We start from the raw sequence: 46,964 nt of genomic DNA, 5'->3' as shown, positions 1-46,964 counted from the left end.
CGGGACCTCCGCCTTCAGGGGCATTTTACCGGGCGGGCCGGAGACGTTGAAGACGGAATTAGGGGGAGGAAAGTCGGTTGCACGGCCCTTCCGGGCGCCCGGATTGGGGCGCGGCGCAATCGCCCGTACCGTTTGGTAAAAGAGCCGAGATGCGTTATATAATTATAAAGCCGCGGAGCGGCTCGAGGGCGAAAGGAGAAGGCAGGGAACATCTCTCTCTGCCGTCCTGCAGAGGATGTAAGGGATCGTCGGGGGAGACCCCCGGAGGAAGGAAAGGAGAGGGTATATGTCGGAGATAAGGTTCGACGGACGCGTCGCAGTAGTGACCGGGGCCGGCGGCGGCCTGGGTAGGGAATACGCCCTGCTCCTTGCCAGCCGTGGTTGCAAGGTGGTGGTAAACGACCTGGGCGGGGCCGTGAACGGGACGGGCTCCGGGACCACCGCGGCCGAGAAAGTGGTGCAGGAGATAAAGGACGCCGGCGGGGAGGCGGTCCCCAACTTCGACAGCGTGGCCGACTGGGAGGGCGCCCAGAACATCATCAAGACGGCCATCGACAATTACGGGAAGATCGACATCCTCATCAACAACGCCGGAATCCTGCGCGACAAGAGCTTCCTCAAGATGGAGCTCGAGGACTACGAGAAGGTCATCGCCGTCCACCTCAACGGGACCTTCTACTGCTCCAAGGCGGCCTGGCCCTACATGCGGGAGAACAACTACGGGCGCATCGTCTCCGCCGCCTCCGCCGCAGGTGTGTACGGGAACTTCGGGCAGGCCAACTACGGGGCGGCCAAGATGGGCATCATCGGGCTCATGCACGTGCTCAAGCAGGAGGGCGCCAAGTACAACATCCTGTGCAATGTCATCGTGCCCATCGCCGGTACGCGCATGACGGCCACCGTCCTGCCCCCCAACCTGGTGGAGATCCTCAAGCCCGAGTACGTGGCCCCCATGGTGGTGTGGGCATGCTCGGACCGCTGCAACTTCTCCGGGTACACCTTCGTGGCCGGCGCCGGTTACTTCAGCCGCACCGCCTTCATGGAGGGCCCGGGGATCTTCATCGACCCCGCGGAGGGCATCACCCTGGAGAAGATCGACGAGAACATCGACAAGATAGTCTCCCTGGAGGGCGCCCGCACCTTCGAGAACGCCACCGAGCAGACCGGGAACGCCCTTTCCAAGCTCAACCTGGGCTGATCTGGAGAGGCTGGAACGCGGTGAGCCGAGGAAGGAGTTGATAAGATGCCAATCGACCTTTCGGTTATCGGGAAGGAGCTTCCCGCGCTGGATTACGAGTACACGGCGAGGGACGTCATCCTCTACGCCCTGGGAGTGGGGGCGGGATACGAGGAAGACGAGCTGAAGTTCGTCTACGAGAACGGGCTGCAGGTCCTGCCCACCTTCGGGGTCATCCCGCCCTTCCCGGCCCTCATGGGGCTGGTGAACGTGGAGGGCGTGAACATCAACCTGGTGATGCTGGTGCACGGGGAGCAGTACCTGGAGATCCGCAAACACCCCATACCCACCCAGGGCAAGCTGACCTCCAAGCCCAAGATCGCTGCCGTGTGGGATAAGACCAAGGGCGCGGTCATCGACCTGGACGTGGAGACGGTCGACGAATCGGGTGACGTGGTCTTCTTCAACAAGTTCTCCAGCTTCATCCGGGGCGAGGGAGGCTTCGGAGGAGAACGCGGTCCCGAGCCGGGAAACGAGCCCCCGGACCGCGAGCCGGACAAGGTGGTGGAGATGAAGACCCTGCCCATCCAGGCCATGATCTACCGCCTCTCCGGGGACTATAACCCCCTGCACATCGACCCCAACTTCGCCAGCATGGCGGGCTTCCCCAAGCCCATACTGCACGGCTTGTGCACCTTCGGTCACGCGGGCCGGGCTGTACTCAGGGAGTACTGCGGGAACGACCCGGCCAAGTTCAAGGCCATCAAGGTACGCTTCAGCCGTCCGGTGTGGCCGGGGGACACCATCGTCACCCAGATGTGGCAGGAATCGGAGGACAAGATAATCTTCCGCTGCACCACCAAGGAGCGGCCCGAGGAGTACTGCATCACCAACGCCGCGGTGTGGCTGAACGTATAGGCTCCTTCCGCTGCACCACCAAGGAGCGGCCCGAGGAGTACTGCATCACCAACGCCGCGGTGTGGCTGAACGTGTAAGTGGCGGGGGCAAGAAAAAGGGGGCGGGAAGACCCGCCCCCTTTTCGTTGCGCGTTCAGAAGCGGGGGATGAAATCCTCCTCCCGCACCAGATCAAGGGATATGGCTTCCTCGGGGCAGGTGACCATGCAGAGCCCGCAACCCATGCATCTCTCCGGGTCCACCTGGCTGACCTCGGATCCCTCCTCCCCGACGAGGGAGAGAGCCCCGAAGAAACAGCGTTCCAAGCAGGTGCCGCAGCCGCTGCATCGCTCGGGATCCACGCGCGCCTGGAAGCGGCTTGGGTCGCACAGGTTGATGCCCTTGGAGATGAGGGTGAAGGACATGCAGCAGTCGTCGCAGCAGTTGCAGATGAAGTGGCTGTCCGTGGCCCGGTTCATGGTGACATGCACCAGCCCAGCCTCCTCGCATTCACGGACGATTTCCAGCGCCTCTTCGACGCTCACCTCGCGGCCGCTGCCCCTCTCGATGGTGTACTCCGCGGCTTTGCCCACCTGCAGGCATACTTCCAGGGGCTTGTCGCAATTGCCCTCGATGAGGCGGCAGGTGCACTTGGTCACCGCAACCTTTCCCGAATCCCTGATTATCTGCTCCACGTCGTCGTAGGCCAGGATGCGCGAGCGGGCCTCCACCGGTTGACGCACGGTGACGATGCGCGAGAAGGGCTTAGGGAGCATCCTGGAGACCATGCCGGCGAACTCCGGCCACTCCTCGGCCATGAAACGCTTCCAGAGGCGGTGGTATTCCGCCGGGGCCTCCGGCCAGAGTATGGAGGCGTCGTGGAACTGGACCAGGTCCCGGCACATGCGGTAGACGGTACCCTGGGGCTTCTCGGACTTGAAGATCACCCCCTTACGGAAGAGGACCTTCAGTTTCTCCTCAACCTCTTCGGGGGGAAGCCCTGTCTTCTCCGCCAGCTCGGGGAGGGTACCGGGAGTGGAGAGAAGGAGCCGGGCTTCCTCCTCATCGGCGATCATGCGGAAGAGCTCGGGGATGATCTTGCTCTGGGGCATGAGCACCCTGTTCGCCAGTTGCTGGTAGAGGTCCTCGTCGTTCATGCGCCTTCCCCTTTCTCCATCCTACACCGTGAGAACCTTATGGGGTTATTATACGCCGGGAATCGCCACCGGGGTTTCGAGGAAGGACGACCGGCGAGAATCGGGTTCCGTGCGCGTCAAAGCCGCTCAGTGGCTTGAGGTACTTCCCGTCTGCCCGGATGGAGCCAGAGGTTGTTGGCTCTCTTCCTCCGTCTCCCCCGCGGGGTGCCCCTCCGATTCCTCGGGGCTCGTGCCACCCTCCTCCAAATCGTCCGCGCCCTCTTCCTCCGCCGCGTGGGGACTGAGGGCGGAAGCGGCATCCCGGTAACCCCTAGCCGCTCCGGAGAGGAGCTTCAGAAGGCTAAGATGAGCTTCCTCGCCGCCTGCAGGGACCTTTACCCTGCTCATCTCCACGACCCCCTCCTCAAGGGCCGCGGCCATCTCTTCCAAGACCTCCGCCAACCCCTCTCCGGGTTCCAGCCGGCCGGAACGGTCCGCCTCGCCCGCCTCCTCCTCGAGCACCTCGAGCCTCGCTGTCAGCTCCTCGTCGATCTCGCGCATCTCCCGGAAATAGGCCTCCTGGTCCGCGCTCCCGCAACCCGCGAGGGGAAGGAGAAGGGCGAAAAGAAGGGCCAGGGCCGCCAGCGGAACGATCCTTTTGCGCACCATGAATCACCCCTCGACCTTTCCGATCCTCCGCCGGAGATGACGCGTCCATCCGCAGGCGGACCGCCTCCGGTCCGGGGCCGTCCATTCCGCAGTCCCTCGTGGGGGGAGGAACTCATCCCTTCCTACGGTTTCCGGATGCGGAGCCTTTAGGCGCGTTTTCCGGCCGGTTCCCGACTATCCGCGGCAACAAGTATACAACATTGCATCCTTGAAGCCGCGAGCCTTGCGGCGTGCGGTGAGGCGGGCGATGTGCTGCCTCGAGCCGCTTTAACCGGAGCCATGTCCCTCGCCATGCCTCCGAGACGCCGCACCGACCGGGAAATCACTACGATCAGGGGAATCTTCCCCGGGATTCCGGATTCCTCATGTCGTTTCCCGGCTCTTTTAATGGGTCATCGCGGGCGGAAAAGAAGAGGGCTCTCGCAGGTCGCGGTACCCCAACCGCGGGTGGTGGCGGTCGTTTGGGATGTCGTGACCCCGGCTGAGAGCAGGGAGGATCCATGGAGAGTGACGGTGCCCATGTCCCTGAATGGAGTGACTCATGATGTCTTGCGCGGAAGGATCTCACCGGCGGTGCCGCTGACGGTGGGACAGCCGGTTGAAGGCCCGCTCCCACGGTCGTGTTTATCGAGGGTGCGCCGGAGGAAACATAGATGTGTCGGGGCGCGGCGGAGATGGAGAAACCCTGAGCCGAAGCGGCGGTGCGGGCCTCATGCGGTCAGCGATGGCGGGAAGCGAACCGAGGAGTCCGTTCGGGCCTGTGGCGGGGCTCTCCAGAGAAGCGCCGACTGGCGGGAATAGGTAGAAAGAGGGTGCGGGGACGGAGGCAGGGTCTCCGCCGGTGGCGGTGGAAAGGAGGGGGAAATGGATCCCAAGGCGGTTCAGAAGATGACCCTGGAGGGCATGCGTCAGTTCCTGCGCATGACCTTCGACACCCTGGGTTCCTTCCAGGAGCAGATGGAGAAGATGTGGAGGACCTTCCTGGAGCAGAGCGGGGAGATGCAGAAAGAGGGCGAGAAGATGCTCGCCGAATGGCTGGAGAACTTGCGCAAGGGGCGGGAGGAGCTCATGCGCAACCTGGAGGACGGGCTGCGCCGCCTGGAGGAGCTGCTGGGAGAGTAGTGAGTTCGTTTCGCCCGCCACAGCTGGCGAAACGGTGGGTCGAGGAGGGGGATATGGCCGGTAACGGCGGAGAAAGGTTTGACTGGAGCGACACCTGGAAACGCTGGCGGGAATTGCAGGCGGAGGCCATGCGCATGTGGATGGAGGCCTGGGGGAGCACCCTCTCCGGTGGCTTCCCGGGCTGGAGGGCGGCCTCCGGTGAGGCGGGGAAGAAGGCCGGCGAGGCGGAGGCCCTTTTCCGGGAATGGATGGATCACACCAGGGAGCTCATGTCCAGGTTCGCGGTGCCCTTCACGGGCGTGGGGCCGGAGACCTTCCTCCGGGCTTTCCGTTCCCTGGAGGTCTATAGCGGCCTTTATTCCCTGTGGATGCAGATGTACGAGGACTACCGCCGCTCCGTCGGGAAGGAGGGGGAGTTCGACCTGGAAGCGGTGCACGCCCTGCTCGACAGGTGGGCCGAGCGTTACCGGGAGCTGGTGGAAAAGGTCTTCGCTCCTGCCCTCCCCGAGCCCCTGCAGTGGGTGGCCGAGCTCTATTCCGGCGAGATACCCCTTCTCCTCGGAGGGCTCACCGCCCACTTCCTGGCCCCCTGGGCGGAGTTCGCTCGCTCCATGGCCGGGCGGGGTATGAGCCTGGAGCGCCCTTCACCGGAGACTGCCCTCCAGGTCTACGAGGAATGGAGGAAAGTATACGAGGAGAGTTACGGGCGCCTCCTGCGCATGCCGGCCATGGGTTATTACCGTGAAACTATGGAAAAATATACCAGAACCATGGATTCCCTCAACGAGTTCGGCATCGCGCTGGCCGAGTTCTACGCCGCCCTGCAGGCCGCAGGTGCCAGGGGTTTCGAAAAGCTTAAGGAGAGGCTGGCCTCCCTTGGTGAGGAAGGCGGGGAGGAGCCCATGTCCTTCCGGGACCTCTACCGCCTGTGGTGGCAGACCAACGAGGACCTCTATGTGGAGCTGTTCCGCACCGAGGAATTCTCGCGTCTCCTGGGGCAGCTGGTGGACAAGGGGATGGAGTTCCGGGCCGCCTTCCGGGCCTACGTGGAAGAGATTTCCAAGGAAATGCCTTTCCCCAACCGCTCCGAGATGGATAACCTATATCGGACCCTGGACCGCCTGAAACGGGAGGTGCGTTCCTTGAGGAAGGAGCTGGACGGGTTGAGGAAAGAGGCGGCCGGGACGGGAGGGGAGGGGTGAGCATGTTCCGCGAGTTCCTGGATCCCAAGTTCTTCCTCCAGGAGCTGGAGGAGGTCAACCGCAAGGTGGTGAAGGGGGCCGAGATCCTTCTGAGCATCCCCGACGTGGATGTGGAGCCCACTCCCAAGGAGCTGGTCTTCGAGGAGGACAAGGTACGGCTCTATCATTACCTGTCTGAAGAGAAGCCACGCTGCCCCGTCCCCATTCTCATCTGTTATGCCCTGGTCAACCGCCAGTACATGATGGACCTGCAGTCCGACCGCAGCCTAATCCGCAACCTCCTGGGGGAGGGCCTGGACATTTACATCATCGACTGGGGTTATCCCGACCACGGAGACCGCTACGTCACCCTGGAGGACTATATAGACGTCTATCTCAACGATTGCGTGGATCTCGTGCGCCGGAGGTCAGGGCACGAGCGCATCAACCTCCTGGGGGTCTGTCAGGGAGGGACTTTCTCCGTCATCTATTCGGCCCTCTACCCGGAGAAGATCCGCAACCTGATCACCATGGTCACCCCCGTCGATTTCCACGTCACCGACGGGCTGCTCAACGTGTGGAGCCAGCATATGGACGTGGACAAGATGGTGGACACCATGGGTATCATCCCCGGCGAGTTCATGAACGTGGGCTTCCTCATGCTCAGGCCCTTCCAGCTCCTGGTGGACAAGTACGTGGGGCTCATGGACAACCTGGACGACCCGGCCACGGTGGCCAATTTCGTGCGCATGGAGAAGTGGATCTTCGACAGCCCGGCTCAGGCGGGAGAGGCCTACCGGAAGTTCTTAAAGGACCTCTACCAGCAGAACAAGCTGGTGAAGGGCGAGCTGGAGATAGGCGGCCGGCGGGTGGACCTGGCGAGGATAACCATGCCTCTCCTCAACATCTACGCCACCGAGGACCACCTGGTGCCTCCCGTGTCGTCCATACCCCTCAACGACCTGGTGGGAAGCGAGGACAAGACGCTTTACGGCTTCCCCGGGGGGCACATCGGCATCTACGTGAGTTCGCGCTCCCAAAAGGAGCTGGCGCCCATGGTCTCCAAGTGGGTGATGGATCGCTGCCGGGAAGCGGTGAGAGAGGGAAGCGGGAGAGGGAGACCCAGGAAAAAGTCCTCCGCGGCAGGTAAGGTCTCCCGTGCAGCCGAAGCCTCCTCCGCCCGTGGGGGCGGCAGGGGGTCGGAGAGGGGAGCGCGAGGGGGTACAGGAAAGAAAGCCGGCTCCTGAAAGGCCGTCCCGTGCTCCCGATACGGGGTGTGCTCCGCGCGCTTTTCCCTCCTCCGGGTGAAGGAATGGCGGCGCGAGATGAAGGGCCTGGGGTGCCTACGCCCATCGTCCTGAGCGCCGGCAGGTCGGCGAACCCCCCACTGGATGATAACCGCCGGAGGCTCAGATTGCGGGGAATGCGGTTGGGGCCTATCCTTGCGGTGATATTTGGGGAAGGCCCGCCTTTGCCCGCCTGACTCACCCGCGCTCAAGTTTCGTTGGGCGGGGAAGGAAAACTTTTCCAGAGATAGGAGAGGGTGACCGTCCCCAGGCCCAGGGTCCACAGGTGGATGAGGAGCATGGTGAGGCGGTCCCTGTCCAGGGGCCAGTATTTACGGTTCTCCAGGGAGTAGAGGATGTCCATCAGGGAGAGGAAGAGGAGCGAGCTCGCCGCCGCCACGCCGAAGAAGTGCCCCTCCGGCTCGCCCTTCCACAGATGCCAGGCGGCGAGCATGCAGGCGGTGCTCATCCAGGAATCGGCGAGGGGGAAGGCGCGCTCGAAGGCCTCGTCCTGCTCCGTCTCCGTGGCCTGGATCTTACCGGCGAAGAAGAGTATCCAGAAAGCGGCCGTGGCCGTGCCGGTGAACCCCAGAAGCCCGGCCAGCAACCGCCTCTTCAGGGTCTCCGCCCTGCGCTCCCCGGCTCTTACCGCGGACATGCGTTAATTATAGCAGATGTGAACTTTTTCGGTTCCGCAGGCGGTCTTCATCCGATGGGTCCGTTAACCACATGTTGGGAATATAATAAGAGGACGCTCGGTGCACCTTTGTGCGGACGGGCCGCTCGCGAAGAAGATCATCCAGGTCAAGTGGATCTCCCCCGGCGTTGCGGGGAGCACCCTCAAGAAAACGTGAGGGATAAAGATGTGCGCATTTGATGGCAGCAAGCTGCACGACAGAAGATGGGTGCGCATCTCGCTCCTGGCTGTCCTGATGGCGATGTCCCTGACCCTGGTTTCCATCTTCCACTTCAGGTTGTACAAGGACGTGGTGTTCACCCACTTCTTTTATCTCCCCGTGGTCCTGGCCGCCTTTTGGTGGGACTGGAGCGGGCTTAGCGTGGCCGTCGCCCTTTTCGCGGCACTTCTTATATCCCATACTGTGAGCGGATTGCAGGTCTCCCTTTGGCAGGAGACCATACGGGGCTCGTCCTTCATCATCGTGGGGTGCGTGGTTGCCTATCTAAGCTGGAGAGGGAAACAGCTGCGTGGGGAATTGGAGGACCATTACCGGGAGCTCGAGAGGGCGGTGGAGGAGAGGACGGCGGAGCTGAGGGAGAAGAACCGGGAGCTCGAGGCCTACGCCCAGACCGTCTCCCACGATCTGAACGCCCCCCTGGTGGTGATCAAGGGGTTCCTGGAGCTCCTGAGGGAAAGGGCCGGGGAGAGATTGGACGGGGAGGAGATGGAATACCTGGAGAGGATGGAGAAGGCCGCCGAACGCATGGGCCGGCTCATCGACTCCCTCCTGGAATACGCCAGGGCCTCCGCAGGCGCCGCCTCGCTTGAGGTGGTGGACCCGAAGGAGTCGTTCCGGGAGGTTGTAAAAGAGAGAGCGCTGGAAATGGAGAACCTCGGGGCGGAGGTGGAGGTGGACGAGAGTATCCCCCTGGTGGCGGTGGATCGTGTGCGCCTGCAGCAGGTCCTCTCCAACCTCCTGGACAACGCTCTCAAATATCGGAGGCCGGACGTGCCTCCCAGGATCAGGCTCGGGTGGCGGCCCGAGGGCGATGCGGTGTGCCTCTACCTGAGGGACAACGGCATGGGCATAGAGCCCGGGAAGGCGGAGGAGATCTTCCAGCCCTTCACCCGCCTGCATTCCTGTGAGGAACACGGACTGGGCCTGGGCTTGTCCATCGTGAAGAAGGCGGTGGAGAGCTGGGGCGGGAGGATATGGGTTGAGTCGGAGCCCGGCAGAGGGACCGTGTTCTTCTTAACCCTCCCGCCCGCCGGCAAGCGGGGATGGGCTGACGTGTCGGGTGCGTAGGGGTTGGGGTTCAGGTGATCGCGGGGAGAAAGGCCTCCAGGAAGCGGCCGATGCTGGCCAGTGCCCGTCGCGTGCCCCGGCGCATTTCCCGCGCCCGGGAGAGGATGGAACCGTCGGCGGTCAGCATCCGGTAGCGCCTGGCCCACAGATCGGTTCGCGACTCACCGCAATAGGGCAGTATCTCCTCCAGGCCCACGAAATCGTGTTCCATCTCGTCGCTTATCGCACGGATGACCGCTACGGGTATTCCCGCTCCCCCGGCCACCTGGGCCACCGCGGAGCCCTCCATCTCCACGGCCAACGCCTGGAAGGTCTTTCCAAGATAGGCGCGGAGTCCGGGATCCAGGACCACCTGATCGCAGGTGATGACCCTCCCGCGGTGGCAGGTCAGCGCCGCACGGGAGGCGGAAGTGGCCGCCGCTTCCACCATTTCGCCATCCAGGGGAAAACGGTTGTGGAAGAGCAGCCGGCCCTCGGCGCAGAGTCCCGGACCCGTCTGGCCGAAGCCTTGGGAGTGGATGACCCCCACGTCCGCGGGGAGCACCTCGTCGGCCACCACCAGGTCGCCGATGCCCAGGCGGGGGTCCAGGGAACCGGCAGTGCCGATGAGTACCAGGGCGCGGGGCTGGTAGCGCTCCGTGAGGTACATGGTGCCGGCTGCCGCGGGGACCTTTCCCACCCCGCAGGTCAGGACCAGTACGTCAAAGGGCCCCACGCCACCGCGCCGTAGCGCCATCCCCGGCGGGGCCGGAAGCGGGGACGGGTGGCGGAGGAACGGCTGAAGACATGCGGCTTCCTCGGGGGTGGCAGCGATGAAGGCCACCGTCCCCGAGGGGGTTCCCGAACCAGGAAAAGGGTCTTTGGACAATCCACCCTCCTGCGCCGGGGGAAGATGCTGTCGTAGCGGAGGCCGCGCCGGACCGGTACGGCGGACTTCAGGCCGCACGGTCCCCGCCTCCCCGCGACAGACATCGGGTTCAGGAAAAAGACTATCACGCCGAGGGAGCGAGGTTAATCGCGCCCGGCAAGAGAAATCACTATTTTTCCCGTTCTTCTTCCCTGCTTGGCCGTGATGGTATGTTGTCCACACAACCATTTTCTACCCTGGAGGTGCCTACTGGAAGGATACAGCACCCAGGCCAGGATTCCCCTCTTGGACCCTTCGGTCTATTTTTGGCGTGAAGGTTGAGCTTCCTGTTAAAGGTGAGAGCCCCAGGGCCGATTATTAATTTGAAACCGGGATGCGTGGATTCGTCGGGGGGCGTAAGGACTCATTTTTTACGAATCCGAGTCTTCGGCCGGTGTCCATCGGGTATGGGGCGGAGGGTGAAGGAGGGAGTGCATGGCGGAGAAGATACTCATCGTTGACGACGACGCCACCATGGCCAACCTCCTCTTCACGGTGCTCGAATTCGAGGGTTTCCAGCCGCTGAAGGCCCTTTCCGGGGAGGAGGCCATACGCCTGGTGATGGAGGAAGCTCCGGACCTCGTGCTCCTGGACATCATGATGCCGGAGATGGACGGGTTCGAGGTCTTGGCCAGCCTGAGGAATGACCCGCGCACGGAGAGGATCCCGGTTATCATGCTCACGGCCCGCACCGAGGACCGGGACATGTTCGAGGGGTGGAGAAGGGGCGCAGACGAATACGTCACCAAGCCCTTCGACCCCCACCGGCTGGTGGAGGTGATCCGGGAGGTCCTGGCCCGCTCCTATCAGGAGAGGCTGGAGGAGAGAGCCCGGCGTGTGGAATCCCTGCTTGAGTTGCTGGGCAGGATGGAGCAGGGGAGATCGGAGGTCTGATTGGACTGAAGGTAACCATACGGGAGGTCCCGGCCCTCTTGTCTCCCTGCGCCCGTCCGTGAGACGTAAACGTAGACCTCAGGGCTCCGGCCGTTGCCCTTTCCCCGCGGGTCGTGGAGAAGTTCGGCGGCCGTACCTCAGTCCTCTTCGAAGAGGGAGTGGAAGAGGCCTGGGTCTTCCGCCAGCTCCCGCAGGGCCCGTAGCTCATGGGTCCCCAGGCGCCGGGCTGCCAGGCGCAGGTATTGCAGGGCAGCCTCACGCGTGCGTTTGAAGGTGTGGGGATAGAGTTCCTTGACCGCCATGTCCACGCAGTCCTCCAGGGAAAACCCGGACTTCCGCTTGCGGTGGGCGAGTGAGAAGATGCGCGGGAAGTCGGCGAAGACCTCCCTTGCCGAGACCTTTATCCAACCGTCCGGCGGGGCATTCCTCAGCCGCTCACGTATCTCCTCCACCGTCCGGGGGTTCACCGCCAGCTCCCGCAGGGCGCGAAGCGACCCCCACCCCTTCCGTCGCTTGAGGTCCTCGAGTATCTCCTCCGCCGTCTGGAGTACGTCCCGGTGGGCATGGGGGTAATCCTCCCGGACGCAGGCGGCCAGGGCCTCCGGCACGCTCATGCCCTTTCCCACCCCGGTCAGGGCCCTGGAGAAGAGGTCCGTGTAGTTCACGCGATCAGCGAGCCGCGGTAGCTCATCCATGGAATAATGATAACATCGGTAAGCGGTGGCCGCGTCCCGAACGCCTGGGGGCGAGACGGCAAGCCCCCGCGACGACCGGATGCCTTGCGCGGCATCACGGGTCGAGGCGGGGAGAGGCGGCGGGATGGGACCCCTTCACTTTGGGCGGTGACGTTCGGCCGGTAGCGTACGTAGGTGGGTCAGGGAGGCCTCTCCCGGAACGCAAAGGAGGTAGTGAGGCAGATGTCGATCGGTGAGAGCGGAAAGCCGCGCGCGGTGGTGCTGCTCTCCGGAGGCCTGGACTCCATGCTCGCCGCGGAACTGTTGCGCCGTTGCGGGGTGGATGTGGTGGGCCTCGCTTTCCGCAGCCCCTTCTTCGGCAGCGCCAAGGCGGAAAGGGCCGCCCTCCGGCTGGGCATCCCCCTCCGCGTCGAGGACATCACCGAACCCCACCTGGAGATAGTCAAGAACCCGCGATTCGGGTACGGAAAGAACCTCAATCCATGCATCGACTGCCATTCCCTCATGGTGGGAAAGGCGCTGGAGTTGATGGAAGAGCTCGGCGGGTGGTTCATCGCCACAGGGGAGGTCCTGGGCGAGCGACCCAAGTCACAGAACCGGCAGGCCCTGGAGCTGGTAGCCCGTCACTCCGGTGCCGGGGACCTGCTCCTGCGCCCTCTATCCGCCCGGCTTCTCCCGGAGACGCGGCCGGAGAAGGAGGGCTGGGTGAGGCGCGAGGACCTCCTGGACATCAGCGGGCGCTCCCGTCGCCGCCAGATGGAGTTGGCGATGGAATGGGGGATCGAGGACTATGAGAGCCCGGCCGGGGGCTGCCTGCTCACCGACCCCGGTTTCTCCTCCCGCCTCCGGCAGCTCATGGACCGGGTTCCCGGCTTCGACCGATACGATGCGGAGCTGGTCAAGATGGGGCGTCAGTTCTGGGTTGAGGAGACCCTGATCGTTCTGGGAAGGCGACACGAGGAGAACCTGAAGATCAGGGAGATGGCGCTACCCTCCGACCTGCTCCTGCGTGAGAGGGACCGGCCGGGGCCCACGGCACTCCTGCGTCGCTTTCCGCGCGGGGGTGTGCCCAGCGAGAAGGCTCTCGAGGAGGCGGCCCGCCTTCTGGGAATATATGGTAAACAAAAGAGGCCCCTATCTCCTGAGGAAATCATCCCCTGCGATTTGGGGGGCGAGGTCGAAGAGAGGGCCGAACCGTCCTCTTCAGGGTAGCTCCGGATAAGAGGTCTTGTCAGTGCGGTCATATATTGTATATTATGTATAAGTTATAAATATTAACAAAATTGTGGTGGCGGGAGTAAATGGCCTCGAACCGGTCGCCGGAAGACATCCGGGACAGAGGACGGATTATCCCTCCCCGTGGCGGGTTGCGCCGCAGGGAAAGCATACTTTAACGTATCCTTGAACGCCGCGAAAAGGGCAGGAGAGGAAAACAGGAGGCTATTGGGAACCGTTTCCAAGAGGTGAGCATGGAGGAGAAGTACGATTTCGCGCGCCTGGAGGAGAAATGGAGGAGGCGCTGGGAGGAAGCCGACCTCTACCGGTGTGTGGAGGACGAGGAGCGCCCCAAGAAATACATCTTGGTCATGTTCCCCTATCCTTCCGGGCCCGCCCATATGGGGCATGTGGCCAATTACAACCTGGGGGACGTGCTGGCGCGCTATCTAAGGCGCAGGGGGATGAACGTCCTTCACCCCATGGGGTGGGACGGGTTCGGCCTGCCGGCGGAGAACGCCGCCATCCGCTCCGGGGTCCATCCCTCCAAGTACACCTGGGGGAACATCGCCCTGCTGAAGGAGGGCCTGCAGCGCCTGGGTTACTCCTATGACTGGAGCCGCGAACTGGCCACCTGCGATCCCGAGTACTACCGCTGGACGCAATGGTTCTTCCTCAAGTTCTACGAGAAGGGCCTGGCCTACAAGGCCCTGGCCTGGGCCAACTGGTGCCCCTCCTGCCGCACCGTCCTGGCCAACGAGCAGGTCGTCGGGGGGCGCTGCGAGCGCTGTGACACGCTGGTGGAGCAGAAGGCGCTCTCGCAGTGGTTCCTGCGCATCACGGCTTACGCGGAGAGGCTCCTCTCGGACATGGACCAGCTCTCCGGCTGGCCGGAGAGCGTCCTCACCATGCAGCGCAACTGGATCGGGCGTTCCGAGGGATGCGAGGTGACGTTCCGGGTCAAGGAGACCGGGCAGGAGATACCCATCTTCACCACCAGGCCGGACACCCTCTGGGGAGTGACCTTCTTCCTGTTGGCCCCGGAGCACCCACTGGTGGACGAGCTCACCGAAGGTACCCCGTACCGCGAGGACGTGGAGGCCTTCCGGGAGAGGTTGAAGGGCGTCTCGGCCATCGAGCGCACCTCCCTGGAGACGGAGAAGGACGGCGTCTTTCTTGGAGTACATGCCGTGAACCCGGTCAACGGGGAGGAGGTACCCATCTGGACGGCCAACTTCGTCCTCATGGAGTACGGGACGGGGGCGGTGATGGCCGTTCCGGCGCACGATCAGAGGGATTTCGAGTTCGCCCGCAAGTTCGGCCTGCCTATCCGAGTGGTCATCCGGCCTCCGGACGGCGAGCTGCGCCCTGAGGAGATGACCGAGGCCTACGTGGACCCGGGCATAATGGTGGACTCCGGGCCCTTCGAGGGCCTGGACAGCGAGGAGGGGAGGACGGTCCGCGTTCCCGATTACCTTGAGGAGCACGGCTGGGGCAGGCGCGCCGTCAACTACCGGCTTCGCGACTGGCTTATATCCCGCCAGCGTTACTGGGGCGTCCCCATCCCCATAATCTACTGTTCGCGTTGCGGAATGGTGCCCGTCCCCGAGGAGGACCTCCCCGTTCTCCTGCCCGAGGACGTGGAGTTCGTCTTCGAGGGGCCATCGCCCCTGGAGAGGTCGGAGGAGTTCCGCCGCACCACCTGCCCGCGCTGCTGCGGGGAGGCGGAACGAGAGACGGACACCATGGACACCTTCGTCGACTCCTCCTGGTATTACCTGCGCTATGCCAGCCCTCACGACAAGGAACGGCCCTTCGACCCGCGGGCGGTTCGCTACTGGCTCCCCGTGGACCAATACATCGGGGGCATCGAGCACGCCATAATGCACCTCCTCTATTCGCGCTTCTTCACCAAGGTACTCAAGGACCTGGGCCTGGTGGAGTTCGACGAGCCTTTCACCAACCTCCTCTGTCAGGGGATGGTGGTGATGGGAGGGGCCAAGATGAGCAAATCCAAGGGGAATGTGATCACCCCGGAGAGCTTCATCGAGACCTACGGCGCGGACACCCTGCGTCTCTTCATCCTCTTCCTGGGGCCTCCCGAGGCGGACAAGGAATGGAACGACGCAGGCATAGAGGGCGCCCACCGCTTCCTGCACCGCGTTTGGCGTCTTGTGCACCGCTACCTGAACATCCTCACCTTCAAGACCCAGCCGGTGCCCGAGGACGCCGAGGTGCTCAAGCGCCTTTCCCACCTCACGCACCGGACCATCAAGAAGGTCACCGAAGACATCGAGCGTTTCGCCTTCAACACGGCCATAGCCGCCATCATGGAGTTCACCAACGGCCTCTACCGTGAGATGGAGGAATGCCCCGACGCCTTCAACACCTTCGAGGGGCATGAGGCCGTGCGCACCCTCATCCTCCTCCTGGCGCCTTTCGCTCCTTTCATCACCGAGGAGCTGTGGGAGGAGGTGGGTGGTGAGTTCAGCGTGCACCAGCAGCCCTGGCCGGAGTACGATCCCCGCCTCGCCCGCTCCGAGCGCATCACCATGGTGGCCCAGGTAGACGGCAAGGTCAGGGACCGCATAGAGGTGGATGCCGACATCACCGGGGAGGAGATGGAGCGGGTGGCCCTGTCCTCGCCCCGGGTGAGGAAAAACCTGGAAGGAAGGGAGATCGCCAGGGTGGTGGTGGTCCCCGGCAAGCTGGTGAACATAGTGACCCGCTGAGCGACTCGCTGCGAGCGCACGAATCCCGTCCCGGACCGCGGAGATGCTGAAGAAGCTGTCTTCCCTGCTCGACTGGGTATCCGGACTCTCCCGCCGCCAGATGGCGGTGGTCGCCGCTTTGATGCTGGCTGCAGGGATCGGGGGTTATCTCCTGCTGCGACCGGCCCCCCGCCAAGCCGGGGATTTCCTTCCGGCGCAGCCGGTGGAAGGCGAAACTGAAGCCGACATCTCCAGACTTACCGTCCACGTGGCCGGGGCGGTCATGCACCCGGGCGTGGTGCTCCTCGAGCCGGGGGCGCGGGTGATGGACGCCGTACAGCAGGCCGGCGGGCCTCTGCCCGATGCGGACCTGGATTCCCTCAACCTGGCCCAGCCGGTACGGGACGGGCAGAAGATAACCGTCCCCCGCAAGGGGGAGGATGCCGGGGCTCAGGGCGGAACCCAGTCGCAGTCGGAGAACCGGGTGAACATCAACACGGCGGGAAAGGAGGACCTGGAGCGCCTACCCGGCATCGGCCCCACCCTCGCCCAGCGCATCCTGGACTACCGGGAGGCGAACGGCGGTTTTCACAGCGTGGAGGAGCTGCGGAAGGTATCCGGCATAGGCCCCAAGAAGTTCGAGGAGATAAAGGAACTGGTGGAGATATGAGGCGCGGCCGAGCGTGCCCCGACCTTGCCGCGAGGACGACGCACGTCGCGGCGTGGGCGTCTGGTGCGAAAACACCCGGACGTTCAGCTGGGGTAAGCGCACGTGTGGCCGCTGAAGGTCCCCAAGTCTTGAGGTGGCAACGCTCCCGCACAAGCCTCTCCCTTGGGTGCACCGCCATACCATGAGCCTTGCGCCGGAGACCGATTACGTGACGGATATGCCGCTCTGGATCAGGTAACGGTCCCATTCCTTGTCCCCGTCTCTCTCTGAGGTGGACTCGACGCAGTGAGGATGGAAGCAAGAGACCTCCTTTGCCGCTCCCGGCTCCTCATCATGGCCCTGGCTCTGGCCCTGGGAGGGGCTCTGGGATGCGATGCCCGGCGGACCTTTCCCTGGGTCCTTGTGGTGGGGACCCTGGCCTGGCTGGTGCTGGCCGCCGGGAGGGGGCGGATGGAATGGGCCTGGGTGATTCCGGCCCTGTTGTTGTTCTATGTGGGGTTTTTCGTCGGCTGGCATGGCGAGATGGGGTTGGAGGGCAGGAGAGGAGAGGCCGGTTGGGCGCGGCTGCAGGGGAGGGTGGAGCCGGGGAACTTCGGGCGGGCGGATGAGGAGGCCTGCCTCTTTCGGGTGGAGGAGGTTGTGGATTGTCCCTTCGCCCGGCCGGGAGACGGTTACCTTCTAGATGTGAAGGGTATGGACGATCCTCCGGATTGGGGAGACCGCCTTGAGGTGGAGGGATACCTCCACATCTTCAACCGTCCCGGGGGCCGGGCATGGGGCAGTTTCCGGGCGGAAAAGGTAAGGCCGCTGGAGGGGAAGCCCGGTCCCCTGCTGCGCTGCGCAGTCCGACTGCGCAGTACTTGGGTGGGGCTGGCCACGAACACCTTGCCGAGGCGGGAAGCCGCCCTCCTCAGCGGGATCCTGCTGGGGGATTACCGGAGGCTTGAGCTGCGCGACCTGGTGGCCCTGCGCGGCTCGGGTTTGATCCACCTCTGCGCCGCGTCCGGACTGCACGTGGGCATTCTGGCCGCCGGATTGCTCTGGCTGGGGAGGAGGTTGGCCATCCCACGCCGGGCAGCGGTTTTACTGCAGGTGCCCCTGCTCTCCCTTTACGCCCTGGTGGCCGGGCTTTCCGTGCCCGTGCTGAGGGCGGCGGTGGTTTCGCTCGTGGCCGGAGCTGCTTTCCTCCTGGGAAGGGAGTTCGATTTTCTATCCGCCGCTGGGCTTGCGGTGCTCTTCCTTTTTTCCCGTCAATTCGACCTGGTGGCCTCGCCGAGTTTTCAGCTCTCCCTGGCAGCGGCCCTCGGAGTGGTGCTCCTGAGGCCTCCCCTGGAAGGGCTTCTGGGGGCGGGAAGGTCACGTGTCCTGGGCCTTTTCGCCACCTCGCTGGCCGCCCAGGCCGCCGTGGGCCCTTTTCTCCTCCACCATTTCGGGGAACTGCCCCTCCTCGCGCCTTTGAGCAACCTCCTTGTCCTTCCCGTGCTTCCCGTGCTCATGGGGTTCTCTATGCTCTCGCTATGCCTGGCGGCTCTCCGGCTGCCGGGATCCCACATCCTGCTGGTCCCCGCGGCGCCTCTGGTCCGCTGGGTGCTCAAGGTCGCCGGGACCTTCTCCTCCGCGAGGTGGAGCCTGGTTCGCGTTTACCCCTTTTCGCTGGCCTGGACAGCGGTCTACTTTCCTCTCCTCCTCATCGCTTTACTGGGAAGAGGAAGGACCCGGCGCCGGGCGGCGGTGGCCCTCGTCCTTCTCGTCTCCCTCCTTCTGGCCTGCGGGCTGCAGTTCAACCTCCCCGCTCCGGGGAGCGAGGACACTGCGGCCCTCACCTTCCTGGACGTCGGGCAGGGGGACTCCTGCCTCCTCCAGACCCCCAGTGGCGTGAACCTTCTGGTCGACGGGGGAAAGGAGCCCTACCTCCTTGAGAGCAAGCTCCGCTCGCGGGACATCCGACGTCTGGAGGTCATCGCCGTGAGCCACCCGGAGGAGGACCACGCCGGCGGGCTGGAGGGTGCCCTCCGGGCCTGCTCCGTGGGCCTGGTTGTACATCCTCCGCTGCATGGGAATGAGGGGCACCGCTTCCTGGTGCTGGCGGCGGAGATGGGGATACCGGTGCGGGAGATGAAACGCGGAGACCGGTTCGAGGTGGGGGGGTTGGTGATGGAAGCACTGGCTCCCGATCCCGCTTGGGGTGAGGAGATTCCCGCCAACGACCGGTCTCTGGTGTTGAGGGTCGAGGTGGACGGAAGGAGTTTCCTCTTTACGGGCGACGTGGAGGAGGAGGGACTGGGCCGCCTCACGAAAGAAGCCGCTACCCCGTGCGACCTGTTAAAGGTCCCCCACCACGGAGGATACGCAGAGGGGTTGGAGGAGTTCCTGCTCGCCCTGCGCCCCCGCCTGGCGGTCATAAGCGTGGGAGCCGACAACCCCTACGGACACCCTTCCTCCCTCACGCTGCGAGCGCTGCAGGGACAGGGTTGCACTGTGTATCGGACCGATCTTCACGGTGATATAGTTATCCATGTGGTTGAGGGGGGATTTCGGGTGCATACATCACGGGAGGGGGCCACTCCTGCCGGTTCCCGCCTTCGGGGGCCCCGGCGGGAAGGACGTCTCGCCCTCCCTCCGTTTACGTCGATAAAGGTGGCCGTAACGTCGGGTATCCCCGATGATCCCGGCGGGAAAGAAGGTACCCCCTTCATCCCATCCCGCCGATGGTCGTGGACCCGGAAGGGAAGGACGGGACACGGCCGGGTGGCCTGAAGGGCGTCGACCTCGAGGGGGGCTTTCGTTGAGCGAGGGAAGAAGAGTCCAGGCCGTTCTCATTCACGGCGAACAGGCGCTGCTCCTGGAGGAGGAGCTCAGGAAGATCCTGAAGAGGGTCTCGCGTAACGACCCGGAGATGGAGTTCAACCTCGACGTCTTCCGCATGGGCGAGGACAGCCTGGAAGAGGCCCTGGCCGCGGCGGAGACCCTACCTTTGGCCGGAGGGTGGAGATACGTGGTGGTGAGGGATGCCCAGATGCTGTCGCCGAAGGAGGTTAGGCTACTCGCCTCCTTTCTCGACCGCCCGCCGGAGAGCGCGGTGTTGATACTCATGGCCGCGGGGTTGAAGAAGAGCTCCCCTCTCCTCAAGGCGTGCCGGGAGAAAGTCCTGGTAGTGGAGGCCACCTTATCCCGTAAGAAGGTACCCCTGTGGATAAAATCCCGTTTCGAGGCGCGTGGCCTGCGGGTCAACGGGAGGGCCATACCCTATCTCCTGGAGATGCTGGGCGAGGACCTCATGGCCCTGGAGGCCGCCGTGGAGAAGATCGCCCTTTTTCACCAGGGCGACCGCCCCGTGGAGCTGGAGGAAGTGGTCGCACTGGTTATGCCCTCGGCGGAGAAGGCGGTCTACGAACTCACCGACCGCGTCATGCTGGGAGACACCGATCAAGCCCTGAAGATCCTGCGCCGCCTGTTGAAGCAAGGGGAGGACCCCAACCGGGTCCTCTTCATCCTCACCCGCCATTACCTTCGGCTGTTGAATTATATGGCCCTGCGCGATGAGGGCCTGTCGGACCGGGAGATAGCCGCGGAATTGAAGCTTCCGGCGAACATGGAATGGATGCTGAGCTCCCGCCTCCGGCCCCAGGCCTCCCTTCTGGGGGAGAAAGGTCTCCGCCACAGCTTGTCCGCCCTCCTCGAGGCGGAGAGGGACCTCAAGACGGGGCGCATGGAACCCGGGGATGCGCTCATGGGGACGGTCATCCGACTTGCCTCCATGGGGCGCAGTTGACAAGCATGCAAACATATGCATAATAATGCATATTATTGTCCCAGTGTCGTTGCCGTCCAAGAGGTGTTCGGATGAAAGTAGGCATAATAGGCGCTTCAGGATATACAGGCGCGGAACTCATGCGTCTTCTCTGCCAGCATCCCAGCGTGGAGGTGGCTTATATCACTGCGCATACCTATGCAGGAAAGAGGGTTGAGGAGCTCTACCCTCACCTGCAGGTCTACCGGGAGATGAGGTTCCAGGCTTTCCGGCCGGAGGAGGCCCTCCAGGAAGCGGAATTCCACTTCGTTGCCCTACCTCACGGGGAGGCCATGGAGGTGGTCCCACCCTTGCTTGAGGGGGGAGCCAGGGTGGTGGACCTCTCCGCGGATTACCGCCTGGCCGATCCGCAGGAATACGCCCGCTGGTACGGGAAGGAACACCGTTCCCCGGACCTCCTCCCGAGCGCGGTTTACGGCCTTCCGGAGTTCTATGCCTCGGATCTCCGGGATGCCCGCCTGGTTGCCGTCCCCGGGTGCTATCCGACTGCCGCCCTGCTGGCCCTTGGACCCCTGGCCATGCGTGGTTATCCCCTGGACGGGTGCATCATCGACGCCAAATCGGGGCTCTCCGGCGCGGGGAGGACGCTTTCCCTCACCTCACATTTCGCCCAGGCCGATGAGAGCGTGAAGCCTTACGGCGTGGGCTCACACCGCCACACCCCGGAGATCGAGGGCCGGCTCTCCGAGCTCTCCTCCCGGCCGGTCCGGGTGAGCTTCGTCCCCCACCTGGTCCCCATGAGCCGGGGCATCCTGGCCACCTGTTACCTTCCCCTGGGGCAGGAGGTGACCTCTCGTGAGGTGAGCGAGGCCTATGAGGGCTTCTATGCCGGATCGCCTTTCGTGGTCCTCCTCGGGGAGGGGCGTTTCCCGGAGACCAAGTGTGTGGCGGGGAGCAATTACTGCCACCTGGGATGGCACCTTGACCGGGAGAGGCGAGTGCTGGTGGTGGCCTCGGCCATCGACAACCTGGTCAAAGGGGCTTCCGGGCAGGCGGTGCAGTGCATGAACATCATGATGGGATGGGAGGAGTCCCTGGGCCTGGAGGCTCCGGGCGTTTTCCCCTGATTGTGCGGCCGCGGAAGGGCACGGATTAAAAGCGTAGTCGGGCGCTTAAGGCGATCGTCGAGGAGGAAGCGAGGATGGTGTTCGAGGAGATGGAGGGCGGAGTATGTGCGCCCCTGGGCTTCAAGGCGGCGGGGGTGGCCTGCGGCCTTAAGGAAAGCGGCAGGCCGGACCTGTGCCTGATATATTCGGAGGTCCAGTGCTCGGCGGCCGGAGTCTTCACCACCAATGCCTTTCGGGCCGCTCCAGTCCTGGTGAGCATGGAACATTTGCGGGGGGGCAGCCTGCGGGCGGTGGTCGCCAACAGCGGCAACGCCAATGCGTGGACGGGGCATAGAGGCCTGGAGGACGCCAGGGAGATGGCCGTTGCGGCGGCCCGCGAACTGGAGGTAGCGGCGGAACAGGTGGCGGTGGCCTCCACCGGGGTCATCGGGTGTTATCTGGACATGGGGAAATTGAGGGAGGGTATCTCCAGGGCGGCCTCCTCCTTAAGCCGGGAGGGGGCGAGCAGGGCGGCGGAGGCCATCATGACCACGGACACCTTCCCCAAGCAGTGGGCCCTGGAGGCGGAGGGTTTCCGTGTGGGCGGGATGGCCAAGGGAGCGGGCATGATCAGCCCACGTATGGCCACCATGTTGGCCTTCATCACCACCGACGCCCAGGTGGAGGCCGGGGAACTCCACCACGCCCTGCGGCGGGTGGTGGACCGGACCTTCAACCGCATCACCGTTGACGGCTGCACCAGCACCAACGACATGGTGGTGGTCATGGCCAGCGGCCTCTCCGGGCGGAGGGTGGGCGGCTGGGAGATGGAAGAGGCCCTGTATCCTTTATGCTCCCGCCTGGCACGCATGATAGTGGAGGATGGGGAGGGCGCCACCCGCTTCATCACCGTCCGCGTGCGGGGAGCCGCGGATGACGCGGAGGCGGAAGTGGCCGCTCGCGCCGTGGCCGATTCCCCCCTGGTCAAGACGGCCTTTTTCGGAGGCGACGCCAACTGGGGGCGGGTGGTGCAGGCCCTGGGGGCTTCCCTTCCCCAACTGGATCCCGCGGGAGTGGAGGTGCGCTTTGGCGGGCTAACCGTGGCTCGGGGGGGCGCGCCGGTGGAGGTGGAGAAAGCGGCGCTGCAGGAGGTTATGGCCTCGCCCCGGGTGGACCTGGAGATCGGCCTGGGGAGGGGGGAGGGGGAAGCCGTGGTCTGGACCTGTGATTTGAGTTACGAGTATGTCCGCATCAACGCGGAATACCATACCTGATAGCTGAGGAGGGGATATGGAGGCGGCGAAGCGCAAGGCCAAGGTGCTCACGGAGGCCCTTCCCTACATAAAGGAATATTACGGCCGAACGGTGGTGGTGAAGTTCGGGGGCAAGGCCATGGAGAACGAGGCCCTGAAGGAGCTCTTCGCCTCGGACATTGTGCTCATGCGCTACGTGGGCATAAACCCCATCATCGTCCACGGCGGAGGGCCTCAGATCACGCATTATATGGAGAGGTTGGGGTTGCAGGTGCGATTCGTGGACGGCCACCGGGTGACCGATGCCGCGGCCATGGAGGTGGCCAAGATGGTCCTCGTCGGGAAGGTGAACAAAGAGCTCGTCTCCCTCATCAACGGGCACGGGACGCTGGCCGTAGGCCTGTCCGGCGAGGACGGCAACCTTATCCAGGCCGTCAAGCGCCGTCACGTGGGCAAGGGCGGCGAGACGGACCTGGGTTTCGTGGGGGAGGTGAAGGCCATCAATCCGCGCATCCTGGACAACCTCATCCGCGAGGAGTTCATCCCCGTGGTGGCCAGCATAGGGGTGGATGAGAGTGGCCAGAGTTACAACATCAACGCCGACCTGGTGGCGGGAGCCCTGGCCTCGGCCCTCAAGGCGGACAAACTCATCTACCTTACCGACGTGGACGGGATCTACCGGGACCTCGAGGACCGCAGCAGCCTGATCCCCGAACTCGACTTGGAGGAGGCCGAGGAGCTGGTGCGCGGCGGCAACCTGAGCAGCGGCATGATACCCAAGCTGCAGAGCTGCGTGGAGGCGGTGCGGGCGGGCGTGCGCCGAGCGCATATCATAAACGGGACCGTGGAACACGCCCTTCTCCTGGAGCTCTTTACCGACGCCGGGATCGGCACCATGGTGCGCTCCTGACGGAGAAGGATTCGGCATGGCGAGACCCAGATTGACGTGGCGAGACGGGACGGCAGGAGGACAGATGAATTCCGAATACGACCTCAAGAGGGCCCTGAAGGCGGAAGAGCTATATTTCATGCACACATACAATCGCTTGCCCGTGCTCTTCGTGAGGGGTTTCGGGACGCGGCTCTGGGACGACGATGGGCGGGAATATGTGGATTTCGTTTCCGGGCTGGGAGCCTGCATAGCCGGGCACTGCCACGGGGAGATAATCGCCGCCGTTGCCAGACAGTCCTCTCAGCTGATACATGTTTCCAATCTTTACCATATCAGGCCCCAGGGGGAACTGGCGGAGATGCTGGTGCGCAGCACCTTCGCCGACCGGGTCTTCTTCTGCAACAGCGGGACCGAGGCCAACGAGGCGGCCATAAAGTTGGCCCGCAAGTACATGAGGGAGGTGCGGGGGGAGGATCGCTACAAGGTGGTCTCCGCGCTGCGTTCCTTCCATGGGAGGACTTACGGGTCGCTTGCCGCTACGGGGCAGCCGGAGAAGGCGCATCCCTTTCGCCCCCTTCCGGAGGGCTTCGTGCACGTGCCCTTCAACGACGCGGAGGCATTGGGAGAGGCCGTGGACGAGAGCACCTGCGCCGTGCTCCTGGAGCCCATCCAGGGGGAGGGAGGGGTATACGTGGCCGATCCCTCCTATCTGAAGAGGGCCAGGGAGCTGTGCGAGGAGAGGGGCGCCCTGCTCATCCTGGATGAGGTGCAGACGGGCATGGGGAGGACGGGAGCCCTCTTCGCGCACCAACATTACGGCATCCTACCCGACGTGATGACCGTGGCCAAGGGCCTGGCGGGTGGGCTTCCCCTCGGCGCCGTGCTGGCCACCGAGGAGGTGGCCAGGGGGTTCCAGCCCGGCGATCACGGGAGTACCTTCGGCGGGAATCCCGTGGCCTGCGCCGCGGCCCTGGCGGTGCTCACCGTTCTCCAGGAGGAACAGCTGGTGGAGAACGCAGCGCGGGTGGGAGGATATTTCCGGGAGAGGCTGTTGCGCCTTCAGGAAGAGATCCCCGGCATCGTGGAGGTCCGGGGCCTGGGGCTCATGCTGGCTGTGGAGCTGGAAAGCCTGGATGCGGGCAACGTGGTCCGGGAATGCCTTAAGAGGGGGTACGTGGTGAACAACATAGGCCAGCGCATCCTGCGCTTCCTGCCCCCCCTCAACGTTTCCACCCGGGAGGTGGACGGACTGGTGGAGGTGCTGGCCGAGCTTCTGCGCGGTGGGTACGGAGAAGGGAAGGTGGGGGAATGAGCCTGAAGGGTCGCGATTTCCTGAGCATGGCAGACCTGGAGGCCGGGGAGCTCGTGGCACTCCTCGACCGCGCCGCGGAGTTCAAGCGCGCCCTGCGGGAGGGCAGAGTCAGGCCCAGTCTGCAGGGCAAGCTGGTGGCCCTCATCTTCCAGAAACCCTCCACCCGCACCAGGGTCTCCTTCGAGGCCGCGGTGCGTCATCTGGGAGGGCACCCCATCAACATGAACGCTACGGAGATGCAGTTGGGGAGGGGAGAGACGATTTCCGACACCGGGCGCGTGCTCTCGCGCTATGTCCACGCCATAACCCTGCGCACCTTCGCCCACAGGGAGGTGGAGGAACTGGCCGAGGCGGCGGAGGTGCCGGTGATCAACGCTCTCACCGACCTGGAGCATCCCTGTCAGGTGCTGGCCGACCTGTTCACCATCCGCGAGAGGTTCGGGGGGTTCTCCGGGATTAAGCTTACCTACCTGGGAGACGGGAACAACGTGGCCAATTCCCTAGCCCTGGGATGCGCGCTGGCGGGCATGACCTTCACCGCCGCCTCTCCTCCCGGATACGAACCGGACGAGGCCATCCTGGGCAAGGCGCGTTCCCTGGCCGGCGAAGGGGCGGTGCGCGTGGTCCAGGACCCCCGGGAGGCGGTCTCCGGCGCCCACGTCCTCTACACCGACGTCTGGGTCTCCATGGGCCAGGGCGATGAGGCCCGCCGTCATAGGGACCTGCGCCCCTATCAACTCAACCGGGAGCTTCTCGAACTCGCCGACCCGGATGCCGTGGTCATGCACTGCCTGCCCGCTCACCGCGGCCAGGAGATCACCGACGAGGTTCTGGATGGGCCATGTTCCCTGGTATGGGACCAGGCCGAGAACCGCATGCACGCTCAAGCCGCCTTGCTATGTCTCCTGATGGGGGAGGAGGTTTGAGGGTTTGGACCGAGGTAGGAGGAGGGACCTCATCCGGGAGTTGATCCGCCTCCGCCGGCCCTCCAGCCAGAGGGAGCTGGTGGAGATGCTCTCCGAGTGCGGTGTGAAGGTGGATCAGTCCACCGTGTCCAGGGACCTGCGGGAGATGGGGGTCATCCGTCTCTCCGGAGGGCATTACACCCTTCCCGAGGAGGAGGGGCTGCGGGGAGGAGAGGAGGAGCTGGAAAGAGGTCTACGCACCTATGCCTTGTCCCTGGAGGCCAGTGGAAACCTGGTGGTGGTGCGTACCCCGGCCGGGAACGCACATGCCCTGGCGGTGATCCTGGACCGGGCGGGTCATGAGGGGGTGGCGGGGACGGTGGCCGGGGACGACACCATCCTTGTGGTGGTGAGAGAGGGCTTTCGCGCCCACGGCCTGGCGCGGGAATGGAAGGAAAAGGCGGGGCTGACCTGATCCTCAGGGATCGGCGTGGTGATATGATTTTCTTTGCGGTAAATAGGGGGCGGAGGTCGGGAATCAAGGTGTATTGAAGCCAGCCCCCTGGGGAAGGGCCGGAAGGCCCGTCTGGCGTTCGTAAGGGCGACAGTCGGAAAGGAAGCGCTTATGAAGGATACGGTGATCCTGGCGTATTCGGGTGGGCTGGACACCTCGGTGGCCATCCGCTGGCTGCAGGAAAACTACGACCTGGAGGTGGTGGCTTTGGCCGCCGACCTGGGGCAGCCAGGGGACCTGGAGGCCCTGCGGGAGAAGGCCCTGAGCCTGGGCGCGATGGATGCGGTCACGCTGGACCTCAAGGAGGTCTTCGCCGAGCGCTATGTGCTCCCGGCCCTGAAAGCCAATGCCCTCTACGAGGGCAGGTATCCCCTGGCCACCTCGCTGGCCCGTCCCCTCATCGCCTCCGCACTGGTGGAGGAGGCGAGACGGCGGGGTGCCAAGGCGGTGGCCCACGGATGCACGGGAAAGGGGAACGACCAGGTGCGTTTCGACCTCACCTTCATGGCCCTGGGGCCGGATCTGCGCATCATCGCTCCCCTGCGGGAGTGGAACATGTCCCGAGAGGAGGAGATCGAATACGCCCAGAGGCACGGCATCCCGGTCCCGGTGACCCAGGAGACCCCCTATTCGGTGGACGAAAACCTCTGGGGCCGCAGCTGTGAGGCGGGTGTCCTGGAGGATCCCGGCGTGGAGCCGCCGGAGGACGCCTACCAGTGGACGGTGTCCCCCGAGGAGGCCCCCGACGAGCCGGCCTACCTGACCATCGGCTTCCAGGAGGGGAGGCCGGTCTCCCTGCAGGGGGAGGAGATGGGGCTGGTGGACCTCATCCTGGAGCTGAACCGGGTGGGTGGCTCCCACGGGGTGGGGAGGATAGACATGATCGAGAACCGCCTGGTGGGGATAAAATCGCGGGAGGTCTACGAGGCGCCAGCGGCCACCATCCTCATCGAAGCCCACCGGGCCCTGGAGGCACTGACCCTCACTCGGGAGACGCAGCACTTCAAACCCTTGCTTGAATCCAAGCTCGCGGAGCTCATCTATTACGGGTTGTGGCACGACCCTCTGCGGTCGGCCCTGTGCGCGGCCGTCGAGGAGACCCAGAGGGCGGTCACCGGAGAGGTGCGGGTAAAGCTGTACCGCGGGACGTGCACGGTGGTGGGCCGCGAGTCCCCCTATTCCCTGTATGAGTATTCGCTGGCCACCTACGACCGCGCGGACCTCTTCGATCACGCTTCCAGCCGGGGATTCGTGGAGCTCTGGGGCCTCCCTCTACGGGTATGGGGGAGAAAGCAGGGAAGGGCCGGCCTTGAGGGTGGGAAAGGGGCTGGAGAGGAATGAAACTCTGGGGAGGGCGCTTTGGCAAAGAGACGGAGCACATAGTCCATGAGTTCACCTCCTCCCTCCGCTTCGACCGCCGCCTGGCGCGACAGGACCTGCGGGTCACCAAGGCGCATGCCCTCGCGCTGCGTGAATGTGGGGTCCTCAGCCCGGAGGAGTGCGAGCGCGTGCTCTCCGCCCTCGAGGACATGGGAAGGGAGGTGGAAGAGGACACCTTTCCCTTCGCCGATGACGAGGACGTCCATTCCGCCGTGGAGAGGGTCCTCGTGGAGCGGCTGGGAGAGGTAGGGGCCAAGCTGCGCACCGCCCGCAGCCGCAACGACCAGGTGGCGGCCGACCTGCGCCTCTACCTCATGGAGGAGACGACAGAGATCCTCCACCTCCTCGTGGGGCTGATGCAGGTCCTCGTGGAGCTGGCGGAGGAGAACCTGGGAGTGATAATGCCCGGATTCACCCACCTCCAGCCGGCTCAGCCCGTTCTGCTCTCCCATCACCTCCTGGCCTATTTCGAGATGTTCAGGCGGGACGTGGAGCGGTTCGCCCAGGCGCGGTCGCGCATGGACAAGTGCCCGCTGGGAAGCGGGGCGCTGGCCGGCGTCGGTTATCCCCTGGACCGCTGGTTGCTGGCCGAGGAGCTGGGGTTCGGCGGCATAACCTCCAATTCCATGGATGCGGTCTCCGACCGCGACTTCGCGGCCGACTTCCTTTACGCCGCGGCTTTGACCTCCGTGCACCTCAGCCGCCTGGCGGAGGAGATCGTCCTGTGGATGAATCCCCGCTTCGCTTTCCTGCGCCTCGATGAGGCCTATACCACCGGTTCATCCCTCATGCCTCAGAAGGCCAACCCGGACCTGGCGGAGCTTATCCGGGGAAAGACGGGAAGGATGGTGGGGCACCTGGTCTCCCTCCTGGTGATGCTCAAAGGACAGCCCCTGACCTACAACCGGGACCTCCAGGAGGACAAGGAGGGGGTCTTCGACGCCGCCGAGCAGCTGCGCTCCATGCTGGAGATAACCGCGGCGGCGCTGCGGACGGCGGAGTTCGACCGGGAGAGGATGGAGGAGGCGGCCCTGGAGGGATACCTCAACGCCACGGACCTCGCCGATTACCTGGTGGCCAAGGGGATACCCTTCCTGATGGCCCACGAGAAGGCCGGGAAAGCGGTAAGGTTGTGCCTGGAGCGGGGAGGCATCCCACTGGAAAGCCTTTCACTGGACGACCTCCGGGCCATCGACCCCTCCTTCGAGGAGGACGTATACCGGTGCCTTTCCCTCCAGGAATGCGTGAGGGCGCGTGACCTGCCGGGTGGTACCGCACCGGGCAGGGTGGAGGAGGCCTTGAGGGAGGCGCGAGGCTGGCTGGAAACGGAGAGCCTGCGCCTTCAGCGCTGAAAGGGGAAAGAGTCCCTGGGAGCCGGGGGAGACGGATACGCTTCCGGCCCCCTACCCATGGCGAAGGGGTGGTTTCCATGGGAGAGGTAGAGGAACTGACTCGGGCCCTCGAGGAGCTGGCGGAGCTCTCGGACATCAAGGGAGAGGTGCGCTTCAAGGTCAACGCCTACCACCGGGCGGCCGAAGTGGTCAGGGAGGTGGGCGAAGAGATCCTGCAGGCCGAGGACGTCAAGGAACTCCGCAAGTACAAGGGCATAGGGGAGGGCATCGCCAAAAAGATCCTGGAGTTCAAGCGCACGGGCACCATCTCCAAGCTGGAGGAGCTCAAGGAGGAGATACCCGTGGAGCTCATCTCCCTCCTTCAGGTCCCCAACCTGGGCCCCAGGAGGGCCAAGCTGGTCTACGATGAGCTGGGGGTGCGCACCATAGAGGAGCTCAAGGAGGCGGCGGAGGCCCACAAGCTGGCCGAACTTCACGGCCTGGGGCCCAAAGCGGAGCAGAACATCCTGGAGGGCATACGCCACCTCCAGACCACCACAGGTAGGCTTCCCGTTCACCGGGCTCACCGTATCCAGGAAGAGATAATCGGCCTTCTAGGGGAGAGGATGCCCGGTCTCGCCATGAGCCCGGCGGGGAGCCTGCGGCGCATGAAGGAGACCATAGGGGACATCGACATCCTAGTCGCTTCCAGGGAACCGGGGAAGGTCATGGAGGCTTTCTGCAGCCTGCCTCTGGTGGAGAGAGTGCTGCTCCACGGGGACACCAAGAGCTCCGTCCTCACCACCGACGGCCTGCAGGTGGACCTCAGGGTGGTGGCTCCCGAGGAATACGGGGCGGCCCTGCAGTATTTCACGGGATCCAAACCGCACAATGTGAGGGTGCGGGAGATCGCCAAGAAGGCCGGGAAGAAGGTGAGCGAGTACGGCGTGTTCCGGGTGAAGGACAACCGGCGCCTGGCGGGTGCCGACGAGGAGGAGGTCTACGCCGTGCTGGGCATGGACTGCCCGCCGCCGGAATTGCGGGAGAACCGAGGGGAGGTGGAGGCCGCCCTGGAGCACCGCCTTCCCACCTTGGTGTCCATGGAGGACATACGAGGCGACCTCCACGTGCATACCAACGCCAGCGACGGGATCACCGACCTTCTGGAGATGCGTGCGGCGGCGGAGGCTCTGGGATATCGTTACCTGGCCATCACCGACCACGCCCAGAACCTGAAGGTGGCCAACGGGCTGGACCGGGAGAGGCTGCTTCGGCAGGTGGAGGAGATCGAGAAGCTGAACTCCAGGAAGGACTCCCCCGTCCTGCTCCTCGCGGGGACGGAGCTCAACGTGGGCAACAAGGGGGAGGTGGATTACGACCCCGAGGTCCTCTCTCGCCTCGACGTGGTCATCGCCGCCGTGCACGGTGGTTTCCGCCAGCCGAAGGAGCAGATGACCAGGCGCATCCTGGAGGCCATACGCAACCCTCACGTGAAGATCGTCGCCCACCCCACGGGGAGGCTCATCGGGCAGCGTCCTCCATACGAGGTGGACCTACGGAAGGTGATGGAGGTCGCTGCGGAGACGGGCACGGCGCTGGAGCTGAACGCCTTCCCCGACCGGCTGGACCTCAACGACGAGAACCTCATGGAAGCGCGCTCCTGGGGGGTGATGATAGCCTTGGGCACCGACGCCCACCGCAGGGAGCACCTCTCCTTCATGTTCTACGGGGTGGCAACCGCCCGCAGGGGGTGGCTGGGCCCGGAACACGTACTCAACGCCATGGAGCCGGAGGAGCTTTTAAGATGGCTGTGGGCGGGGCGAGAGAGGCGGAGAGAGGCGAGCGGATGAGCCGAGTTCGGGGAAAGCGGGGTTCATGGCCCATGCCCAAGCTCCATCATCTCGAAGGATTAGGCCGCTTCCGGCCGGGTAGGGCCGGTGACCGCCGGAGATCTGGAGACGAGCGTGTACGGGGAGGAAGGGGTGGAGATGGAGGTAAGGAAAAACGCCATCGTACCGCTGGGATACGGCAAGTATTACCGTGCGGACAAGATCGTGGGGCTGGAACCCATAGAGGAAGAGCGCGGCCCTGCCCGCCGCACCTATGTCTACGTGGAGGGTCGGCCGGAGCCGGTCATAGCCTCGCGCACCGAGGAGACCATCCTCCGGGACATGGTCGTATCCGGGGAGGAGGCGGAAGCCTCCATGGCCTTCGAGCTCCTGGAGAGGATACTCCACGAGATGGAGAGGGTGGGGCCCATGCTCCGCAGGAGCATACGAGAGGAGAGCGGTCTGGACATCGATGACCTGGTGGGGCGCATCCGGCGTGTGCTGTCCCGGGAGGAGGAGAGGGAAGCGGACCAGGGAACGTTGTTCATGTAAGCGGTAAAGGGAAACGCGACCAAGGAGGTTGGCCTTGAAGCTGAGGGAGATCCACGAACTGGCGGTGAAGATGGGGGTGGAGAAGGACCCCCGCGGCAAGGAGGAGATCGAGAGGATACTCGCCGCCAACCGGGAGAAGTACGAAAAGCTGCCGGAGAAGGAGAAGAGGTTCTTCGACCTGGAGAGCCTGGAGAACCCCTTCCCGGACTCCCGCATCCTGGTGGGGGACCCGGAGACGGAGGTCCGCTGCGCCCTGGCGGGCATAGACATGGAGGTGCCCGAGGTCCTTCTGGCCGACCGCCTGCGGGAGAAGGGGGAGCCGGTGGACCTCATCATCAGCCACCACCCGGAGGGCAGGGGGCTGGTGAACCTGGACAAGGTGATGGCCCTGCAGGCCGACGAGTGGTACCGCCACGGCGTGCCCATCAACATCGGCGAGGCCCTCATCGGCAAGCGCATGCAGGAGATCTACCGCGCCTTTCTCCCTCGCAACCACGAGCGCGCCCTGGATGCCGCCCGTCTTTTGGGCATCCCCTTCATGAGCATGCACACCGTGGCCGACAACCAGGTCCATTCCTACCTTGGGGAGCTCTTCGCCCGGCGCAAGCCGCACACCGTGGGCGATGTGGTGGACATCCTCCTGGAGATACCGGAATACCAGGCCTCCGCGGAGAGCCAGGCGGGGCCGGTGGTCATAGTAGGCAAGAAGGAGAACCGCGCCGGCAAGGTGATGGTGGACATGACGGGGGGTACGGAAGGGCCCCAGGAGGTCCTGGAGAAGCTGGCCGCTGCCGGCGTGGGTACCATAGTGGCCATGCATTACTCGGAGAAACACCGCGAGGAGGCGGAGAAGCAGAAGATAAACGTGATCATCGCCGGGCACATAGTCTCCGATTCCCTGGGCATGAACCTCATCCTGGACCGGCTGGAGGAGAGGGGGGTGCGCATCATCCCCGTCTCCGGGCTGGTCAGGGTCTCCCGGGCCGCGTCCCGGAAGCGCCCCCGTGCCCCTCGCTGAGGCGTCGGTCCTCCCCCTCCATCTCCGGGCATGAACCTCATCCTGGACCGGCTGGAGGAGAGGGGGGTGCGCATCATCCCCGTCTCCGGGCTGGTCAGGGTCTCCCGGGCCGCGTCCCGGAAGCGCCCCCGTGACCGCGGCATATATGCCGCCGGCCTTTCCTCCCGTTTTCGCGGCATACACAATGCGTACCTGAGGCGATGGGAGGAAAGACAGCGCGTCCCGCCCGGGCGGCGAGGAGCGGCGTCGGGAGAACGGGCGCGCCGCGGAAGGAGAGGGGATGTTGGGCGAGAAAGGTCGAGAAAGGGTTTGCTGCTTGTTCGCTGCGACCGATTTTTCGTATACACTATGGTACAGGAGGTGTTCCGACGAAGAGAGGACTTGTCGACTCGTCGCGGGGCTTGGCGCGGATGAGCCCGGTGGGCCTTGAAGGCCTTTCGAGAGATATAGAGAATTCCGTAAATGGTGGGGGCCTAGTAGTATTCCCTACCGCCGGAGGAGGATGAGGGATATTGAGCGAGGGATACCGGTTGCTCGAACAGGGGGAACGCCTGCTCGCGGAGAGCAGGATCGATGAGGCCATCGAACGTTTCCGCCGCTTCCTGGACGATTACCCGGAGGACATAGAGGGCCAGTATCAACTGGGCCTGGCCCTCTATGAGAAGGGAGAGCTGGAAGAAGCCGCGCTGCGCTTCCGGCGCGTGGGCGAACTGGATCCCGACGACCCACGCTCCTACGACGGGCTGGCCCTGGTGATGATGGAGAAGGGGGATTACGCCCGCGCAGTCACTTACTACCTGGAGGCCCTGCAGCGCGACCCGGACAACCCGGACCTGCTCAACGAGCTGGGCATCGCCTACCACGAACTGGGCGACGAGGAGCGGGCGCTGCAGGCGTACGAGAGAGCTTTGGAGCTCGATCCCAACTTCGGCTATCCCTACTACAACCGGGCTCGGCTCCTGGCGGGGAGGGGTGAATTCGAAGAGGCGGTGGAGTGCCTGGAAAAGGCGGTGAGCCTCTACAAAGGCGAGCGGGAGAAGCTCATCGACGTGCTATTCGAGCTCGCCGCGGTCTACGAGGAGATGCTGGATGACGAGAGGGCTGTGGGGACCTACGGCGAGATCCTCATGCTCGACCCGGACAATGTGGAGGCCTTGCTCAGCCTGGGCTCCATTTACCTGGACCGGGGGGATTACCATAGAGCGGCCGCCTACTTCGACCGCGTCATTAGGCTGGACCCGGAAAACGACAGCGCCTACCTGGAGAAGGGCTACGCCTTGGGTTGCCTGGGTGAGGTGGAAAAGGAGCTGGAGTACATCGACAAATGCCTGGCCATCAACCCGGAGAACAAGTACGCCCTGAGCAACAAGGGGGCAGCCCTCATGGAGCTGGGGAGGATGGAGGAGGCCGAGGAGTCCTTCCGCCGCGCGCTGGAGGTGGACCCCTCCTACCCGTGGCCTTACTATAACCTCTCCTGTCTCTTCGCCCTGCGAGGGGAGACCGACCGGGCCCTGCGTTATCTACGCCGCGCGCTGGAGCTGGATCCCTCCCTACGTGAGGATGCCGCGCGGGATGCGTGCCTTGACCGGCTGAGGCACACTCTGACGTTCAGGAAGCTGCTCGAGGGAGAGGCCACATAAAGAAACCGCCCCGTACTCCCAATCCTACCCCGAGGACCTTTTCGCGGTTCAGCGGATTGGCTTGCTCGGGGCCCCTCGCGAGAACGGTAATATGGTAAAAGTTACCAAGGGGAGGGCGATTCAGCCGCTCTTACCAATGGTGATGATGACCAGCGAACCTGCGGGGGCCGATGAGCCCCCGGCGGGGAACTGGTAGGTCACGATCCCTACGTGTTCGGGGTCGGTTTGATACACGACCTTGTAGGTGAACCCTGCGGACACCAGTTTCTCCTTGGCTGCCGTCTCGGTCATGTACAGGACGTTCGGCACCACGCCCTGCGGAGAGGGACCCCTGCTCACGGATATGGTCACCGTGGAGCCCGGGCTGACCATGGTCCCCGCCAGCGGGTTCTGCCCCACAACCATCCCCGCAGGAACGACGGTGGAGTTGACGTAGGTCACGTTGGGCACCAGGCCCGCCCCACGGATGGCGGCCGCCGCCACGCTCTCCTCCATGCCCGTCACCGCCGGGACGGCCACCTTCTGGCCCTCGGTGTGGATGTGGCAGTAGTCGGTGGGCTGTTCGCCGCGCCGGTAGGTCCTGGTCTCCGTGTGCGGGCAATAGGGGGTGGCCAGGAGCTGACTCTCCGTGCACACGGTGACCGTTACCATCTCCTCCTCGTCCTCCTCGCCGAACTCCGCTTTGGGGAAATCGGTAGGGGGGACTCCCTCCAGGGCCTTGAGCATGAACTTCCTCCAGATCTGGGCCGGGAAGGTACCCCCGTACACGGTTATGCCGTGGACGCTGCGCATGGGGATGAGCCCCTGGGGATAACCCACCCACACCGCGGCGGAGAGATCGGGTGTGTACCCGCAGAACCAGGCGTCGGCGTAATTGTCCGTGGTCCCCGTCTTGCCCGCCTGGGGGCGGTCCAGGCGTGCCGCCCTTCCCGTCCCGTGCTTCACGGCATCCTGGAGGATGGAGTTGACCACCGCGGCCACGTCCTCTCGCACCACCCGCTTGCCCTTGGGGCGGTTCTCAAGGATGACCTCCCCGTCGGCGTCGGTGACCTTGGTCACGCAGATGGGCTCGTAGTGTACCCCGTTGGCGGCCAATGTGCCGAAGGCGCTGGCCATCTCCAGGGGGTTCACCCCGTTGGTCAGCGCCCCCAGGGCAATGGCGGGATAAGGGTCCACCGGGGAGGTTATACCCATGGCCTTGGCCATCTGAGCCACTCTCTGCGGCCCGACATCCTTTATGAGCCTGGCGAAGACCACGTTGACCGAGCGAACGGTGGCGGTGTAGACGTTTATGCTCCCGTAACTCGACCCCTCGCAGTTGTTCACCTTCCACTTCGTCCCGTCGGGGAAGACCAGGGTGGTGGGAGAGGAGTCGTAGGTCTTGTAGGGGGAGATGCCGTTGCTGATGGCCGTGGTGAGCACGAATACCTTGAAGGCCGAACCGGGCTGCCTTCCTCCCTGGGCGGCGATGTTGTATTGCAGCTTGGTGAAGTCCCTGCCGCCCACCATGGCCTTGATCTCTCCCGTGCGGGGGTCCACGGCACACAGGGCGGCGCTGGGGTCGCCCGGGCGGTCCAGCGTGGTGGCGATGGCCTCCTCGGCATAGCGCTGCATGTTGAGGTCCAGCGTGGTATAGACCCGCAGCCCCCCCCGGAAGATTATGTCGTCCGGCGAGAGGTCCCCGAATCGGGAGCGCAGTTCATGGTCGGAGGCGAAGACGTTGTAGAGGTATTTTTTTACATATTCCACAAAATAAGGAGCCACCTGGCTGGGGGCTTCCTCGGGGATGGGCTGCACGACCACCGGTTTTTGCTTCGCCTGATCGGCCTCCTCCTGGGTTATGAATCCCAGCTCGGCCATCTTGTCCAGGACCAGGTTGCGCCGGCGCATAGCTCCTTCGGCGTTGGTGTAGGGGGAGTAATAGTTGGGGATGCGGATCACCGCCGCCAGGAGGGCGGCCTCCTCCAAGGAGAGCTCCGAGGGTTGCTTCCCGAAGAAGGTCTGGGAGGCGGTCTTCACCCCGTAGCATCCCTGTCCGAAATAGACGTCGTTGAGATAGAGCTCGAGTATCTTGTCCTTGGAGTACTTCCTCTCCAGCTTGTTGGCCAGGCTGGCCTCCTCCACCTTGCGCCAGTAGGTCCTCTCCTTACCGGTGAGGGTGTTCTTCACGTACTGCTGGGTGATGGTGGAGGCGCCCTGCACCACCTTTCCCTGTACCACGTTGGTCCAGAAGGCACGGGCGATGGCCTTCCAGTCCACACCGCTGTGGGAGTAGAAGCGTTCGTCCTCGATGGCGATGACCGCCTGGCGCAGGTAAGGCGATATCTGGTCCAGGGATATCTTTTCGCGGTGCTGTTCCCCGTGCAGTTCGGCGATGACCGTGCCGTCGGCGGCCAGTATCTTGGAGGTCTGGTCCATGCGGTGCTTCTCCAGCTGGGAGAGACTGGGAAGGCCCACGCCGGTATAGAACCAGGCCAGGAAACCTCCGGCAAGCAGGACCAGACACAGGAAGACGATCAGCGATATGCGCAGGAATACTCGCATGGCACTACCTCTTGACGACCCGGTCCTGCCTCGATTCTACCCTTATGCTACCCTTATGAATAGACAGTGGGAAGCAGGCCGGGGTTCCCAGGTCGGCGCATCCTCCACCCTCTCACGGCGCTCTCAGGCGTTCCCGGCCATCTTCTTTTCGCTAATCGGACTTCTCCACTGCCGGCTTTCTATCCTTCCCTTCCCGGGAGACGATCGCGGGGAATGAGGTGCAGGTGCTGCGAGGAGGGTTCTAGGTTCCAAGTGGGATATAAGTAAACCGGGGCGACCCGGAAAAAGACGGGCATCCGGTTCGCCTCCCGTTCCCGGCCCCATTCACCGCTTCCGTGACTTGCCCGGAGGCGACCTACCTCAGTGTGGAGCCCGCTTCCCAGGGGACAGGAAACGCCACCGACCGGGCACCATCCCTCGAGCAGCGGAAGAGACGACCGAAAGGCGAGGTGCCCGGCAGGAGCAGGATTTCCGGAACCATGCGAGGTCTCGCCCGAGACATATTTTTAAATGGCATGGAGAATCCTTCGTAAATCGAGGACGAAAAGAAGAAAAGGGAGGTATGGAACGAGAGGCTTGCCCGAGCCGTGCCGGCTTACGGTCGCCGCGCTGGGTTAAAAGAGATGGAATTTCACCGCTCAGGAAGATCGAAATCCAAGTATGAAAATGCCCATATGCTTGTTATGCTTGATAATTTATGGAAAATATGTAAAAATTTCATCACAATTGTAGGCTGAACTTCGGGCGAAAGGGGCATCAACGAAAAGCATCTTCCATCTTTCTTGACCAGTTAGCGTTAGGAAGCTGTGAACCCCGGTTTGAAGTCTGGTCACCTGAACCGGGAGGAGCTAGTGGTGAAACCGGCCTGAACGGGAGACGTTCTGGTCGGTTTTATAAATTATTAAGCGGCTTATGGGGGTGAAAAGGCTTTAAAAGATCGCGTTAGGGTGTGGGGATGAAAAGAGGGGAGATATTCTTCGGGGTGATCGATTAAAAAGGAGGGGCAGCTGCCACTGCCCCTAGGCACACCATGAGCCCGGCTAGGCCTTTAGTGCACCCATTTTTATTTTAATACATACGTCTCAAAAGGGGAAGGTGGTAAGACGTGAAGTCCTCCTCTGGAAAAACGCTTGCGCGGCGGAAGAAGAGCCATACGTTTTCCGACGTGGGCTGGGAGGAGACGTTCCTCAACGGGCGCAAGACGATCGGTTGCACCCTCCTGGCGCTGCTTTTCGCTTTGACGGCATCCCTTGCCTATACGGAGAGACTGGCGCCCACCATGGCCCTCTGGAGCGACACGGAGGAACTCGTGGCCGTGATCAGCATCCAGGGCGTGGAAATGCCCGGCGTCTTGAATGAGGATGCGCCCGTTCTGCTTTTCGTGGAACCCTTGACGCTTTACGCGGGAACCTTCGCCGAGGTTGTCGTTACCTGCAGCAACAACCCGGGTCAGGGTTTCGCGATCTCCATGTGGAACGAGGTGGCTTCGCTCCAGCCCTCGCAGATGAGGGCGCTGAGCGACGGCCGGTTTCTCTGCACCTTCGATTTAAGGGATGTGGGAGCGGGAGTCTTCACCCTGACCCTGCGAACGCCCGAAGGGAAAGAGGCGTCCCTTCCCTCATGCCTCACCGTCCTCGTGCCGGACTCGGGAGGTGGGGGTGCGGCCTCACCGGGAAGGGAGGGGAAGGGGGGCGGGGGCGGCGCCGTGTCGCCCACCCCCGGCGACCCGGCACGGACTGCGCCGTCAGGCGGTAACGGCACCCCCGCGTCACCGGACCGGCCCCCATGGGAAGGCCCTGTAGACGACGCGAGCCCGCCGAACGGGGGGCAGGACCAAAAGCCGCGCGGCGACGAGCCGACCCCGGGTGGCATCGGGGGCTTCAAGGTGACCCCTTCCGTGGTCAACGCGGCGCTCTCCGTGGAGCTGCTGATCGAGGGAGGGGTCTTCCGGACCGGCTGGCAGGCCAGGCTGACGAGAAGCGGATATACCGCCTGGAGCGTGTCCTTTGCCGTTCTTTCCGAAACCCAAGTGCGTTGTGGGTTCAACCTCCTGGACCTCGCACCCGGGGTCTACAAGCTCGAGATCACCGATTACCGGGACCACGTCATTTATTGCATCGGGTATGTGAAGGTGATCTGAGGAGAGGGGGTGACGGAAAGCGGGTACACGTCGCACGGTGTGAGCAAGGCAGGAAGAGCACATGGTGAGCCCGGCTAGGCCTTTCGTGTACCCGCTTTCCTTTTTGGAACACGGTTTGTGGGAGAAGTGGCTAGGGGGCGACGCGCTGTGCTAACGGCCCCTCGAGGCCAGAGGTCGAACATCCCACGCCGTTTCGCATCACGGCGCCGGTAGCGTGGCGAAAGGAGGTGATGAGACGAAAGACCCAGCAGAAAGCGTGGCGCCGTTGCGGTTGTCGAGAGGATGGAAAGCGCTCGATTCATGGGGGAATACATCGAGCGGCGGAAAGGAGGAAAGGATGAAGAAGGTACTCCTGATCGGAGTGGTCATCGCCCTGGCGACGACCATGGTGGGACTGGGAGTGCACGCGCAGTTCCAGGACACCGAGGCGGCCTCGACCACCTGGAAGGCCGGTAAGCTCGACCTCAAGGTGAACGGCGGAGACAGGCCCATCGACATCATTATCGAGAAATGCCTGAAGCCCGGCGATGAGGGCCCCTGTTTTGGTTACACCTATTGCCTCACTAACGAGGGATGCGTGAGCGGCGAGCTCGACCTGACGGACATAGTGGTCACGGAGGACGAGAATTGCCTCATCGAGCCCGAGGCGGAAGCAGGAGACACGACCCCCGATGCGGGCGAGCTGGGCGAGCACATCAAGATAAGGCTCACGCTGAAGTCCTCTCTCTGGGGGAGCCCGAAGCTCATCTACGAGGGGTTGTTGAAGGACATACAGCCGCACTATGACGTCGACGAGATGCTTCCGCAGCACGATTACGACTTCATAATCGAGGGCTGGTGGTGGCCGCAGTCCTCCACGGACAGCCAGGCGATGACCGACGTCGTGAAGCTCAGCATGAAGTTCCAGCTCCAGCAACTCCCCGACTGAGGTTGAGGAACCCTAGCAAGGCACGTTGTCCCTCTCTCCAACCCGGGTGGTCGCCACCCGGGTTGGAGACCAATACTAATCACAGAGGAAGACACAGAGGAAGATGACACAGAGGAAGATGGTGATGGGCATGGTGAACGAGGCATGGGCGAGGTTGCAGGGGATGGCGCGGAACAGGCTTGTCCGGAAGTTGTCAAAGGTGCTGGGATGGGCCGCCACCCTGGCGCTGTTCGGCATCCTCCTCCTCACCAGTTTCCTGATGGTCGCCCCCCTCTTCGGGCTGCAGACCTACACGGTGCTCTCCGGGTCCATGGAGCCTGCGCTAAAAGTTGGGGGGATCACCGTTTGTAAGATGGTCCCCGTGCGCGAGATAGAGGTGGGGGACATCATCGCCTTTAACAACCTCGAGGGCGTGAAGATAACCCACCGCGTGGTAAGCGTCGCGGAGGAGAACGGCACGATGATGTTCCGCACCAAGGGGGACGCCAACGAGGAGGAGGACCCCAACGAGTTCTCCATAAACGGCGACAGGGTGCACAAGGTCATCTTCCACATCCCGTACCTGGGATATTTCTATGGTTTTATCCGAGAAAATTTCATCTACCTCGCCGTGACGTTCCTTTCGGTCACCGTTCTCCTGGCGCTCTTCAGGAGAGAGAAGGGCATTGCATTGGCCGCATCCCACGGCGAGAGGAAGGCCGTGTCGACCAAGGTCGATCTTCTTGACCCCGACGGGTAAAGGCGGGTATTGGCACTCCTGATGCGCCACGCAAGCGCGGTCGTCACGAAGGCTTGGGGTCTCCTTCCCGGTAACGGGTCGGAGATGCAACGCCCTCCGAGCCGGTGAGTGCGCTTGCCCCAACCGAAGGCCGGCCCGTTTTCCTCCGTCGTCCAAGGGAGTCCGGGAACCTCAGGGCCCTTCCGCAGCGGTGGGAGGGCATCCCTCATTCCTGGGAGTTGGTGGGCGAAACAGCACGTTCGTCTCCCGACGACCTTCCGTGACCTGTGATCGCCTCCCCATCGAGAGGTCCGCGATTCGAGAGGTCCGTGTTCATGCCATTCTTGACAATCTGCTTCATTCCTCGCCCCCTTCATTCGGGTTGCCTCCGTCGATCCATGCTTTATCCGGTTCACGGCGAGAGCTTGAACGGGATATATTCGGCATTCCCCTGCGGTCGCGGTTGTGGCTTGCGCACTACCCAAAGCGGAGGAGGTGCTGATATTCTATGTCCTGAACGAGTTCCCGGATGATGGAAACAGGAGCGAGTGATGGCACTGGTCAAGGACCTGGACTACCAGATGGAGGTCATCCTCTCCGGGGCGGTGGACTGCCTTCCGGAGGGGGATATGCGGGCCAAGGTGGAGCGATCCATCGCCGAGGAACGGCCTCTGCGCGTGAAGTTCGGGGTGGACCCCACCCGGCCGGACCTGCACCTGGGCCATGCCGTCCCTCTACGCAAGCTCCGCCAGTTCCAGGACCTGGGGCATACCGCCATACTCCTCATCGGGGATTTCACGGCTCGGGTCGGTGACCCCTCGGAGCGCGACGTCACCCGCCCCCAGCTCTCCGCCGAGGAGGTGCGCGCCAATGCCGAGACCTATGCCCAACAGGCCTTCCGCATCCTGGACCGGGAACGCACGGTCCTCGAGTACAACAGCCGTTGGTTGGCCCCCCTGACCTTCGAGGAGCTTTTGCGCCTCACCTCCCACTTCACCGTGGCGAGGCTCCTGGAGAGGGACGACTTCGCCAGACGATATGCGGACAACGTCTCCATAGGGCTGCACGAGTTCCTCTACCCGGTGATGCAGGCCTACGATTCGGTGGCCCTCCGTGCGGACGTGGAGATCGGAGGAACCGACCAGATCTTCAACCTCCTGGCGGGAAGAGAGCTGCAGAGGGCGTTGGGCCAGGAGCCCCAGAGCGTGCTCACCCTCCCCATCCTGGTGGGCCTGGATGGGGAGAAGAAGATGTCCAAGAGCCTGGGCAACCACGTGGGCCTCACCGATCCGCCGGAGGAGATGTTCGGCAAGCTAATGTCCCTTGACGACCGGTTGATGCCGGATTACTTCCGGCTCACCACCGCCCTCGAACCCGCGGAGGTGGAATCCCTCCTCCGCGAGTTGGAATCCGGGGATCTCCACCCGGCCAGGGCCAAGAGGCGCCTGGCCCGCGAGGTGGTGAGGCTGTACTGGGGGGAGGAAGCCGCCGACGCGGCGGAGCGGTCCTTCGACCGCGTCTTCGTGGAGCGGGAGTTGCCGGAGGAGATACCCGAGGTCTTCGTCCCCGACGGGGAGCTCGTGGAAGGGCGGATCTGGCTGCCCCGCCTCCTGGTCCTCGCCGGGTTGGCCTCCTCCACCAGCGAGGGGAGGAGGCTCATAGTTCAGGGAGGCGTGAAGCTGGACGGGAGGGAGGTCTTGGACCAGGAATACGAGGTCCAGGCAAGGGATCTCGACGGGCTGGTCATCCAGAAAGGGAAGCGGCATTTTCGCAGGATAAAGCGGTAAAAAGAAGCTGCATTCCGTTTGACACCGACCCCTCCCGGTGCTAATATGAGAATTGCGGCGAGAGCCGTCGGGGGACGAACCCGATTGAAATGAAGGAGGCGGTAATCCGGACGCTTGAAGAGAAGAGAAGCGAAAGTAGGCCGGATGCCGCTCCAAGAGCGGTATTTTTAATCCGCATTTATTGACAGGGATAATCGAGAGTGCTACCTTGTAGCCTTGTTGAAACGGCGCTGAGCCATGTTCCTTGAAAACTAAACAGCGTTTCAGGTGGAGAGAGAGTGCTCCCATGAATTCCGTTCCGGTCCGTCCTCGGACGGACTGCGGCCGGTAAGGAGCCCGGATACGTTCTTCGACGCATGTAAGTCCGCAAGGACTGCATTTTGGTCGGAGAGTTTGATCCTGGCTCAGGACGAACGCTGGCGGCGTGCCTAACACATGCAAGTCGAGCGGACCTGTCCCGGCTCCTCGGAGTTGGGGCGGGTTAGCGGCGAACGGGTGAGTAACACGTGGGCAACCTACCCCGAAGACTGGGATAACCCCGGGAAACCGGGGCTAATACCGGATACCTTCCCACCACCGCATGGTGGAGGGAAGAAAGGTTGGCTTCGGCCTTCCGCTTCGGGATGGGCCCGCGGCCCATTAGCTAGTTGGTGGGGTAACGGCCCACCAAGGCGACGATGGGTAGCCGGCCTGAGAGGGTGTCCGGCCACACTGGGACTGAGACACGGCCCAGACTCCTACGGGAGGCAGCAGTGAGGAATATTGCGCAATGGGCGAAAGCCTGACGCAGCGACGCCGCGTGGACGATGAAGGCCTTCGGGTTGTAAAGTCCTGTCAGGAGGGACGAAGCGGCCTCGTGCCGTGACGGTACCTCGGTAGGAAGCCCCGGCTAACTACGTGCCAGCAGCCGCGGTAAGACGTAGGGGGCTAGCGTTGTCCGGAATTACTGGGCGTAAAGAGCTCGTAGGCGGTTCGTTAAGTCGGGTGTGAAAGCCCTCGGCTCAACCGAGGAACTGCACTCGATACTGGCGGGCTAGAGTCTGGTAGAGGGAGGTGGAATTCCCGGTGTAGCGGTGAAATGCGCAGATATCGGGAGGAACACCGGTGGCGAAGGCGGCCTCCTGGGCCACGACTGACGCTGAGGAGCGAAAGCTGGGGGAGCGAACAGGATTAGATACCCTGGTAGTCCCAGCCGTAAACGATGGGCACTAGGTGTGGGGGGTTACCAACTCCCTCCGTGCCGAAGCTAACGCATTAAGTGCCCCGCCTGGGGAGTACGGCCGCAAGGTTAAAACTCAAAGGAATTGACGGGGGCCCGCACAAGCGGCGGAGCATGTGGCTTAATTCGACGCAACGCGAAGAACCTTACCAGGGCTTGACATGCACTCGAAAGCCGTGGAAACACGGCCCTCCTTCGGGACGGGTGCACAGGTGGTGCATGGCTGTCGTCAGCTCGTGTCGTGAGATGTTGGGTTAAGTCCCGCAACGAGCGCAACCCCTGTCGCATGTTGCCAGCGGGTAATGCCGGGCACTCATGCGAGACTGCCGGTGTCAAACCGGAGGAAGGTGGGGATGACGTCAAGTCATCATGCCCCTTATGCCCTGGGCTGCACACGTGCTACAATGGCCGGTACAGAGGGCTGCGATGCCGCGAGGCGGAGCGAATCCCAAAAAGCCGGTCTAAGTTCGGATTGGAGGCTGCAACTCGCCTCCATGAAGTCGGAGTCGCTAGTAATCGCGGATCAGCAATGCCGCGGTGAATACGTTCCCGGGCCTTGTACACACCGCCCGTCACACCACGAAAGTCGGCAACACCCGAAGCCGGTGAGCTAACCCGCAAGGGAGGCAGCCGTCGAAGGTGGGGTCGGCGATTGGGGTGAAGTCGTAACAAGGTAGCCGTACCGGAAGGTGCGGCTGGATCACCTCCTTTCTAGGGAGTGCCACCCGGGTGGAACCCGGGGCACGAGACACAAACGTATCCCTCTCTCCCCTGGCGCTGTTTAGTTTTGAAGGAACGGCGCATAGGCGCCGTTTCTTTTGTCCAGGCCCTGAAGGCCGGTTGTGATAATCGATCGACCGCCGATTAGAGACGGCCGGTTTCCGGCATGCCCGGGGATGGGGCAGGTCCCTGGGCCAGCCGAGGGTTTGCTGCGGGCCTCGCAGTGGAAGAATAGAAAAAGCCACAACCTGCCCCAGAGGATCGTGGGCGGAGGGAGGCCAGATGAGGATTCGCGGTACGAGCCGGCGACGCAGGAGCTACGCCGGTGAATGATGCCGGATGGGTTCGAGCGGGTGTCGGCGGCGGGCTGGACCGTATGACCGTTGTGCCGGATTCGGAGATTGCCCCATCCTGCGGGCCCCGGAAAAGGGCATGGCTAGATAAGGAATTCAGTTGCGGCTGTCGAATAAAGGATTTAGATGGTTAGACGCCAATCTATGAGTATTGGGAAGAGTCGGAAGAAAGGAGCGTGAAAATGGTACAACAACCGCCTGGACCGCCCGGAGGGATGCAGCCGCCTCCACCGCCGCCGGGGATGCCACCCCAGGCCCCCATGGGAAGGCCGAGGCCGCAGCTGGACACCTCCAAGCTGCCCATCCCCGACATTGTGGTTGCCGGAGGTTCGCTACTGGCCCTGATCTTCAGCTTCCTCCACTGGTATAAGGTGGAGATCTTCGGCTTCGGCATTGGGGCCTCGGGCAGGGGAGGCTATCAGAACTGGCCCATGATCATCTACCTCCTGCTGCTCATCTTCGCCGGCTTCTTCGCCGCCAACGAGATGGCCGGTTTCGTGGACATCAACCTTCCGCTGGGGCCCATCTACCTCATCTGGTCCATAGCGGGGACCTTCTTCACCCTGCTGGCCTTCGTCATCCGCCCCGGCGACTGGGACTACGTGAAGATGAACTGGGCGATATGGATCATCATGATCATCATCTCCCTGATCCCCATCGTGGGCGGATTCATGAAGGTACAGCAGAGCAGCTAGGGGGTGGGGATAAAAAGGGGAAAAACCTCCCTGACACCTATTGACCTTAGGCGTATAATTAAGATAGGATTCGACTTTGGGCGCGCCGTTGAGGTGCGCCCAAGCAACTGGTGATCGCACCTTGAAAACTGCACAGTGATCGAAGAGGTTGTTTTAACCAAGCTACTAAGGGCATACGGTGGATGCCTAGGCGCCAGGAGCCGATGAAGGACGTGGTAGGCTGCGATAAGCTCCGGGGAGCCGCCGAACAGGCTTTGATCCGGAGATCTCCGAATGGGGGAACCCACCGGTGGTAATGCGCCGGTACCCACGCCTGAACACATAGGGCGTGTGGAGGCAAGCGGGGGAACTGAAACATCTAAGTACCCCGAGGAAAAGAAAGCAACCGCGATTCCCTGAGTAGCGGCGAGCGAAACGGGAACAGCCCAAACCCGGCGGATGCATAAGCCCGCAGGCGTTGTCCGTCGGGGGTTGTAGGACCCGCCAGGTGTCGCTGCGGAGGCACCAGGGAGTTACAAAACCCGTCTCTAGTCGAAGGGTTCTGGAAAGGCCCGCCACAGAGGGTAACAGCCCCGTAGGCGAAAGGGACGGGTCTCCCGGCGGTGATCCTGAGTACGGCGGGACCGGGGAAATCCCGTCGGAATCAGCGGGCACCACCCCGCAAGGCTAAATACTCCCTGGCGACCGATAGTGGACTAGTACCGTGAGGGAAAGGTGAAAAGCACCCCGGGAGGGGAGTGAAATAGAACCTGAAACCGTATGCCTACAAACCGTCAGAGCGGCTTCGTGCCGTGATGGCGTGCTTTTTGTAGAATGAGCCGGCGAGTTACCGGTACGCAGCGAGGTTAAGGGGAAGACCCGGAGCCGTAGCGAAAGCGAGTCTGAACAGGGCGTTTAGTTGCGTGCCGTAAACCCGAAGCCGAGTGATCTACCCATGGGCAGGTTGAAGCGAGGGTAAGACCTCGTGGAGGACCGAACCCACTTCGGTTGAAAACGGAGGGGATGACCTGTGGGTAGGGGTGAAAGGCCAATCAAACTCGGAGATAGCTGGTTCTCCCCGAAATAGCTTTTGGGCTAGCCTCGGGTGTTCAGCCGTGGTGGTAGAGCACTGATTGGACTAGGGGCCTTCACCGGTTACCAAACCCAGTCAAACTCCGAATGCCACGGCTCCAGAACCCGGGAGTCAGACCGTGGGGGATAAGCTCCATGGTCGAGAGGGAAACAGCCCAGACCGCCAGCTAAGGCCCCCAAATCCGGGCTAAGTGGGAAAGGATGTGAAACCGCACAGACAGCCAGGATGTTGGCTTAGAAGCAGCCATCATTTAAAGAGTGCGTAATAGCTCACTGGTCAAGTGGTTTCGCGCCGATAATGTAGCGGGGCTCAAGCCCGGTGCCGAAGCTGCGGCACTGCGCCCTCCGGGGTGCGGTGGGTAGGGGAGCATTCCCTGTGGGGCGAAGTCGACCCGAAAGGGCTTCCCGTAAGGGATTAATCGATGGACCGCAGGGAAGAGAGAATGCCGGCATGAGTAGCGAGAGACGGGTGAGAAACCCGTCCGCCGAAAGCCCAAGGGTTCCTGGGGAAGGTTAATCCGCCCAGGGTTAGTCGGGACCTAAGGCGAGGCCGAGAGGCGTAGTCGATGGACAACCGGTTTATATTCCGGTACCACCGGCCGGCGCTTGAGCGATGGGGGGACGCGGAAGGATAGGCGAACCGCGGCGCTGGTAGACCGCGGGCAAGCGTGTAGGGCGCCGCCGAGTCAAATGCTTGGCGGCATCAAGCCTGAGGCGTGATGCCGACCCGCCTTTAGGGGAAGTCGCTGAATCCATGCCGCCG

35 protein-coding genes, 2 rRNA genes and 1 riboswitch (1 of these 38 running past the window's edge) are annotated in these 46,964 nt (G+C 63.4%); of the genes, 31 read left to right on the top strand and 6 right to left on the bottom strand.

The window, feature by feature from the left end:
* Positions 1-286 precede the first annotated feature (286 nt).
* Both H7007_RS06090 and H7007_RS06085 read left to right on the top strand, forming a co-directional pair.
* A complete protein-coding gene (locus H7007_RS06090) occupies positions 287-1,198 on the top strand; it encodes an SDR family oxidoreductase (protein WP_287153911.1) in 912 nt (303 codons plus the stop codon).
* A gap of 45 nt (positions 1,199-1,243) precedes the next feature.
* The gene (locus tag H7007_RS06085; protein WP_287153909.1) at positions 1,244-2,095 is read left to right on the top strand and encodes a MaoC/PaaZ C-terminal domain-containing protein; all 852 of its coding nucleotides are present in this window, start codon (positions 1,244-1,246) and stop codon (positions 2,093-2,095) included.
* Positions 2,096-2,227: 132 nt separating this feature from the next.
* On the opposite strand, the gene H7007_RS06080 is transcribed toward H7007_RS06085, so the two are convergent.
* A complete protein-coding gene (locus H7007_RS06080; RefSeq protein ID WP_287153907.1) occupies positions 2,228-3,229 on the bottom strand; it encodes a 4Fe-4S dicluster domain-containing protein in 1,002 nt (333 codons plus the stop codon).
* 126 nt (positions 3,230-3,355) lie between these two features.
* Positions 3,356-3,877 (bottom strand): hypothetical protein, encoded by a 522-nt coding sequence (locus H7007_RS06075; protein WP_287153906.1) that lies wholly within the window; start codon positions 3,875-3,877, stop codon positions 3,356-3,358.
* Positions 3,878-4,741: 864 nt separating this feature from the next.
* Here H7007_RS06075 and H7007_RS06070 point away from each other — a divergent pair.
* The 3 genes from H7007_RS06070 to phaC are packed head-to-tail and all read left to right on the top strand — an operon-like array spanning position 4,742 to position 7,427.
* A complete protein-coding gene (locus H7007_RS06070) occupies positions 4,742-4,999 on the top strand; it encodes a hypothetical protein (protein ID WP_287153905.1) in 258 nt (85 codons plus the stop codon).
* Positions 5,000-5,052: 53 nt separating this feature from the next.
* Positions 5,053-6,201, top strand: coding sequence for a poly(R)-hydroxyalkanoic acid synthase subunit PhaE (locus H7007_RS06065; protein ID WP_287153903.1), 1,149 nt, complete (start codon positions 5,053-5,055; stop codon positions 6,199-6,201).
* 2 nt (positions 6,202-6,203) lie between these two features.
* Positions 6,204-7,427, top strand: coding sequence for a class III poly(R)-hydroxyalkanoic acid synthase subunit PhaC (phaC, locus tag H7007_RS06060; RefSeq protein WP_287153901.1), 1,224 nt, complete (start codon positions 6,204-6,206; stop codon positions 7,425-7,427).
* A 247-nt stretch (positions 7,428-7,674) separates the two neighbouring features.
* On the opposite strand, the gene H7007_RS06055 is transcribed toward phaC, so the two are convergent.
* Positions 7,675-8,124 carry a hypothetical protein gene (locus tag H7007_RS06055; RefSeq protein WP_287153899.1) on the bottom strand — a complete coding sequence of 150 codons (450 nt, stop codon included), beginning with the start codon at positions 8,122-8,124 and terminating at the stop codon, positions 7,675-7,677.
* A 205-nt stretch (positions 8,125-8,329) separates the two neighbouring features.
* Between H7007_RS06055 and H7007_RS06050 the strand changes: the two genes are divergently transcribed.
* On the top strand, positions 8,330-9,451 hold the full coding sequence (locus H7007_RS06050) for a sensor histidine kinase (protein ID WP_287153897.1): 1,122 nt from the start codon (positions 8,330-8,332) through the stop codon (positions 9,449-9,451).
* A gap of 10 nt (positions 9,452-9,461) precedes the next feature.
* Here the strand turns inward: H7007_RS06050 and mtnN are convergent, their stop codons facing one another.
* Entirely contained in the window at positions 9,462-10,547 is a 1,086-nt protein-coding gene (mtnN, locus tag H7007_RS06045) for a 5'-methylthioadenosine/S-adenosylhomocysteine nucleosidase (RefSeq protein WP_287153895.1), read from the bottom strand.
* Between the two features lie 246 nt (positions 10,548-10,793).
* Between mtnN and H7007_RS06040 the strand changes: the two genes are divergently transcribed.
* Positions 10,794-11,252 carry a response regulator transcription factor gene (locus H7007_RS06040; RefSeq protein ID WP_287153893.1) on the top strand — a complete coding sequence of 153 codons (459 nt, stop codon included), beginning with the start codon at positions 10,794-10,796 and terminating at the stop codon, positions 11,250-11,252.
* Positions 11,253-11,389: 137 nt separating this feature from the next.
* Here H7007_RS06040 and H7007_RS06035 read toward each other — a convergent pair whose 3' ends face one another.
* On the bottom strand, positions 11,390-11,917 hold the full coding sequence (locus H7007_RS06035) for a hypothetical protein (protein WP_287153891.1): 528 nt from the start codon (positions 11,915-11,917) through the stop codon (positions 11,390-11,392).
* 252 nt (positions 11,918-12,169) lie between these two features.
* Here H7007_RS06035 and H7007_RS06030 point away from each other — a divergent pair, with 252 nt between their 5' ends.
* From H7007_RS06030 to H7007_RS05950, 17 genes are all read left to right on the top strand, one after another.
* Positions 12,170-13,159: a hypothetical protein gene (locus H7007_RS06030; RefSeq protein ID WP_287153889.1), complete on the top strand. Its 990-nt coding sequence runs from the start codon at positions 12,170-12,172 to the stop codon at positions 13,157-13,159.
* 257 nt (positions 13,160-13,416) lie between these two features.
* Positions 13,417-15,894 (top strand): leucine--tRNA ligase, encoded by a 2,478-nt coding sequence (gene leuS, locus H7007_RS06025; protein WP_287153888.1) that lies wholly within the window; start codon positions 13,417-13,419, stop codon positions 15,892-15,894.
* Positions 15,895-15,937: 43 nt separating this feature from the next.
* On the top strand, positions 15,938-16,543 hold the full coding sequence (locus tag H7007_RS06020) for a helix-hairpin-helix domain-containing protein (protein ID WP_287153887.1): 606 nt from the start codon (positions 15,938-15,940) through the stop codon (positions 16,541-16,543).
* A gap of 291 nt (positions 16,544-16,834) precedes the next feature.
* On the top strand, positions 16,835-19,300 hold the full coding sequence (locus H7007_RS06015) for a ComEC/Rec2 family competence protein (RefSeq protein ID WP_287153913.1): 2,466 nt from the start codon (positions 16,835-16,837) through the stop codon (positions 19,298-19,300).
* Between the two features lie 28 nt (positions 19,301-19,328).
* Positions 19,329-20,315 carry a DNA polymerase III subunit delta gene (holA, locus tag H7007_RS06010; RefSeq protein ID WP_287153885.1) on the top strand — a complete coding sequence of 329 codons (987 nt, stop codon included), beginning with the start codon at positions 19,329-19,331 and terminating at the stop codon, positions 20,313-20,315.
* A 71-nt stretch (positions 20,316-20,386) separates the two neighbouring features.
* Entirely contained in the window at positions 20,387-21,421 is a 1,035-nt protein-coding gene (gene argC, locus H7007_RS06005; protein ID WP_287153883.1) for an N-acetyl-gamma-glutamyl-phosphate reductase, read from the top strand.
* Positions 21,422-21,495: 74 nt separating this feature from the next.
* The gene (gene argJ, locus H7007_RS06000) at positions 21,496-22,674 is read left to right on the top strand and encodes a bifunctional glutamate N-acetyltransferase/amino-acid acetyltransferase ArgJ (RefSeq protein WP_287153881.1); all 1,179 of its coding nucleotides are present in this window, start codon (positions 21,496-21,498) and stop codon (positions 22,672-22,674) included.
* Positions 22,675-22,690: 16 nt separating this feature from the next.
* Positions 22,691-23,563 (top strand): acetylglutamate kinase, encoded by an 873-nt coding sequence (argB, locus tag H7007_RS05995; protein ID WP_287153879.1) that lies wholly within the window; start codon positions 22,691-22,693, stop codon positions 23,561-23,563.
* Between the two features lie 64 nt (positions 23,564-23,627).
* Entirely contained in the window at positions 23,628-24,857 is a 1,230-nt protein-coding gene (locus tag H7007_RS05990) for an acetylornithine transaminase (RefSeq protein WP_287153877.1), read from the top strand.
* Entirely contained in the window at positions 24,854-25,783 is a 930-nt protein-coding gene (gene argF, locus H7007_RS05985) for an ornithine carbamoyltransferase (protein ID WP_287153875.1), read from the top strand. Before H7007_RS05990 ends, argF begins: the two co-directional genes overlap by 4 nt.
* A gap of 4 nt (positions 25,784-25,787) precedes the next feature.
* Positions 25,788-26,237 carry an arginine repressor gene (locus H7007_RS05980; RefSeq protein ID WP_287153874.1) on the top strand — a complete coding sequence of 150 codons (450 nt, stop codon included), beginning with the start codon at positions 25,788-25,790 and terminating at the stop codon, positions 26,235-26,237.
* A gap of 150 nt (positions 26,238-26,387) precedes the next feature.
* Complete coding sequence (locus H7007_RS05975; protein ID WP_287153872.1) at positions 26,388-27,617, top strand: argininosuccinate synthase; 1,230 nt, start codon at positions 26,388-26,390, stop codon at positions 27,615-27,617.
* On the top strand, positions 27,614-29,008 hold the full coding sequence (gene argH, locus H7007_RS05970; RefSeq protein ID WP_287153871.1) for an argininosuccinate lyase: 1,395 nt from the start codon (positions 27,614-27,616) through the stop codon (positions 29,006-29,008). The genes H7007_RS05975 and argH overlap by 4 nt, the downstream gene beginning before the upstream one ends.
* Before the next feature lie 77 nt (positions 29,009-29,085).
* Entirely contained in the window at positions 29,086-30,837 is a 1,752-nt protein-coding gene (polX, locus tag H7007_RS05965) for a DNA polymerase/3'-5' exonuclease PolX (RefSeq protein WP_287153868.1), read from the top strand.
* A gap of 87 nt (positions 30,838-30,924) precedes the next feature.
* Positions 30,925-31,368, top strand: a complete 444-nt coding sequence (locus tag H7007_RS05960) for a hypothetical protein (RefSeq protein WP_287153867.1) — start codon at positions 30,925-30,927, stop codon at positions 31,366-31,368.
* 34 nt (positions 31,369-31,402) lie between these two features.
* Positions 31,403-32,386 carry a Nif3-like dinuclear metal center hexameric protein gene (locus H7007_RS05955; RefSeq protein WP_287153865.1) on the top strand — a complete coding sequence of 328 codons (984 nt, stop codon included), beginning with the start codon at positions 31,403-31,405 and terminating at the stop codon, positions 32,384-32,386.
* A 512-nt stretch (positions 32,387-32,898) separates the two neighbouring features.
* Positions 32,899-34,026: a tetratricopeptide repeat protein gene (locus H7007_RS05950; protein WP_287153863.1), complete on the top strand. Its 1,128-nt coding sequence runs from the start codon at positions 32,899-32,901 to the stop codon at positions 34,024-34,026.
* Between the two features lie 120 nt (positions 34,027-34,146).
* Here H7007_RS05950 and H7007_RS05945 read toward each other — a convergent pair whose 3' ends face one another.
* On the bottom strand, positions 34,147-36,570 hold the full coding sequence (locus tag H7007_RS05945; protein ID WP_287153862.1) for a PBP1A family penicillin-binding protein: 2,424 nt from the start codon (positions 36,568-36,570) through the stop codon (positions 34,147-34,149).
* A gap of 791 nt (positions 36,571-37,361) precedes the next feature.
* A riboswitch (cyclic di-GMP riboswitch) is annotated at positions 37,362-37,445 on the top strand.
* A 230-nt stretch (positions 37,446-37,675) separates the two neighbouring features.
* Here H7007_RS05945 and H7007_RS05940 point away from each other — a divergent pair.
* The 7 genes from H7007_RS05940 to H7007_RS05910 all read left to right on the top strand — a co-directional run.
* Positions 37,676-38,710 (top strand): hypothetical protein, encoded by a 1,035-nt coding sequence (locus H7007_RS05940; RefSeq protein WP_287153860.1) that lies wholly within the window; start codon positions 37,676-37,678, stop codon positions 38,708-38,710.
* A gap of 337 nt (positions 38,711-39,047) precedes the next feature.
* On the top strand, positions 39,048-39,638 hold the full coding sequence (locus H7007_RS05935; protein WP_287153858.1) for a TasA family protein: 591 nt from the start codon (positions 39,048-39,050) through the stop codon (positions 39,636-39,638).
* A gap of 103 nt (positions 39,639-39,741) precedes the next feature.
* Entirely contained in the window at positions 39,742-40,377 is a 636-nt protein-coding gene (locus H7007_RS05930) for a signal peptidase I (RefSeq protein ID WP_287153855.1), read from the top strand.
* Between the two features lie 530 nt (positions 40,378-40,907).
* Complete coding sequence (tyrS, locus tag H7007_RS05925) at positions 40,908-42,143, top strand: tyrosine--tRNA ligase (protein WP_287153853.1); 1,236 nt, start codon at positions 40,908-40,910, stop codon at positions 42,141-42,143.
* A gap of 381 nt (positions 42,144-42,524) precedes the next feature.
* Positions 42,525-44,073 (top strand): 16S ribosomal RNA (locus H7007_RS05920).
* Positions 44,074-44,617: 544 nt separating this feature from the next.
* Positions 44,618-45,130, top strand: a complete 513-nt coding sequence (locus H7007_RS05915) for a hypothetical protein (protein WP_287153852.1) — start codon at positions 44,618-44,620, stop codon at positions 45,128-45,130.
* A 155-nt stretch (positions 45,131-45,285) separates the two neighbouring features.
* Positions 45,286-46,964 (top strand): 23S ribosomal RNA (locus H7007_RS05910) (it continues 1,344 nt past the right edge of the window).
* The 16S and 23S rRNA genes sit together here, the layout of an rRNA operon.

This window comes from Candidatus Solincola tengchongensis (genome assembly GCF_015711935.1).
Taxonomy (GTDB): Bacteria; Actinomycetota; Geothermincolia; order Geothermincolales; family RBG-13-55-18; genus Solincola_A; species Solincola_A tengchongensis.
This window is presented reverse-complemented; position numbering and strand designations above follow the sequence as displayed.

Coding starts and splice junctions, on each gene's coding strand:
- polX (WP_287153868.1), top strand. CDS start 29,086: ATGGGAGAGGTAGAGGAACTGACTCGGGCCCTCGAGGAGCTGGCGGAG.
- H7007_RS06020 (WP_287153887.1), top strand. CDS start 15,938: ATGCTGAAGAAGCTGTCTTCCCTGCTCGACTGGGTATCCGGACTCTCC.
- H7007_RS05915 (WP_287153852.1), top strand. CDS start 44,618: ATGGTACAACAACCGCCTGGACCGCCCGGAGGGATGCAGCCGCCTCCA.
- H7007_RS05975 (WP_287153872.1), top strand. CDS start 26,388: ATGAAGGATACGGTGATCCTGGCGTATTCGGGTGGGCTGGACACCTCG.
- H7007_RS06015 (WP_287153913.1), top strand. CDS start 16,835: ATGGAAGCAAGAGACCTCCTTTGCCGCTCCCGGCTCCTCATCATGGCC.
- H7007_RS06085 (WP_287153909.1), top strand. CDS start 1,244: ATGCCAATCGACCTTTCGGTTATCGGGAAGGAGCTTCCCGCGCTGGAT.
- H7007_RS05945 (WP_287153862.1), bottom strand. CDS start 36,570: ATGCGAGTATTCCTGCGCATATCGCTGATCGTCTTCCTGTGTCTGGTC.
- H7007_RS06055 (WP_287153899.1), bottom strand. CDS start 8,124: ATGTCCGCGGTAAGAGCCGGGGAGCGCAGGGCGGAGACCCTGAAGAGG.
- mtnN (WP_287153895.1), bottom strand. CDS start 10,547: ATGGTTGTGTGGACAACATACCATCACGGCCAAGCAGGGAAGAAGAAC.
- argF (WP_287153875.1), top strand. CDS start 24,854: ATGAGCCTGAAGGGTCGCGATTTCCTGAGCATGGCAGACCTGGAGGCC.
- tyrS (WP_287153853.1), top strand. CDS start 40,908: ATGGCACTGGTCAAGGACCTGGACTACCAGATGGAGGTCATCCTCTCC.
- H7007_RS06040 (WP_287153893.1), top strand. CDS start 10,794: ATGGCGGAGAAGATACTCATCGTTGACGACGACGCCACCATGGCCAAC.
- argH (WP_287153871.1), top strand. CDS start 27,614: ATGAAACTCTGGGGAGGGCGCTTTGGCAAAGAGACGGAGCACATAGTC.
- H7007_RS06065 (WP_287153903.1), top strand. CDS start 5,053: ATGGCCGGTAACGGCGGAGAAAGGTTTGACTGGAGCGACACCTGGAAA.
- H7007_RS05930 (WP_287153855.1), top strand. CDS start 39,742: ATGACACAGAGGAAGATGGTGATGGGCATGGTGAACGAGGCATGGGCG.
- leuS (WP_287153888.1), top strand. CDS start 13,417: ATGGAGGAGAAGTACGATTTCGCGCGCCTGGAGGAGAAATGGAGGAGG.
- H7007_RS05990 (WP_287153877.1), top strand. CDS start 23,628: ATGAATTCCGAATACGACCTCAAGAGGGCCCTGAAGGCGGAAGAGCTA.
- H7007_RS06030 (WP_287153889.1), top strand. CDS start 12,170: ATGTCGATCGGTGAGAGCGGAAAGCCGCGCGCGGTGGTGCTGCTCTCC.
- phaC (WP_287153901.1), top strand. CDS start 6,204: ATGTTCCGCGAGTTCCTGGATCCCAAGTTCTTCCTCCAGGAGCTGGAG.
- H7007_RS06075 (WP_287153906.1), bottom strand. CDS start 3,877: ATGGTGCGCAAAAGGATCGTTCCGCTGGCGGCCCTGGCCCTTCTTTTC.
- argC (WP_287153883.1), top strand. CDS start 20,387: ATGAAAGTAGGCATAATAGGCGCTTCAGGATATACAGGCGCGGAACTC.
- H7007_RS06090 (WP_287153911.1), top strand. CDS start 287: ATGTCGGAGATAAGGTTCGACGGACGCGTCGCAGTAGTGACCGGGGCC.
- H7007_RS06080 (WP_287153907.1), bottom strand. CDS start 3,229: ATGAACGACGAGGACCTCTACCAGCAACTGGCGAACAGGGTGCTCATG.
- H7007_RS05935 (WP_287153858.1), top strand. CDS start 39,048: ATGAAGAAGGTACTCCTGATCGGAGTGGTCATCGCCCTGGCGACGACC.
- H7007_RS06050 (WP_287153897.1), top strand. CDS start 8,330: ATGTGCGCATTTGATGGCAGCAAGCTGCACGACAGAAGATGGGTGCGC.
- H7007_RS06070 (WP_287153905.1), top strand. CDS start 4,742: ATGGATCCCAAGGCGGTTCAGAAGATGACCCTGGAGGGCATGCGTCAG.
- argB (WP_287153879.1), top strand. CDS start 22,691: ATGGAGGCGGCGAAGCGCAAGGCCAAGGTGCTCACGGAGGCCCTTCCC.
- argJ (WP_287153881.1), top strand. CDS start 21,496: ATGGTGTTCGAGGAGATGGAGGGCGGAGTATGTGCGCCCCTGGGCTTC.